54 protein-coding genes (2 of these 54 cut by a window edge) are annotated in these 57671 nt (G+C 33.2%); 27 read left to right on the top strand and 27 right to left on the bottom strand.

Annotated features, from left to right (window positions below):
* The 3 genes in view from fusA to rpsL are tightly spaced (at most 24 nt apart) and all read right to left on the bottom strand, a layout consistent with a single transcriptional unit that may run on beyond the window.
* On the bottom strand, window positions 1-1316 hold the 5' portion of the coding sequence (gene fusA, locus B3L86_RS00810; RefSeq protein ID WP_291113943.1) for an elongation factor G. The gene continues 841 nt to the left of window position 1, outside the view; 1316 of the gene's 2157 nt are visible here — the first part of the coding sequence; its start codon is at window positions 1314-1316; the stop codon falls past the left edge of the window.
* Between the two features lie 10 nt (window positions 1317-1326).
* A complete protein-coding gene (rpsG, locus tag B3L86_RS00805; protein ID WP_188362680.1) occupies window positions 1327-1803 on the bottom strand; it encodes a 30S ribosomal protein S7 in 477 nt (158 codons plus the stop codon).
* 24 nt (window positions 1804-1827) lie between these two features.
* Window positions 1828-2232: a 30S ribosomal protein S12 gene (gene rpsL / locus B3L86_RS00800; protein WP_291113938.1), complete on the bottom strand. Its 405-nt coding sequence runs from the start codon at window positions 2230-2232 to the stop codon at window positions 1828-1830.
* A 247-nt stretch (window positions 2233-2479) separates the two neighbouring features.
* Here rpsL and B3L86_RS00795 point away from each other — a divergent pair, with 247 nt between their 5' ends.
* Together B3L86_RS00795 and rlmB are read left to right on the top strand one after the other, a co-directional pair.
* On the top strand, window positions 2480-4147 hold the full coding sequence (locus B3L86_RS00795) for a ShlB/FhaC/HecB family hemolysin secretion/activation protein (RefSeq protein WP_291113935.1): 1668 nt from the start codon (window positions 2480-2482) through the stop codon (window positions 4145-4147).
* Window positions 4148-4177: 30 nt separating this feature from the next.
* Window positions 4178-4912 carry a 23S rRNA (guanosine(2251)-2'-O)-methyltransferase RlmB gene (gene rlmB, locus B3L86_RS00790; protein WP_291113932.1) on the top strand — a complete coding sequence of 245 codons (735 nt, stop codon included), beginning with the start codon at window positions 4178-4180 and terminating at the stop codon, window positions 4910-4912.
* Window position 4913: 1 nt separating this feature from the next.
* Here rlmB and B3L86_RS00785 read toward each other — a convergent pair whose 3' ends face one another.
* Window positions 4914-5672, bottom strand: coding sequence for a rhomboid family intramembrane serine protease (locus B3L86_RS00785; RefSeq protein ID WP_291113929.1), 759 nt, complete (start codon window positions 5670-5672; stop codon window positions 4914-4916).
* 73 nt (window positions 5673-5745) lie between these two features.
* Between B3L86_RS00785 and B3L86_RS00780 the strand changes: the two genes are divergently transcribed.
* Window positions 5746-7023 carry a replication-associated recombination protein A gene (locus B3L86_RS00780; RefSeq protein WP_291113926.1) on the top strand — a complete coding sequence of 426 codons (1278 nt, stop codon included), beginning with the start codon at window positions 5746-5748 and terminating at the stop codon, window positions 7021-7023.
* Here B3L86_RS00780 and B3L86_RS00775 read toward each other — a convergent pair.
* From B3L86_RS00775 to radC, 7 genes are all read right to left on the bottom strand, one after another.
* Window positions 7020-7778 carry a hypothetical protein gene (locus B3L86_RS00775; protein WP_291113923.1) on the bottom strand — a complete coding sequence of 253 codons (759 nt, stop codon included), beginning with the start codon at window positions 7776-7778 and terminating at the stop codon, window positions 7020-7022. The two genes, B3L86_RS00780 and B3L86_RS00775, sit on opposite strands and share 4 nt — an antisense overlap.
* Window positions 7779-7791: 13 nt before the next feature.
* Window positions 7792-8484: a YjjG family noncanonical pyrimidine nucleotidase gene (locus tag B3L86_RS00770; RefSeq protein WP_291113920.1), complete on the bottom strand. Its 693-nt coding sequence runs from the start codon at window positions 8482-8484 to the stop codon at window positions 7792-7794.
* 36 nt (window positions 8485-8520) lie between these two features.
* Complete coding sequence (locus tag B3L86_RS00765) at window positions 8521-9072, bottom strand: hypothetical protein (RefSeq protein ID WP_291113917.1); 552 nt, start codon at window positions 9070-9072, stop codon at window positions 8521-8523.
* A complete protein-coding gene (locus B3L86_RS00760) occupies window positions 9065-10357 on the bottom strand; it encodes an ABC transporter permease (RefSeq protein WP_291113913.1) in 1293 nt (430 codons plus the stop codon). Before B3L86_RS00760 ends, B3L86_RS00765 begins: the two co-directional genes overlap by 8 nt.
* A 1-nt stretch (window position 10358) precedes the next feature.
* On the bottom strand, window positions 10359-10988 hold the full coding sequence (locus tag B3L86_RS00755; RefSeq protein ID WP_291113910.1) for an ABC transporter ATP-binding protein: 630 nt from the start codon (window positions 10986-10988) through the stop codon (window positions 10359-10361).
* Window positions 10989-11059: 71 nt separating this feature from the next.
* Complete coding sequence (locus B3L86_RS00750) at window positions 11060-11620, bottom strand: PepSY-associated TM helix domain-containing protein (RefSeq protein WP_291113907.1); 561 nt, start codon at window positions 11618-11620, stop codon at window positions 11060-11062.
* An 11-nt stretch (window positions 11621-11631) separates the two neighbouring features.
* Window positions 11632-12327, bottom strand: a complete 696-nt coding sequence (radC, locus tag B3L86_RS00745; RefSeq protein ID WP_291113905.1) for a RadC family protein — start codon at window positions 12325-12327, stop codon at window positions 11632-11634.
* A gap of 111 nt (window positions 12328-12438) precedes the next feature.
* Between radC and B3L86_RS00740 the strand changes: the two genes are divergently transcribed.
* The 3 genes from B3L86_RS00740 (at window position 12439) to B3L86_RS00730 (ending at window position 16988) form a co-directional block, all read left to right on the top strand.
* A complete protein-coding gene (locus B3L86_RS00740; protein WP_291113903.1) occupies window positions 12439-13176 on the top strand; it encodes an outer membrane lipoprotein-sorting protein in 738 nt (245 codons plus the stop codon).
* A gap of 66 nt (window positions 13177-13242) precedes the next feature.
* Window positions 13243-16323: a WD40/YVTN/BNR-like repeat-containing protein gene (locus B3L86_RS00735; protein WP_291113900.1), complete on the top strand. Its 3081-nt coding sequence runs from the start codon at window positions 13243-13245 to the stop codon at window positions 16321-16323.
* A gap of 95 nt (window positions 16324-16418) precedes the next feature.
* On the top strand, window positions 16419-16988 hold the full coding sequence (locus B3L86_RS00730; RefSeq protein WP_291113897.1) for a DUF1287 domain-containing protein: 570 nt from the start codon (window positions 16419-16421) through the stop codon (window positions 16986-16988).
* A 67-nt stretch (window positions 16989-17055) separates the two neighbouring features.
* Here the strand turns inward: B3L86_RS00730 and B3L86_RS00725 are convergent, their stop codons facing one another.
* From B3L86_RS00725 to hpt, 6 genes are all read right to left on the bottom strand, one after another.
* A complete protein-coding gene (locus B3L86_RS00725; protein ID WP_291113894.1) occupies window positions 17056-18411 on the bottom strand; it encodes a UDP-N-acetylmuramate--L-alanine ligase in 1356 nt (451 codons plus the stop codon).
* A gap of 66 nt (window positions 18412-18477) precedes the next feature.
* Window positions 18478-19164, bottom strand: coding sequence for a tetratricopeptide repeat protein (locus B3L86_RS00720; protein WP_291113891.1), 687 nt, complete (start codon window positions 19162-19164; stop codon window positions 18478-18480).
* Window positions 19165-19288: 124 nt separating this feature from the next.
* On the bottom strand, window positions 19289-21436 hold the full coding sequence (locus tag B3L86_RS00715) for a S46 family peptidase (protein WP_291113888.1): 2148 nt from the start codon (window positions 21434-21436) through the stop codon (window positions 19289-19291).
* Between the two features lie 167 nt (window positions 21437-21603).
* Window positions 21604-22608: a GTPase ObgE gene (gene obgE, locus B3L86_RS00710; protein ID WP_291113885.1), complete on the bottom strand. Its 1005-nt coding sequence runs from the start codon at window positions 22606-22608 to the stop codon at window positions 21604-21606.
* Window positions 22609-22701: 93 nt separating this feature from the next.
* On the bottom strand, window positions 22702-23274 hold the full coding sequence (locus tag B3L86_RS00705) for an adenylate kinase (RefSeq protein ID WP_291113881.1): 573 nt from the start codon (window positions 23272-23274) through the stop codon (window positions 22702-22704).
* A 44-nt stretch (window positions 23275-23318) separates the two neighbouring features.
* Window positions 23319-23849 carry a hypoxanthine phosphoribosyltransferase gene (gene hpt, locus B3L86_RS00700; RefSeq protein ID WP_291113878.1) on the bottom strand — a complete coding sequence of 177 codons (531 nt, stop codon included), beginning with the start codon at window positions 23847-23849 and terminating at the stop codon, window positions 23319-23321.
* A 93-nt stretch (window positions 23850-23942) separates the two neighbouring features.
* Between hpt and B3L86_RS00695 the strand changes: the two genes are divergently transcribed.
* Window positions 23943-24488: a hypothetical protein gene (locus tag B3L86_RS00695; protein WP_291113875.1), complete on the top strand. Its 546-nt coding sequence runs from the start codon at window positions 23943-23945 to the stop codon at window positions 24486-24488.
* A gap of 3 nt (window positions 24489-24491) precedes the next feature.
* Here the strand turns inward: B3L86_RS00695 and B3L86_RS00690 are convergent, their stop codons facing one another.
* Window positions 24492-26264 (bottom strand): hypothetical protein, encoded by a 1773-nt coding sequence (locus B3L86_RS00690; RefSeq protein WP_291113872.1) that lies wholly within the window; start codon window positions 26262-26264, stop codon window positions 24492-24494.
* Window positions 26265-26600: 336 nt separating this feature from the next.
* Here B3L86_RS00690 and B3L86_RS00685 point away from each other — a divergent pair, with 336 nt between their 5' ends.
* From B3L86_RS00685 to purE, 4 genes are all read left to right on the top strand, one after another.
* Complete coding sequence (locus B3L86_RS00685) at window positions 26601-26867, top strand: DUF6364 family protein (RefSeq protein ID WP_291113870.1); 267 nt, start codon at window positions 26601-26603, stop codon at window positions 26865-26867.
* On the top strand, window positions 26864-27280 hold the full coding sequence (locus B3L86_RS00680) for a type II toxin-antitoxin system VapC family toxin (RefSeq protein WP_291113867.1): 417 nt from the start codon (window positions 26864-26866) through the stop codon (window positions 27278-27280). Before B3L86_RS00685 ends, B3L86_RS00680 begins: the two co-directional genes overlap by 4 nt.
* 71 nt (window positions 27281-27351) lie before the next feature.
* Window positions 27352-28515, top strand: a complete 1164-nt coding sequence (locus B3L86_RS00675; RefSeq protein ID WP_291113864.1) for a 5-(carboxyamino)imidazole ribonucleotide synthase — start codon at window positions 27352-27354, stop codon at window positions 28513-28515.
* 62 nt (window positions 28516-28577) lie between these two features.
* Window positions 28578-29063 carry a 5-(carboxyamino)imidazole ribonucleotide mutase gene (gene purE, locus B3L86_RS00670; protein WP_188362705.1) on the top strand — a complete coding sequence of 162 codons (486 nt, stop codon included), beginning with the start codon at window positions 28578-28580 and terminating at the stop codon, window positions 29061-29063.
* A gap of 217 nt (window positions 29064-29280) precedes the next feature.
* On the opposite strand, the gene B3L86_RS00665 is transcribed toward purE, so the two are convergent.
* The gene (locus B3L86_RS00665; RefSeq protein ID WP_291113861.1) at window positions 29281-29958 is read right to left on the bottom strand and encodes a hypothetical protein; all 678 of its coding nucleotides are present in this window, start codon (window positions 29956-29958) and stop codon (window positions 29281-29283) included.
* Window positions 29959-30091: 133 nt separating this feature from the next.
* Between B3L86_RS00665 and B3L86_RS00660 the strand changes: the two genes are divergently transcribed.
* From B3L86_RS00660 to B3L86_RS00635, 6 genes are all read left to right on the top strand, one after another.
* Window positions 30092-32113, top strand: coding sequence for a M3 family metallopeptidase (locus B3L86_RS00660; protein ID WP_291113858.1), 2022 nt, complete (start codon window positions 30092-30094; stop codon window positions 32111-32113).
* A gap of 80 nt (window positions 32114-32193) precedes the next feature.
* Window positions 32194-33255, top strand: coding sequence for a T9SS type A sorting domain-containing protein (locus tag B3L86_RS00655; RefSeq protein WP_291113855.1), 1062 nt, complete (start codon window positions 32194-32196; stop codon window positions 33253-33255).
* A gap of 208 nt (window positions 33256-33463) precedes the next feature.
* On the top strand, window positions 33464-33967 hold the full coding sequence (locus tag B3L86_RS00650; protein WP_291095006.1) for a GbsR/MarR family transcriptional regulator: 504 nt from the start codon (window positions 33464-33466) through the stop codon (window positions 33965-33967).
* Window positions 33968-34365: 398 nt separating this feature from the next.
* Window positions 34366-34713 carry a hypothetical protein gene (locus tag B3L86_RS00645; RefSeq protein WP_291113852.1) on the top strand — a complete coding sequence of 116 codons (348 nt, stop codon included), beginning with the start codon at window positions 34366-34368 and terminating at the stop codon, window positions 34711-34713.
* Window positions 34714-34723: 10 nt separating this feature from the next.
* Window positions 34724-35110, top strand: coding sequence for a hypothetical protein (locus tag B3L86_RS00640; protein WP_188362714.1), 387 nt, complete (start codon window positions 34724-34726; stop codon window positions 35108-35110).
* A 65-nt stretch (window positions 35111-35175) separates the two neighbouring features.
* A complete protein-coding gene (locus B3L86_RS00635; RefSeq protein ID WP_349679470.1) occupies window positions 35176-35754 on the top strand; it encodes an SRPBCC family protein in 579 nt (192 codons plus the stop codon).
* Here B3L86_RS00635 and B3L86_RS00630 read toward each other — a convergent pair.
* A complete protein-coding gene (locus B3L86_RS00630) occupies window positions 35674-36444 on the bottom strand; it encodes a hypothetical protein (protein ID WP_291113847.1) in 771 nt (256 codons plus the stop codon). The genes B3L86_RS00635 and B3L86_RS00630 overlap by 81 nt on opposite strands.
* Before the next feature lie 144 nt (window positions 36445-36588).
* Between B3L86_RS00630 and gcvP the strand changes: the two genes are divergently transcribed.
* From gcvP to B3L86_RS00595, 7 genes are all read left to right on the top strand, one after another.
* Window positions 36589-39432 (top strand): aminomethyl-transferring glycine dehydrogenase, encoded by a 2844-nt coding sequence (gene gcvP / locus B3L86_RS00625; protein ID WP_291113844.1) that lies wholly within the window; start codon window positions 36589-36591, stop codon window positions 39430-39432.
* A 102-nt stretch (window positions 39433-39534) separates the two neighbouring features.
* Window positions 39535-39918 carry a group III truncated hemoglobin gene (locus B3L86_RS00620; protein WP_291113841.1) on the top strand — a complete coding sequence of 128 codons (384 nt, stop codon included), beginning with the start codon at window positions 39535-39537 and terminating at the stop codon, window positions 39916-39918.
* A gap of 119 nt (window positions 39919-40037) precedes the next feature.
* Window positions 40038-41096, top strand: a complete 1059-nt coding sequence (locus B3L86_RS00615) for a 3-oxoacyl-ACP synthase III family protein (RefSeq protein WP_291113838.1) — start codon at window positions 40038-40040, stop codon at window positions 41094-41096.
* A gap of 65 nt (window positions 41097-41161) precedes the next feature.
* Window positions 41162-41683, top strand: a complete 522-nt coding sequence (locus tag B3L86_RS00610) for a methyltransferase domain-containing protein (RefSeq protein ID WP_291113835.1) — start codon at window positions 41162-41164, stop codon at window positions 41681-41683.
* Window positions 41684-41730: 47 nt separating this feature from the next.
* Window positions 41731-42579 carry a glycosyltransferase family 2 protein gene (locus B3L86_RS00605; protein ID WP_291113832.1) on the top strand — a complete coding sequence of 283 codons (849 nt, stop codon included), beginning with the start codon at window positions 41731-41733 and terminating at the stop codon, window positions 42577-42579.
* Between the two features lie 85 nt (window positions 42580-42664).
* On the top strand, window positions 42665-43408 hold the full coding sequence (locus B3L86_RS00600) for an MlaE family ABC transporter permease (protein WP_291113829.1): 744 nt from the start codon (window positions 42665-42667) through the stop codon (window positions 43406-43408).
* Entirely contained in the window at window positions 43405-44178 is a 774-nt protein-coding gene (locus B3L86_RS00595) for an ABC transporter ATP-binding protein (RefSeq protein WP_291113826.1), read from the top strand. The genes B3L86_RS00600 and B3L86_RS00595 overlap by 4 nt, the downstream gene beginning before the upstream one ends.
* Window position 44179: 1 nt before the next feature.
* Here B3L86_RS00595 and B3L86_RS00590 read toward each other — a convergent pair whose 3' ends face one another.
* The 7 genes from B3L86_RS00590 to B3L86_RS00560 form a co-directional block, all read right to left on the bottom strand.
* Window positions 44180-47917: a gliding motility-associated C-terminal domain-containing protein gene (locus B3L86_RS00590; RefSeq protein WP_291113823.1), complete on the bottom strand. Its 3738-nt coding sequence runs from the start codon at window positions 47915-47917 to the stop codon at window positions 44180-44182.
* A gap of 71 nt (window positions 47918-47988) precedes the next feature.
* Window positions 47989-50358, bottom strand: a complete 2370-nt coding sequence (locus B3L86_RS00585) for a cation:proton antiporter (RefSeq protein ID WP_291113820.1) — start codon at window positions 50356-50358, stop codon at window positions 47989-47991.
* 66 nt (window positions 50359-50424) lie between these two features.
* Window positions 50425-51489: a mannose-1-phosphate guanylyltransferase gene (locus B3L86_RS00580; RefSeq protein WP_291113817.1), complete on the bottom strand. Its 1065-nt coding sequence runs from the start codon at window positions 51487-51489 to the stop codon at window positions 50425-50427.
* A 112-nt stretch (window positions 51490-51601) separates the two neighbouring features.
* The gene (locus B3L86_RS00575) at window positions 51602-52204 is read right to left on the bottom strand and encodes a SprT-like domain-containing protein (RefSeq protein ID WP_291113814.1); all 603 of its coding nucleotides are present in this window, start codon (window positions 52202-52204) and stop codon (window positions 51602-51604) included.
* A complete protein-coding gene (locus tag B3L86_RS00570) occupies window positions 52205-53044 on the bottom strand; it encodes a BRO-N domain-containing protein (protein ID WP_291113812.1) in 840 nt (279 codons plus the stop codon).
* A 22-nt stretch (window positions 53045-53066) separates the two neighbouring features.
* A complete protein-coding gene (locus B3L86_RS00565; protein ID WP_291113809.1) occupies window positions 53067-53744 on the bottom strand; it encodes an SDR family NAD(P)-dependent oxidoreductase in 678 nt (225 codons plus the stop codon).
* Between the two features lie 85 nt (window positions 53745-53829).
* Complete coding sequence (locus B3L86_RS00560) at window positions 53830-54966, bottom strand: acyl-CoA dehydrogenase family protein (protein ID WP_291094965.1); 1137 nt, start codon at window positions 54964-54966, stop codon at window positions 53830-53832.
* 94 nt (window positions 54967-55060) lie between these two features.
* Here B3L86_RS00560 and B3L86_RS00555 point away from each other — a divergent pair, with 94 nt between their 5' ends.
* The 3 genes from B3L86_RS00555 to B3L86_RS00545 form a co-directional block, all read left to right on the top strand.
* Window positions 55061-56125 carry an anhydro-N-acetylmuramic acid kinase gene (locus B3L86_RS00555; protein ID WP_291113806.1) on the top strand — a complete coding sequence of 355 codons (1065 nt, stop codon included), beginning with the start codon at window positions 55061-55063 and terminating at the stop codon, window positions 56123-56125.
* Window positions 56126-56200: 75 nt separating this feature from the next.
* On the top strand, window positions 56201-56896 hold the full coding sequence (locus B3L86_RS00550) for a response regulator transcription factor (protein WP_188362734.1): 696 nt from the start codon (window positions 56201-56203) through the stop codon (window positions 56894-56896).
* A 2-nt stretch (window positions 56897-56898) separates the two neighbouring features.
* Window positions 56899-57671: the 5' portion of a sensor histidine kinase gene (locus tag B3L86_RS00545; RefSeq protein WP_291113801.1), read on the top strand. 601 nt of this gene lie beyond the right edge of the window; the window shows 773 of its 1374 coding nt (coding positions 1-773); its start codon is at window positions 56899-56901; the stop codon falls past the right edge of the window.

The raw sequence follows: 57671 nt of genomic DNA, 5'->3' as shown, positions 1-57671 counted from the left end.
ACGTCTGCCTTAGTTTTTGGCTCGATAGCGATACCAATTACAGGATCAGGGAATTTCATACTTTCTAATACAATAGGATGTTTTTCATCACACATTGTATCTCCGGTTTTGATATCCTTAAATCCAACAGCAGCTCCAATATCTCCAGCCTCAATATAATCGATTGGATTTTGTTTGTTTGCGTGCATTTGGTAGATACGAGAGATACGTTCTTTGTTTCCTGAACGAGTGTTCAAAATATAAGAACCTGCATCTAAACGACCTGAATAAGCACGGAAGAAAGCTAAACGTCCAACATAAGGATCCGTTGCAATTTTAAAAGCTAAAGCTGCAAATGGCTCTTTTGGATCAGGACGACGCAATATTTTCTTTTGATCTTCTTCTAATAAATCAGCATCATCAGGATGAATTCCTTCGATACCTTCTTTATCCATTGGAGATGGCAAGTATTTACAAACTGCATCTAACATGAACTGAACACCTTTGTTTTTGAAAGATGAACCGGCAATCATTGGAATAATAGCCATGTCAATTGTTGCAGCACGTAAAGCTGTATTAATTTCGTCTTCAGTAATAGAATTTTCATCTTCCATATACTTATCTAAAAGATTCTCATCATATGTAGCAATCTCTTCAATAAGCTTTGAACGATATTCTTTTACTTCATCAACCATATCAGCTGGAATTGGAACGATGTCAAAAGTTGCCCCTTGCGTTTCATCATGCCAAATAATAGCTTGGTTTTTTACTAAATCTACTACTCCTCTAAAATCATTCTCTTCTCCAATTGGCAATGTAATTGCAACTGCGTTTGATTTCAACATGTCTTTAACTTGTTGACAAACGTTTAAGAAGTTAGAACCTTGACGGTCCATTTTGTTTACGAATCCCATTCTTGGAACTCTGTATTGATCTGCAAGTCTCCAGTTTGTTTCAGACTGAGGCTCAACACCATCAACCGCACTAAATAAGAAAACTAAACCATCTAATACACGTAACGAACGGTTTACCTCTACTGTAAAGTCAACGTGACCTGGAGTATCGATAATATTAAAGTGGTATGGTTTTGATTCCGGCAATGGTTTCCCTTGCTCAGTTGGAAAATTCCACTCACAAGTGGTAGCAGCAGAAGTAATCGTAATACCTCTTTCTTGCTCTTGTGCCATCCAGTCCATTGTTGCAGCACCATCGTGCACCTCACCAATCTTGTGTGATTTTCCGGTATAAAATAGAATACGCTCTGTTGTTGTAGTTTTACCTGCATCAATATGAGCTGCAATTCCAATATTTCTTGTGTATCTTAAATCTCTAGCCATTTTTTATGAATTAAAATCTAAAGTGAGAGAACGCTTTGTTAGCTTCTGCCATTTTGTGAGTATCCATTCTTTTCTTAACTGCTGCACCTTCTTCTTTAGCTGCTGCTAAAATTTCAGAGGCAAGTTTAGCTGCCATTGATTTTTCGTTTCTTCTTCGTGCATATAAAATCATCCATTTGATAGCATAAGATATCTTTCTATCCGGACGAATTTGCATTGGAATCTGAAATGTTGCTCCACCTACTCTACGACTACGTACTTCTACGTGAGGCATAACATTGGTCAAGGCATCTTTCCAAATTTCTAATGACGATTTTTCTGCATCTTGTTTCTTAGTTTCTACGATTTCCATTGCATCATAGAACACTTTGAAAGCAGTTGATTTTTTACCATCCCACATTAAGTTGTTCACAAAACGTGTTACCAATTGATCATTGAATTTTGGATCCGGTAAAAGAGGTCTTTTTTTGGCCTGTCTTTTTCTCATGTCTTTTCTTTAAAAGTTTTTAACTTACTTTTTCTTTGCGGGTGCTGCTGCTTGTCCTGGTTTTGGTCGTTTTGCACCATATTTCGAACGACGTTGAGTACGACCGGCTACACCAGCTGTATCTAAAGCCCCACGAACAATATGGTATCTAACTCCTGGCAAATCTTTTACCCTTCCGCCTCTAACTAATACTATCGAGTGCTCTTGTAGATTGTGTCCTTCTCCCGGGATGTAGGCATTAATCTCGTTTCCGTTTGTTAAACGAACCCTTGCCACCTTTCTCATTGCTGAGTTTGGTTTCTTTGGAGTTGTTGTGTAAACACGAGTACATACACCTCTTCTTTGAGGACAAGAATCTAAAGCAGCCGATTTACTCTTCTTAGTTATTTGGGCTCTCCCTGTTCTTACTAATTGTTGAATTGTTGGCATAATTAATACTAAAAAATTTTCTTGTTTTTAAAATTACCCTATTTTTAGGGGTTGCAAATGTAAGAAATATTTTTTGCAAAACAAATCATAATTTATTTATTTTCTAATGGTTAGCATTTTTATTGATTTGAATATCAATTTTTCATCTAAAATAAGCCTGATTTCAATACTTTCTTGAACGGATTACTTTTAATAAAATACCATTCTTTCAATTTTTACGTTACTTTTATCAAAATTTATTTTGGATTTGAAACCCCTATTGTATCTTACATTTTGTTTACTTCTGATTGAAAATTGTTTTTCTCAATCGCTCTATTTGAAAATTGAAGGCAACTCAAATTCAGAAACTCAAATAATAGATTCTATTGGTTATCCCAAAAAATTTAAAACGGCCAATGAAATAATTACCGCTTCAAAAAACCTATCCAATCAACTCTTTCAAATTGGGTATTTTGAACATCAAATTGCGGAACCGCTAAAAGCGAACGATTCTACTTTTTACTTCAAATACAATCTCAAAAATAATAGCAATACAATTTTGCTACATATTAAAGATGCTGATTTGGAATTTGTACCCTTAGGTTTTAAAAGTTCCTCGAATCAATTTACAATTGAAACAAAACAATTGCAAGGTTTTATGGAAGAACTTTTGAAAAAACTGGAAGTAAAAGGTTATTCCCTGGCAAAAGCTCAATTGATAAATATTCAAACTCAAAACAACAATATTAGTACAGACCTATATATAGACAAACAAACGAAAAGGAAAATTAACGATATAGTCGTTTTAGGTTATGAAAAATTCCCAAAAGGACATCTAAAAAACATTCAACGAATAAATAGAAATAGAATTTTTACGAAGCTTAATCTTGACAATATATATAATGACTTTAATAAGCTTCCTTTTGTAAAACAAACCAAATACCCGGAAATATTATTCACTCCTGATTCTACAAAAATTTATGTTTATTTGGAAAAAGCAAAATCCAATCAATTTGATGGCTTTATTGGGTTTTCTAATGACGAAGACAGTAAGATTATTTTTAACGGTTATGTAGATCTACTTTTACAAAACGCAATAAACTCCGGTGAAAAAATATTTTTATATTGGAAAAATGATGGGAACCAACAAGCCACCTTTAATATTGGTCTGGAAATTCCTTATTTATTTAAAACACCTATAACCTTAAAATCCGAATTGAATATCTTTAAACAAGACAGTACCTTTCAAAACACCAAAACGTCTATAGATTTAGGTTACCTTTTTAATTATAATACTAGAACTTATGTTGGCTATCAATCCACTCAATCGAGCACTATTCAAAGCACCTCTTCGCCTTTATTAAGTGATTTTAATAATGCATTTTTTACCACACAATTTGAATTTAAAGATTTCAAGTTTGACGATTTTCTATTTCCCGAAAAAACAAATTTGAATCTTAAATTTGGTACTGGAGAAAGAACCACTATAACAGACACTCAAAAACAATATTTCATTTCAATGAATGCTACTCATATTTTTAATTTAAATGAAAACAACAGCATCCAACTCAATAGTGAGAATTATTATTTAAAAAGCGATACCTATATTGTTAATGAATTGTTTCGATTTGGAGGGATACGATCAATAAGAGGGTTTAATGAGAATAGCTTACAAGGAAGCTTATTTACCTCACTTTTAACGGAATATCGCTATACATTTTCCTCTGGATTTTATACTCATACCGCCATAGACTACGGCTATTTTGAAGATAAATCAACAAACAATAGTGCTTCTTTACTTGGACTAGGAATTGGATTTGGTCTGTTTACAAAAAACGGACTATTCAACATTGTTTATGCCAACGGTAATGAAAAAAACCAAGAGTTTAAATTATCCAATTCAATTGTTCACATAAGTTTTAAATCTAGATTTTAAGTTTCTAAACTTAATTGTACCTTTGACCCCATGGAAAAAGAAAATCAAATTTTTGGCATACGAGCGATTATAGAAGCCATTCAAGCTGGCAAAGAATTGGACAAAGTGTTTTTGCAAAAAGATACGCAAGGCGATTTAATGCGGGAACTATTGAAAACAATGAAAAGTCATAAAGTTAATTTTACTTATGTTCCAGTAGAAAAATTAAATCGTTTGACTTCAAAAAACCATCAAGGTGCTGTTGCAACGGTTGCTCCGGTTTCATTTCATGATTTAGAGACTTTAATTTCTTCGGTTGTTGAAAGTGGCAAAACACCTTTATTTTTAGTATTAGACCAAATATCTGATGCTCGAAATTTTGGAGCGATCATCCGAACTGCAGAATGCACAGGAGTTGACGGCATTATCATAGGGAAACAAGGAGCCGCCCCTGTAAATGGTGATACCGTAAAAACCAGTGCAGGTGCCGTTTTTAATGTTCCTATTTGTAAAGTGGAACATATTAAAGATGCTATTTTTTATCTACAAGGCTCGGGAATAAAAACAATTGCCGCGACCGAAAAAACAGATGATTCAATTTATGATTTATCATTAAATGAGCCTTTGGCCATTATTATGGGAAGTGAAGACAGAGGAGTTAATCCATCCGTTTTAAAAATTGTTGACGAAAAAGCTAAACTTCCTATGTATGGAACCATAGCTTCTTTGAATGTATCCGTTGCTTGTGGTGCTTTTTTGTATGAAATAGTAAGACAGCGACAATAAACTAATCTTCTTTTTTTGGGATAAATTCATATAAAACATTTTGAGACGACTCAAAAGGTTGTGGCGATTCCATTTCCGAAATTTCTTCCGGTTTTGGTGGATTAACAAAGTTTCCATTGGCATCAAAACGTTTCATAAACGGATCATTTTCGGGATTAAAATCCGGTCTTTCCCATTCATAACGAATTGGTTTTTTATATTTTTCAGCTTTGTATAAAAGTGAAAATAAAAATCCTGTTATAAATCCGGCCAAATGTCCTTCCCAAGAAATTCCTTTTTCCACATCCGGAAAAATATACCAAATCATTCCTCCATACAACATTACAATCATTAACGACAATGCAACCAAGCGATAATAACGAGTTTGAATTCCCTTAAAAAAAATAAAACTCACCAAAACGTAAATCAATCCACTGGCCCCTATATGATAACTTTCTCTGCCAATTAACCAAGTGCCGAGTCCGGAAATTAGAATTCCAAAAACTAAAACTTGTAACGAAACTTCTCGGTAGAAATAGCGTAATAAGGCAATTAAAAACAATAATGGAATAGAATTATTATACAAATGATTCAAATCACCATGCAAAAAAGGACTCAAAATAACGCCTTTTAACCCACTCCAAGTTCTGGGAAAAATTCCAAAGTCGCTTAAGTCAATTTTAAATCGCACTTCTATCCAAAAAACAATCCACATGGCCAAAACAAAAAATAATGGCCATGCAATTACAGATGTTGAAAAAATAAATGGTTTTTGTTTCATACTGGGATTTGAATCAAAAATTCAACCAAAACGAATATAGTGCTTTTTTGTCAGAAATCAGTATTTTTACATCATGGAAGCACCACTTGCCGAACGCATCCGGCCACAACATTTATCAGAATACATTAGTCAATTACATTTGGTTGGCGAACAAGGTTCGTTGACACATCAAATTGCAAAAGGAATTATTCCGAGTTTAATTTTATGGGGGCCACCCGGAACGGGAAAAACAACATTGGCTCAAATTATGGCTCAGGAAAGCAAACGTCCATTTTTTACCTTGAGTGCTATTAATTCAGGGGTAAAAGACATTCGAGAAGTGATTGAAAAAGCCAAAATGAGTGGTGGATTATTCACTGCCAAAAACCCGATTTTGTTTATTGATGAGATTCATCGTTTTAGTAAATCGCAACAAGATTCGTTGTTAGCCGCAGTTGAAAAAGGATGGATTACATTGATTGGAGCCACTACCGAAAATCCAAGTTTTGAAGTGATTCCTGCTTTATTGTCAAGATGTCAGGTGTATGTGTTAAATGCTTTTTCAAAAGATGATTTAGAGCAATTGTTACACCGTGCAATGGAACAAGACGAAATTCTGAAAGCAAAACAAATTACCTTAACGGAAACCGAAGCTCTTTTGCGACTTTCCGGTGGTGACGGAAGAAAATTGCTGAATATTTTTGAATTAATTGTTAATGCGACGGAAGAAAATTCGATTGAAATCACAAATGAAAAAGTGATGCAATTGGTTCAAAAGAACACCGTTTTATATGACAAAACGGGCGAACAACATTATGATATTGTATCGGCTTTCATCAAATCTATTCGCGGAAGCGACCCAAATGGAGCGGTCTATTGGTTAGCTCGAATGATTGAAGGTGGCGAAGATGTAAAATTTATAGCCAGAAGAATGCTCATTTTAGCCAGTGAAGATATTGGCAATGCGAATCCGACTGCTTTAATCATGGCAAACAACACATTTCAAGCGGTAACAACTATTGGTTATCCTGAAAGCAGAATCTTATTGAGTCAATGTGCAATTTATTTGGCAACTTCTGCCAAAAGTAACGCAAGTTATTTAGCGATTGGAAAAGCACAACAAATCGTGAAACAAACCGGCGATTTGCCTGTTCCTTTACATCTTCGAAATGCACCAACCAAGTTGATGAAAGAATTAGGCTATGGTGACGAATACAAATATTCGCACGATTATGAAAATAATTTTGCTGAGCAGGAATTTCTACCTGATGAAATCCAAAACACTTCTTTTTATGAGCCTGGAAATAATGCGAGAGAAAAAGAACTCAGGCATTTTTTAAAAAATCGGTGGAAAGATAAATATGGATATTAAAACTTAATATTTATTTTCTCTGAAACTACATTATCGTTTTCTTGATGTTCAAAAAACCAACTACCTTGTTTTAAAATTACTACTCCACAAACAGCCCCTTTTTGAGCCAAAAACAATGATGGAACATCAGTTTTTAACAACTTAAACACTAATTTAGAAACAGAATCAAAGAGTTGATAACCATTTTTAACAGGATGAGCAAACAATATTTTTGAATTATCATCAACAATAGAATTTTGTTCATTTGAACTACTTTTAGGATTTTCATCATTAACAAAATCTACAATTTTAGATTCTTCGATAATTTCTTTAGAAATAGAATTTTTTGAACCTTTATACTTATAATCCATTGCAAAAAGTGATTGAAATGCCTCATCTAAAGCTTTTGGATATGCAACTTTAAATTCTTTTTCTTTAGATTTACCTTCTTTACTTTCGTAAATAATTTTACCAAAACAATCTTTAAAAACCACATTAACCTTTGTCCAAAATAAAAGTTTACCTTTTACTACATCTACAATTAAAGCATCACAACGATTAGTAATTACTTCTTTAGGAAACTCTTCATCTTCATAAAATGCTTCAAATCCCATCTTCTCCAAATTGAACTTTGTTATGGTATTTAATCGATACTGGTTTTCATTATTAAAATCATTAAACTTTTTTGGAACTATAACATATTTATAGTTATTCAAAGTTTGAGACCAACTTGAAAATGATAACATTAGTAAAAAAAGTAATATATATTTTTTCATAGTATATGATTATTTATAAATAATTTTTTAATAAAAGTAAGTGATTTATTTGATTTATTGAAGGCTTTACTTCAATATTAAACTCATTGAAAAAGATGGCATCCAAACCTGAATTCAACGCTCCCTCCACATCAGCTTCCAAGCTGTCACCAATCATGACACTTGTTTCCCTTTGAGCTTTGGCAGATCTTAATGCGTAGTCGAAAATGAGCGGATTTGGTTTTTTTACTCCTGCCATTTCTGAATTAGTGATGGTCTCGAAATACCGTTCAATATTAGAGTTTTTTAATTTTCCTTCTTGTACTGAATGAAAACCATTGGTTATGATGTGTAATTTATATTTTGGATGTAAATACTCTAAAATTTCCAAAGCTCCTTCATATAAATGATTGAATTGTGGCAAATAAACTATATATTCCTTGGCAATTAAATGAATTATTTCGTCATGAACTTCTTCATCCATCAAATCAAAAACTTCCTTTAAACGAAAATAGCGTAAATCTTCCTGAGAAATTTTTTCATCACGATATAGCTTCCAATATTTTAAATTAATAGGGATATAAAAATTTAGAAAATGGGTTAAATCAAAATTTAATTTATGCTTATCAAAAATTACCTCAAAAGCTAGTGCTGAATTTTTTTCAAAATCCCAAAGTGTGTGGTCTAAATCAAAAAAAATATCCGATTTGTTTTGAAAGTGTTTCATTTAAAAGGTAACAGGCAAAAGGTTAGATAGATTTGCTTACTTAGCTCCTTTAACAATTACGGCATCATCAACATGATAAATCCAATCGTTAACATCATCATCATTATATCTGAAAACACCCTCCAATGTTACGTATTGGTCGGTTTTTAATTTAGGTGTAGCTCCTTTAAATTTTATTCCCATTATTGTTTCCGGACCTGCCTGTCCGCAAAAAAAACAAGACGCAAAAACATTTTTGCTTAATGCATAGGAAACATTATCAATTGGAATTATGAAACCACTCATTACAATTTTTTTCTTTCCTTTTTGTTTTAAACTTGAATTAATAATAGGAAACATTACCCCGTCAGGATAGTCTTTGCTTGGTTTTTTTACATATTTAATTTCGCCCAATAATTTCCATGTTAATGTATCGGGCTTTGTTTGCTGAAATGGATTTTCTAAATTTAAAAGCGAAGCCGATTGCAAATTGCTGTTTTGATCTACTTTATTAGATGTAGTTGCTTTCACTTGTTTTGGAACAAAAGTTGTGTCCAAATAAGCTAAAACTATGAAAACCAATATGAAACCAATATAAATTTTACGCATTTGATAATGTTTTTGAAATATTTAATGTATATGCTTTAATTGCCGGTAGTAGTGCTGCTAAAATTCCAACAAATATAGTGACCAAAAATAAAATTCCTTCTTTTTCCCAGATTATTGTCAAGGGATCAAAAGCCATTTTGAATTGTTCATCTGTTGTTGTTGAAATTATCCACAAGGCAAGTCTTCCAACAATTGTACCAAAAAGAAAACCTACAATACATAGTAGCAAACTTTCAAAAAGTACTAAAACTAAAAGTTGAATTCTTGATGCTCCTGATACCCGCATCAATGCAAATTCATATTTTCTTTCTTTGAGTCGATTGTAAAGTGCAATAAAAATGCTAATTCCGGAAATCAACATAATTCCATAAGCAAGATATTCTAATGCTTGAAGTCCAAATCCGAATAATGAAAATAATCTGTTGATTTCAATTGCCGGAAGAGCTGCTTGCATTTTTGTGTTTTGAGCAATCATTCTTGGCCAAGAAATGATTCCCATTTTACTTTTAAATTTTATTAAAACTGCTGTAATTTCATTTTCTTCTTCGTGATCGTGTTCGTCGCCTTCTTCATGAACATGTCCTTCTTCACCATGAGCCGGATTTTCTTCAACTTCGTCATGGTCGTGATTGCAATTTTCATCATGTACATGACCTTCATGATCGTGACCATGATCACCATGTACAGCCCAAACACTTTCTACTGTTGAAAGTATCAAATTGTCAACAACTTTTCCGGTTGGTGAAGCAATTCCTGTTACTACATAAGGAAAATCTTCGTGAACATCTCCTTCCTGAGCATCGCCATGAGTTCCAAAAAAAGTATCGCCAACTTTTAAATTTAATTTTTTTGCAATCTCACTTCCGATAACTACTTCAAAATCATTTTCAAAAATTTTTCCTATTTCAACTTTAGCTGTATATTTTTCTAAATAATCAGGAGTTGTACCTACAATCCGAAAGCCTCGATAATTATCTCCAAAAGCTAACGGAATTGCCGTTTCTACAAAGGGATGGTTCATCCAAGCCTGGGCTTCTTTGTAACTAATATTTCCGGTTGGAGCATCCACTTGATACACTGCCGAAAGAATTAATTGCAATGGACTTCCTTGTGCACCAATCACCAAATCAACTCCATCAATATTACTTGAAAATTGTTTTTCAAACTGCTCTTGTAATAAAATCAAAAGCGAAATAATAGCAACAGAAGCCGTGAGTAACACTAGACTTAAAACGGTATTTAATGGTTTGAACCAAAGGTTTTTCCAAGCTAATTTTCCAATCATCTTAATTTAAATTTATATGGTTAGAAAATGTGTCTTTTAATCGTTGGTCATGCGTCACAATTATCAATGAAGCCTTGTGTTCCTTTGACAACTTTTGCAATAAATCAGCAACTTTTGCTGCGTTTTCATCATCTAAACTTGAAGTAGGTTCATCTGCCAAAAGCAATTTTGGTTCATTAATCAAAGCTCTCGCAATTGAAACCCGCTGTTGTTGGCCAATACTTAATTTAGAAGGAAGCTTATACATTTGATCTTCTAAATCAAGTGCAACCAATAATGATTTTGCTTTTTCTGTTGCTTTTTCTCCGTTTGACAACCAAGAAGCCAAAACAACATTTTCAAGCACATTTAATGAGGCAACAAAATGCGATTGTTGTAAAACCAACCCAATATTTTTACCTCTAAATTGATCAAGTTCTTTTTCAGATAATGATGAAATTGTAGTATCTTGAATTGAAATGGAACCTGAATCAGGCCGAAGTAATCCACCCAAAAGATGCAACAAAGTTGTTTTTCCTTTGCCCGAGTTTCCGGTAATCAACAAAGTTTGTGAAGCTTCATTATGCAAATCGGGAAAAGCAAAAGTGGTTTTTTCATTAAATGAAAATTTCAAATCTTTGGTTTGAATCATTGCGTTAATTTTATTTTGGAAAGATACAGATATTTTGAAAAATGAGTTGTTAATCAATTCTAAAAATTAGCCTAAGATTTTCGCATTTTTTTGGGGCCATACCACAACCAAAATCCTGTAATTGTAAACACTAGCAAAGCAAAACTCATGATTGAAGTATAAATCAATTTAAAAGTTCCTGATTGAAATCCTAAATAATAATCAACAATTGACCCATCATGAATTTTCTCAACCACATCAGATCGTCTTGTATCAATTTGAAGTAATTCTCCGGTTGTACCATCAAGTTGCACTTCATAAAAATGAGACTTGAACGTAAACTTTACTATTCCTTTTTCAGGTCGAACATCAATTCTATCAATTTCACTAACGCTTGACTCTTTTAAAAAAGCAACAATAAACCTATTTGCATTTTTTTGCAAGCTATCCAATGGAAGAAAATCGACCAAATCAGCTGAAACTCCTTTTTTAGCTTCAGGTAAAATTAGACCTCCACTGTGTTTTTTAATCCCTAATAAAAATCCGGTTACAGCAATTATAAAAAAGAAAACAAACAAAAAGGCACCCGTAGTCCTATGAATTTTTCTAAAAAAACGAAGAATTTTTGCTTGACTTTTTCTTTTTTCTGACACTTTATTATTTTTTACATTACACCTTCATCGGCAAAGCTATAATAACCATTTTCTGTTACAATAATATGGTCAATAACTGACAATTCCAATTGTCTTGCTGCTGATTTTAATTTTTGTGTAATTTCTATATCAGGTTCACTTGGTTCCAATCTGCCGGAAGGATGATTGTGTGACAAAATTAATGATGTGGCATTATTTTCTAAAGCTAACTTTAAAATCAATCGAACATCTACCACAGTTCCTGTAATTCCTCCTTTGCTAAGTTGTTCCTTTTTGATTACTTTATTGGAATTATTGAGATATAATACCCAAAATTCCTCATGAGGTAGTTCACCTATTAAGGGTTGCATGATTTCAAATATGATTTTACTGGAAGTAATTTTAACTAACTGAGTTGCTTCTTCTGATTTTCTTCTTCTGGCTAATTCAACTGCGGCAATAATTGAAATTGCTTTTGCTTCACCAATTCCTTTAAATGTCATCAGTTGATTAATTGACATTTTTCCTAATGCGTTTAAATTGTTTTGAACTGAAGCTAAGATTCTTTTGCTCAATTCAACGGCACTTTCATTTCTACTTCCCGAGCCTATTAATATGGCTAGCAATTCTGCATCGCTTAAAGCAGCTCTCCCTTTTAGTGCTAACTTTTCTCTTGGCTTATCGTCTTCTGCCCAATATTTAATTGAGAAATTTGTTTTTTCTTCCATGTTGTTTGGCGTATAAATGTTATTAAAATTTAAAATTAATAATTTTTAGTTTTAGTTTGTAACATTTTTATTATTTTTATTACTAATTCAATCAAAATAAAACTCTTTATTATGAAAAAAAATAGTATAACTCTAGCTTGTGTGTTTTCTTTTTTGCTTATTCCTATAGCTTCAATCGCTCAAAATGCTGACGAAATTATCAGTACTTACTTCAAAACAATTGGTGGTGCTGAAAAATTTGAGAAACTCAATGGAACAAAAATGGAAATGAGTGTGAATTATCAGGGGATGGAAATTCCTGTAGAAATGGTTCAGCTAAAAGGCGGAAAAATGTATCTGAAAATTAATTTTCAAGGTCAAGAAATTACCCAAATGGCATTTGATGGAACAACAGCTTGGTCAACAAACTTTATGACCATGAAAGCTGAAAAAATGGAATCGGAAATGGTAGAAAACATTAAACAAGAAGCTAACGATTATCCTGATGTTTTATTAAATTATAAAGCAAAAGGATATGCTGCAGACTATCTAGGAAAAGAAACCAAAGAGGGAACTGAGTGCTATAAAGTTAAAATCACAAAAAAACCGCAAACTGTTGATGGTGAAAAAGTGGATAATGTAGTCTTCTATTATTTTGACACAGAAAATAATGTTCCGATTTTAACAGAGACTGAAATTAAACAAGGCCCGATGAAAGGACAAATGTCAACAACAACAATGAGTGACTACCAAGAAGTTGACGGGTTATATTTTCCTTTTACAATGAATCAAATGGGACAAGCTATGGTGGTGAAGAAAGTTACTTTAAACCCAACAGTTGATCCAAGTGCTTTTAGCTTTAAAGAATAAAACTAATAACTTTTAAAAATCCCCATTATATAAATTTTGGGGATTTTTTTTAAACCAAACTCAACAATGAAAAACTATAACAAATTACTTGTTGCTTTAAGTTTCATTTTTGCTTTTCAAGTTAACGCTCAAGATGAAATAATCTTAAAAGGCAAAGAATTATTTGGTGATATCAAAGCCCGTCAGATTGGTCCGGCTATTATGAGCGGGAGAATTTCAGACATAGCAAATCACCCCACAAACAACAAAATAATCTACATTGGTGCTGCCGGTGGTGGCGTTTGGAAAAGTTCAGATGGTGGTGCTTCCTTCTCTCCTATTTTTGACAAACACATTCAATCTATTGGTTGTGTTACTATTGACCCTAATAATCCTGACAACACAATTTGGGTTGGAACAGGTGAACCATGGACCCGTAATAGTGTATCTATTGGCGATGGAATTTATAAATCAACCGATGGTGGTTTGAATTGGACTAACATGGGTTTACCAAAATCAGACCGAATTACATCCATAATTGTTGACCCAAGAAATAGTGATGTAGTTTGGGCTGGAGTTCTTGGTGCACTTTGGGGTGATAGTGAAGATCGAGGCATCTATAAAACAACAGATGGTGGAAAAACATGGAATAAATCATTTTATGTAGATCAAAAAACAGGCTGTGCAGACTTGGTAATTGACCCCGTTAATCCGGATATTATGTATGCTAGTTTTTGGGAATTCAGAAGAACCGCATGGTCGTTTAATTCCGGAGGATATAATTCTGCCTTATACAAAACTATTGATGGAGGTAAAACTTGGAACAAAATTCACAATGGTTTTCCAAAAGGGCAATTGGGCAGAATTGCTATTGGAGTAGCTCCATCAAAACCTGAAGTTTTATATGCTGTCTTGGAAACCGAACAAGATAAAGACAAAGGCTTATATCGTTCTGAAGATTCAGGTGCCAGTTGGAAACATTTAAATAGTGATTTTGAATTGGTTGTTCGTCCGTTTTATTTTTCAAGAATTACAATTGATCCTCGAAATCCGGATATTCTATACAAAGGTGGCTTAAGAGGTTCCATTAGTAGAGATGGTGGAAAAACCTTTAAACCGCTAGGAAATATGCATGCTGACATTCATGACGTTACTGTTGATTTACATGACAGCAATCGAATTTATGTGGCAACCGATGGAGGTTTATACAGAAGTTGGGATTCTGGAAACACACTTGACATTGTAAAAAATCTACCCCTTTCACAGTACTATCATTTAAGTTTAGATGATGAAGAACCTTATAACATTTATGGTGGTTTGCAAGACAATGGCTCATGGTATGGCCCAAGTAAAAGTGACGGCGGCATTGAAGCTCGCGACTGGCATGTTGTGGGTTATGGCGATGGATTTCGTGTTTTAAAACATCCTACCAAAAAAATCATTTACAGCGAAATGCAAGGTGCCGAAAACATCTGGCGATATAATTTAGAAACTAAAGAATTAAAAACCATTCAACCGCTTGCCGTAAAAGGCGACCCAAAATTACGTTTCAATTGGAATACACCAATTGTTACCGGAATTCACAACCCTGACAGAATTTATGCCGGCAGTCAATTTGTTCATGTTTCTGATGACATGGGACAAACTTGGCGAAAAATATCAGGTGATTTAACCACAAACGATCCTACAAAAACAAATACAGAAAAATCAGGTGGTCTTTCTGTTGACAATTCCGGAGCCGAAAATCACTGTACCATTTTTACCATCGCAGAATCACCCTTAAACAAAGACGTAATTTGGGCCGGAACTGATGATGGTAATGTTCAAATTACAAGAGATAGTGGCAAAACATGGTCTAATGTAACGGCGAATATCAAAGGATTACCAAAAAACACCTGGTGTTATCACATTGAAGCAAGTGTTTTCAATGAAGGAACTGCATATGCCGTTTTTGATGGTCATTCAAAAAATGATTATACTGCTTATGTCTATAAAACTTCTGATTTTGGAAAAACATGGACTTCAATTACCACTCCTGAAATAGGAAGTTTTGCAAGAAATATTCAAGAAGATTATAAAAATCCTAACTTATTATTCTTAGGTACAGAAATAGGATTATACATCACTGTTGATGGCGGTAAAAATTGGTCTAAATTTGAAAATAATATGCCTGCTGTGGCGGTGCATTATTTAGATTTACATCCAAAAACAAATGATTTGGTAATGGCTACTCATGGTAGAGGAATTATCATAATTGATGACATAAGTACACTCAGACAAATCACTCCCGAAATCCTGAAAAAAGAAGTGCACTTTTTTGACAGGAAACCATTTGTGATTGAAGAAGAATCCAGTTTTGGAGGCACCGCTTCTGAATTGGAGTTTGTTGGACCAAATCCAAATACATCAGGTCAAATCATCTATTATTTGAAAAAACGAAATACGTTTGGAAAAATGGATTTGGAAATTCAGGATACGAATGGAAATAAAATAGTGACACTTCCTGCAGGAAATCAAAAAGGGATTAATATTGTTTCATGGAATTACAACACCAGAAATCCAAAAATTGCAACTGCAAAAACATTGAGTTTTGGCGGCTTCACTTCTCCAAGAGTTCCGGAAGGTACTTATAAAGCAGTTTTGACAAAAGGAAAAGAGGTTTACACTCATGAATTCAAAGTTGTTAACGACCCAAAAAGTGTAATAACACCAAACGAAAGAAAACTTCAAGCTGAAGCGGCAAAAATGCTTTTTGATAAAAATGAAGAGCTAGCCTATTTCGTTTATGAACTAGACGAGTTAATTGCTCTTAACAAAAAAATAATTGAAAAAGACCCAAAAACAGCAAAAGCAAATAACAAGATTTATGCGGAGTTTAATGCTCTAAAAAACACAATGGTTGTGACAACAGGAGATATGTATGTTGGTGCTGCTGAACCACAATTAAGAGAAAAATTGAGTACAATTTATGCCTCTGTTGCTCAACAATTTGACGCACCATCGCCTTCTCAAAAAGACAACATTGAAAATGTGATGGATTTATATTCTAAAGCAACAACAAGTTTAAATGCTCTAAAAGGAAAATATAAAACCAAATTAATTGATCAGGGAACTAAACTTGGCATTCCATTTCAATTAAAATCATTTGATGAGTTTTTGAAAGATTAATTTTTTTACAACGTAACAAAAAATGCTTCTTTAACAAAAGAGGCATTTTTTTTGTAGTAAAAAAAGAAGTGCGAATTTAACTAAAAAACAATCTCATGAAAACATTGCTCTCCTTCTTTTTTCTAGGGATAATTTCTCTTACTATAAACTTTTCACAAAAATTATCTGATGCTGCTTTGGAATTAACAAAAGATAAAGTGACTTATGATCCGTCATATGTGAGCATAAAATATCCAAATGGTGATGTGCCAAAAGACAAAGGTGTTTGCACCGATGTGGTTATTCGTGCCTACCGGAAATTGGGTGTTGATTTGCAAAAAGAAGTACACGAAGACATGAAAAAAAACTTTTCGCTCTATCCTAAAAAATGGGGATTAAAAAAAACGGATACGAATATTGACCATCGAAGGGTTCCCAATTTAGAAGTGTTTTTTGAACGAAAAGGAGAAAAACTAACTGTTACTAATAATCCTTCCGATTACAAAACCGGCGATATTGTAACTTGGATGATTGGCGACAAACTTCCGCATATTGGTATTGTTACACACAAAAAATCAGCAGATGGTAAACGCAATTTAATTGTTCACAATGTGGGTGGCGGACAGGTTTTGGAGGATTGCTTGTTTAGCTATACGATTGTGGGGCATTTTCGGTATGATAAATAATTAGTCAATGTGGCAATTTGCCAATTAAAACTACTGCTAATTCCCTCAATGACTCATGTCACATTCCCTAATTGACTAATTGCTTAACCTCCTCAAAATCCAAACCACCATAATTCCCTGAACTCATTAATAACAAAGCAGCATTATCCAAATTAGTTGAAAATAAAAAATCTTTAAATTCGGTTGGATTCGTATAGATTATCAAATCATTTCGTTTGAAAGAATTAGCAATTTGATCATAAGTTACCTCCTCCAGTTGTTTGATTTTAACTGCATCGGGCGAATAAAACACAACGGCAACATCGGCAGCATCCAAAGCTCCTTCGTATTCTTTTAGAAATTCGGCATTCAAACTGCTATAGGTGTGCAATTCTAAACAAGCCACTAATTTTCTATCGGGATATTGATTTTTTACGGCTTTGGTAGTCGCAGCAACTTTACTGGGTGAATGAGCAAAATCTTTGTAGGCTACTTTTCCTTTTCCTTCGGCAATTTTTTCCAACCTTTTGGAAGCTCCTTTGAAATTGGCTATTGCCTCATAAAAATCGGCTTCATCCACACCCATATTTTGACATATCCATTTGGCTCCGGCAAGATTGTTCAAATTGTGAGCACCGAACACTTCAATTGGCATTGGTCCTTCGGGAGTATCAAGATAAGTAGTTCCTTTTTCAACGGAATAATTGGGCGTTTGATAAGGTAATCTTCGAATGGTGTTGGTCGTTTCTTCGGCTACTTTTTTAACCGTTTCATCTTCTTCATTATAGACCAAAATACCACCTTTTGTAATTTGATTTACAAAAATTTCAAACTGTTCTACATAATTTTCAAAGGTTGGAAACACATTAATATGATCCCATGCAATGCCGGAAAGTAATGCAATATTGGGTTGGTACAAATGAAATTTCGGTCTTCTGTCAATCGGACTCGACAAATATTCATCGCCTTCCAAAACGATAAAATCATTTTTTTCGGTGAGATGAACCATCGTATCAAAACCTTCCAGCTGTGCTCCTACCATATAATCAACTTCAATGTTATGATAATGCATCACATGTAAAATCATTGAAGTTATTGTCGTTTTCCCATGTGAACCGCCAATCACAACACGGGTTTTATTTTTTGATTGTTCGTATAAAAATTCAGGATAAGAATAAATTTTTAAGCCCAATTCTTTTGCTTTTAACAATTCCGGATTATCGGATTTGGCGTGCATTCCGAGAATAATTGCTTCGATATCTGATGTGATTTTTTCAGGAAACCAACCCATTTCGTTTGGCAAAAGTCCAAACTTTTCTAAACGTGATTTGGAAGGTTCAAAAATAGCATCATCACTACCGGTAACGTGATAACCTTTGTGGTGTAAGGCAAGTGCTAAATTGTGCATGGCGGCTCCGCCAATGGCGATAAAGTGGGTTCTCATTTTCTGTTGTCGGTTGTCGGTTGTCGGTTGTCGGTTAACTGATAACGGACAACCGAAAACGGATTACTATTTTTCAAATTTATTTTTTAATGCTTCCGCTTTTTGTGGCTGTTTTAATTTATTTTTATACAAATCATATAGTTTTTGAAAGGTATTTTTTGAATTTCCAATTTCGTGTGCAATCATGTAATTTGCTTCCGCTTTTGTAAAACGTTTGAAATATTCATCAATAAAACCTCTGGCTAAATAACCATCCACTTTTGATAAATTCATTAATTCATCTGCATATTTTTGAGCTTTGGTTTCGCTTCCGCCAACAATACCAGGCAATTCGATGTAGAGCATCACCAAAGCCCAACGGGAGTCAATGTGTTTTTCATCTAATTTTGCAGCAGTTAAAAAAGATTTTTCAATTTCATCAATCATTCCTAAAGCTTTGAATTTGTTAGATTCTTTGGCTTTCATTCCCATAGCTCCACCAAACTTATAGTGATAATCAGCATTTTTAGGATATTGGATTTTTATTTTATTATAATAAAAAATAGCTTCATCCCAGTTTTTTTCCTTTCCTGCAATATCTCCAAGGTATTCTATCGTTTTTGTATGATTCGGATTTGATTTTAAATAAATAGAAAAAACTGCCTTTGCTTCAACATACCTTTCTTTTTGAAATAATTGTTCCGCTTTTTCAAAATCTGAATTGGCCATCATTTGAAATGAGATTAAAAGAATTAGTAGTTTGAAAATTTTCATGTTTTTAATTTGAATTCAAAAGTAAGGAAATGAAATATGTAAATAAACTATTTTAGAAATGTTTACCAAAAAAAAATCTGCTCCATCGCTGAAGCAGATTTTTTAATTGAATTAACAATAAACCTTATTTAACGATAGTTAACTCGTCAATAATATGTTTTGCTCCTGCATATTTATCGATGATAAATAATACGAAACGAATATCAACATTAATTGTTCTTTGTAATTTGTCATCAAAAATAACGTCTCCGGCCATCGCTTCGATGTTTCCGTCAAACGCTAATCCAATTAATTCTCCTTTTCCATTCAACACCGGAGAACCTGAATTTCCACCTGTAATATCATTATCTGTCAAAAAGTTTACCGGCATATAACCCGCTTTATCTGCATATTGACCAAAATCTTTTTTGTTATACAAATCAATCAAAGGTTGTGACAAATCAAACTCAGGATCACCTGCTTTGTGTTTTTTCACCATTCCGGCTAAAGTTGTATAATTATTGATTTTTGCATCGTTTCTTTTATCTGCAGGTAGTGCACGAACTTTTCCATAGGTTAAACGCAACGTTGAATTGGCATCCGGATATAAAATCGGACTTAACTTTGACTCTTGTAAACCTGCAACTAATTTTCTGAAACCTGATTGATATTTATCTTCTGCAGCTTTTAACTCGTCTGATTTTTTATTAAAATGATCAATCAAATCTGAAGACAATTTGTATAATGGATCATTTGAAACTAACTCTGCATTAGGTAACTCTAAAAATGCCAAAAGCCTTTCTTTTGAAGTAAATAAACTCAAATCAATTACGTTTGATGCATAACTGTTAAAATCAGTTTTGCTATCCACCATAGTCTGAATACTTGGTGCTAAAGCATAACCTTTAGCTTTTTCTGCATACAAAGCTAATTGACCCGCTAATACATCTTTTTCAAGTGGTAAATAAATAGTTTCAAAAGTTCCTTCAATCATTTCTGCCAAACGAGGTTTCATTTGAGCTTTTTGATTGGCATCTGCTTTAGAATAATTTACCAATTGATTTCCTAAACGAGCCGGCAACGTTCCAAATGAAGTTCCTCTTAATAAAGTATTCAAATAGTTATCATGTTTTGCCTTTTCATTTGTTAAAGCATAATAAGCGTTGATATCTTTAATAACTGTTCCGTATTGAGCTTTATTATTTTTGCTGTTTGCCCATTTATCAAATTTCTTTTCAACTTTTCTTTTAGAATCTGCCGTTTTAAATTGAGAAAGAGCATCAATCATCCCCTGTCTGTTTTTCCAATAATTGGCAATAGAAGCATATTTAGAAGCATAATCCAAACGAACTTTGTCGTCTTTGTCCATGTGCACTTTCATTTTGTCCATTGACATTTTTGAACCTTCAACCCAAGCCGGGTAGGCAAATTTTACGTTTTGCTCAATTCCTTCAGCCGGCATCCAACGGTTTGTACGACCCGGATATCCTAAAATCATAGCAAAATCATTTTCTTGAACACCTTTCAAGCTAATTGGCAAATGGTGTTTTGGTTTTAACGGAACATTGTTTTCTGAATACTCAGCCGGATTTCCGTTGGCATCAGCATAAACTCTGAATAAAGCGAAATCTCCTGTGTGACGAGGCCATTCCCAGTTGTCAGTATCACCACCAAATTTTCCGATACTTTCAGTTGGCGTTCCAACTAAACGAACATCGGTGTAATCTTGATATACAAAATAATAATATTCATTTCCTTGGAAAAAAGGACGAACAGAAACAGTATATTTTCCGCCACCATCATTTTCCTTTTGAATTTTTGCTGTTTCTTGATTGATTGCCGCTTCGCGTTCTGCTTCAGTCATTTTGTCATTCACAACGCCTAAAATTCGTTTGGTTACATCATCCATACGAACGAAGAAACGTACAAATAAACTTTTAGGTTTTAATTCCGCTTTGCGGTTTTGAGCCCAAAAACCATCTCTTAAATAGTTGCTTTCCGGAGTTGAAAGTTCTGCAATTTTATCATATCCACAGTGGTGATTGGTCAATACCAAACCATCTTTGGAAATCATTTCGGCAGTACAACCACCATTAAATTGTACAATGGCATCTTTTACACTGGAATTGTTAATGCTGTATATTTCTTCAGCCGTTAACTGCAATCCCATTTTTTGCATATCGCGTTGATTTAGTCGCTGAATATGCATTAAAAACCACATTCCTTCGTTAGCAAAAACGGTTGCCGGAGCAAACGCAATTAATGCTACAAGACTTAAAATAATTTTTTTCATTTTTTGATTAATTTTTACTGTTTGCGAATATACTTTTTTTTGCCTTTTGAAATTATTTTTTTAATTGAAAAACCACTACACCTGCATATTTTTTAACTTAATTTTTAGAATTCCATAAAAAAAGCATCCGATTAGGGATGCTTTTGTAAGAAATATATAATTTAAAATTATTCTTCATTCAACATTTTCCATAACATATCCTTCAATTCTTGCAAACCTTGTTGTGCAACTGAAGATATAAAATGGTATTTAACGCCTTTGAACTCTTTTTTCATTTGTTTTTCGAGTTCACCTCTTAGTTCATCATCCAACATATCGCATTTGGAAATCACTAAAATTCGGTCTTTATCCAACATTTCAGGATTGTATCGGCGAAGTTCATCCAACAAAATTTCGTATTCTTTTTTGATATCTGCCGCATCGGCAGGCACTAAAAACAGTAAAATTGAATTTCGTTCAATGTGGCGTAAAAAGTAATGACCAAGTCCTTTTCCTTCGGCAGCTCCTTCGATGATTCCGGGAATATCAGCCATTACAAACGATTGAAAATCTCTGTAGGACACAATCCCTAAATTAGGTTTTAATGTCGTAAACGGATAATCGGCAATTTTAGGTTTGGCTGATGTCATCACCGAAAGTAACGTTGATTTTCCGGCATTTGGAAAACCTACCAAACCAACATCGGCTAAAACTTTCAATTCTAAAGTCACATCCACTTCTTCCACCGGCATTCCGGGTTGAGCATAACGTGGTGTTTGATTGGTTGACGATCGGAAATGCCAGTTTCCGAGTCCGCCTTTTCCACCTTTTGCAATGATTTTTACTTCATCGTGTTCGGTGATTTCAAACAGAATTTCTCCTGTTTCCTGATCACGAACAACGGTTCCCAACGGAACTTCCACAAATTTATCTTCACCATCATGACCTGTACTTCTTGAACTTCCACCATCACCACCATGGCCGGCACGAATGTGTTTAATGAATTTCAAATGAAATAATGTCCAAAGACTTTTGTTTCCTTTTAAATAAACGTGACCACCTCGACCACCATCACCACCATCGGGACCACCTTTTTCAATGAATTTTTCACGATGAAGATGCGAAGATCCCTTCCCTCCCTTTCCGGATGAAACATATATTTTTACGTAGTCTACAAAATTTCCTTCTGTCATTTTTTCTGTTTTCTGTTGTCGATTGACCGTTATCCGTTATCGGTTGTCAGTTGTCTTTTTAGCCCGGATTGTAGAGGAAAGCCGGATTAGCTGCTATAATGAATCAAACACGTGATTCAATCGATCGTTTACTTCTGGGATTGAACCAATTCCGTTTACGGCATAAAACTTTCCTTGGGCTTTATAATATGCCATTAACGGAGCGGTTTTTTCGTTGTATTCTTGGTATCTATTTCTAATTTTATCTTCGTCTTGATCGTCAGCTCTTCCAGAAGTTTTCCCTCTTTCTAACAAGCGTTTTACTAAAACCTCATCATCAGCTTCTAAGGCTACCGTTGCTGTAATTTTCTGATTTTTAGACGTTAAAAATGCATCTAAAGCTTCGGCTTGTGCAATTGTTCTTGGGAAACCATCAAATAAAAATCCGGCAGAATCAGGATTATTATCTACTTCACTTTGCAACATTTGTATGGTTACTTCATCAGGCACTAAATCACCTTTATCTATAAAAGTTTTGGCTAATTTTCCTAATTCGGTGTCATTTTTTATATTGAATCGGAAAATATCGCCGGTTGATAAATGCGTTAAATTGTATTTTTCTTTTAAAAATTCAGCTTGTGTGCCTTTTCCTGCACCCGGTTTTCCGAAAAGAACGATGTTAATCATTTTAATATGAATTGTTGGATTGTTAGATTCTTAGATTTTAGGATTTATTCTGCAAGTTGATAAACATCGGGTAAATTTCTACCCAAACCATCATAATCAAGACCATAGCCTACGATGAATTTGTTTGGAATTCGGATTCCGACATAATCAATTTTAATGTCTTTTTTGTAGGCATCCGGTTTTAAAAACAAAGTGGCAATTTTAAGGTGCTTTACATTTTTCTCTTTAAAAATTGCTTTCAATTCTTCGATGGTATTTCCGGTATCGATGATATCTTCAACTATAACAACGGTTCTCCCTTCTAAATTTTGGTTTAAACCGATGAGTTGTTTTACTTCATTGGTGGTTTGAGTGCCTTCGTAGGAAGATAATTTCACAAAACTCACTTCACACATCCCACGATATTCTTTCATTAAATCGGACAAAACCATGAATGCTCCGTTTAAAACTCCTATAAAAACAGGAATTTCATCAAAAAAATCATCGTCCATTTGTTTGGCTAAATTGGAAATTGCAAAATTCAATTCTTCCGAAGAAATGAATGGCACAAATGTTTTATCGTGAAGGTGTATCATGTTCTGATTTTTAATAAAGTGCAAATTTAAGGAAGTCTTGAGTATTACGAAGTAAGAATTCCGACTTTTTTGTAAAATTGGTATATTTACCCCATGAATTCAATGCTATATCAAAAAATAGAAGGAAGCACCGCACACGTAAAAAGTAGAGTTATGGTAAGTAATTTTGCCATGAAAAGTGAAGAAAATTTGAAAGAATTGATATCGATTGCTTTTGACATTTCACATGAATTACATGTAAAAGCCTTTTGGAGTTTGGATTTGGTAGGTGAAAAAAAGCTTAAATTACTCGTTCCTTATATCGATGAATTTTGCGAAGTGTTACATAAAATTAAAAATGATTCTTCGTTGAGACCTGCCACTCGAATTGCAATGTTTTTGACTAAAAGCAATCATCGAAAAAACGGAATTAATTTGACCAAAGAGCAAGAACACATTCTGATTGAAGCGTTGATTGACCGATTAATTCAAGACGAAAAAGTAGCTTCAAAAGCATACGCAATGAAAGCATTATTTGTTTTAGGAAAAAAATATGATTGGATTTATGAGGAATTAAAACCAATTTTAAGTCAGGATTATTCGAATCATTCTGCGGGTTATAAGGCGGCAGCGAGGAATATTTTGAAACGATTGAAATAAGTTTTATATAATTATTTCTAATGGATTATTGATATCTATTAAATCAATAAAATTAATTTCATTTTTATTATAACTAGATAAACTAGACAATTTAAGATCTTGAAATAAAAAATAATCTTCAATTGAAAAAAATTTATCCTTATCAACATCTACAGGATGATTTATAAAAAACTCCATTAACCCATTTAAAATGAATGTAAGATAATATCTTAAATGCGATGTCAATACTGTCAAATCTTCTTTTAAAGCAGCATTATGAACAATTTCATTCCTGACTCTATAAATTCTCGTCAAATTCCATTCTAAATTTTTTTGATGTTTTTCTAAAGTATCTTTCATTTTTTTTCCATCAATCAATAAATATCTATAATATTGGGCTCTGAATACAATTAGTGGAGATGTACTTTGATTAATTAACAAATTATAACTTTCTTCACTTTTTAAATACTCTAAATTTTCATTATATAGTGGTACTATATGTTGTTGATTTAATTTTCTTATATCTCGATGAAATTCCTTAATGTTTCTTTTCAAATAAATTAATGAATGACATCTTTTAAAGTAATCTTTTAGCCTTCCAACAGTGTAAGCGTCGGCTTCAAAAGTTGAAAAAACATATTCTAAACCAATCCAATAATTCAAAAATTTATTTATTATTTCGTCAGATTCTCCACCCATTCTCAAATATCGTATTCCAGAATTTATTTTATTAATTGTTTCTTTATTAATATTTAAAGTCTGTAAAGTGGAAAACCTCCCAAGATATTCATTGTATAATTTTCTGTTATCTTTATAATAACCATCAATCTGATATGAAGTTTGAAATGTACTGGATTTATCAGGTCTTTTAGAACCAATTATAAAACATTCCTTTGTTAAATAAATAGTTCTATTGCTGTGTCCTAAATATATAACATCAAGCATAATTAAAACTTTACTTCTAGCTTTATTCAGAGCTTGATAATAATCTTTTGTTTTTACCTTCAAGGAAAATAATAAATGCTGTTGATTTTTTTCTATAAAATCATCAATTAATCCATCAGTTTTAACTGACAAATTAAATATCTTACTTTTATCGAGAATCATTGCTTTATCTGATAATTGTCTTATTTTTATATTATCAGATTTAGTTGTATCTAAACCAAACACTACTTCAAATTCTTCATCTTCTCTATCTTTTAAAGATTTAATTATTTCAAATCTTTCATCAAATGAAATATTATCTAAACCTGCAAATATTGCTGATATAAATCTTGATAAATAAAACTTTGAGTAACCAATTGATATTAATTCGGTATACAAAAACTCTATTTTTTTACTAAATCTTAACAATACTTCAAAGTTAACATTTTCATTTTCTCTGTTTTCATTGATTGTGACAAAATTTTGCTCAAAAAGCACATCAATATAATTTTCATTATCTTTTATAATTAAATTTCCTGAGTATATTATTTTTGAAAACTCTGTTTTTTCAAAATTTTTAGGATTAATCAAATCAACAAAATAATTTATATTAATGGTTGGCGAAGATAAGTAATGCTCTTTTGACAAAATCATAAAAGCCTCTCCAAATAGACTTTTAGCATAGTCATTATTTTTCAACTTATTATCTTTTAAATCTCCACAAACTTGAACAAGTTCTTTAATTACGGTTAAAGGATTGTTTATTCTTAGCCTATTAGTATCTATAGTTTCTCTATGTAAAAGCTCCATAGATTTCTCCACAAAAAACATCTCAATTTTATTTAACAAAATCTTTGGTACTACTTTTATCATAATTTATTATATTTGCATATAGTTTTATCAAAGATAATTATTATTCAACAATACTAAAAGGAACTTCAGATGTTTCCCTCTTAATTTGAAAGAATTAATGTTTATGTCTAGGTTCCTAGGAAATAAAGCAACTTTAATTAGTTGCTTTTTTTATTTTATAAATACTAAACTCTCACAACATACTACTTAAAAAAATCTACTAAAGTTATTTATCCTATTTTTAAGCCAAGATTATTCAGATCATTGTGCGGGATATAAAGCGGCGGCGAGGAATATTTTGAAAAAAATTAACAAGACTGAAAAATAATTTTACGTACATTTGCAAAAACTACACGTATGAATACCAAGCTCACATTATCACTAGACAAAGAGATCATTGAGAAAGCCAAAATTTATGCCAAAGGAACCGGCAGAAGCTTATCTGAAATGGTGGAGAATTATTTTAAAAATTTGGTTGAAAAATCAGATAAAAAAAATGATACAACTGAAGATGATGAAATTGATCCTCAGCTAAAAAAATTAGTTGGAATAATTCAACTACCACCTGATTTTGACATTAAAAAAGCCAAAGAAGAATATTATAAAGAAAAATATGGAATATGAAAAACGTATTTATCGACATTAATATATTAGTTGACGTATATGCTAATCGATTTCCTTTTGTTGATAATTCTCTGAAAATTTATAATTTAGGAATAAAAAGAAGTATTCGTCTTTACACTTCATCAAATACAATTACAACTTTACATTATATTTTAAAAAAATCTATTTCTGAGGAAAAAACAAGAACTGCAATTGAACATTTAACGGAACATATCGTTATTATTCCTGTAGATATAAATATCATCAAAAAAAGCCTAAAATCCAACCACAAAGATTTTGAAGATGCCATTCAAATTGTTTCCGCACAATCCATAAATAATATGGATTGTATTGTCACTAGAGATTTAAAAGATTATAAATTTGCAGAAATAACTGTTTTAACACCTGATGATTTTTTGAGCACGACTGAATAATGTTCAATGACAATTGCAATGTCAATGTCAAATTCAAAATAACAAACAACTACCATAACTACAACAACAAAATGAATTATTTTTCATCCGATTTTAAATTAGGAATTTTGGGAGGAGGTCAGTTAGGCAAAATGCTTTTGGCTGAAACCCGAAAATTTGATATACAAACGTTAGTTTTAGATCCAAGCCCTGAAGCTCCCGCACAATTTGGTTGCAATCAATTTTTTGAAGGAAGTCTGATGCATTTTGAAACCGTTTATCGTTTCGGGAAAATGGTTGATTTATTAACGATTGAAATCGAAAATGTAAATTTGGAAGCACTTCTTAAATTAGAAGAAGAAGGTTTGCCAATTTATCCTTCTCCAAAAACATTACATCAAATTCAAAATAAAGGAAGACAAAAGGATCATTATGCTGATAATGACATTCCAACTTCAAATTTCAAACGATTTGTGAGTTTAAAATCATTACTGGAATCCATCAAAAATGATGAAATAGAATTTCCTTTCGTATGGAAATGTGCTCAATTTGGTTATGATGGAACAGGTGTGAAAATTTGTCGTTCTGCGTTAGATTTGGTCAAACTTCCTGATGTAGAGTGTATCGCCGAAGATATGGTTCCGTTTAAAAATGAGTTAGCTGTCATTGTGGCTCGTTCCGTTTCCGGAGAAGTAAAAACTTATCCTGTGGTGGAAATGGAATTTCACCCGGAAGCTAATCAGGTGGAATATGTGATTTGCCCGGCTCGAATTGACGAAAAGGTGGCTCAAAAAGCTCAAGAAATTGCTTTGAAAGTTTCCGAATCATTCAATCATATTGGTTTATTGGCGGTAGAAATGTTTCAAACCGAAAACGATGAAATTTTAGTCAACGAAGTTGCTCCACGACCACATAATTCAGGACATTACAGTATTGAAGCCAGTTATACTTCGCAATTTGAAAATCATTTGCGAGCAATTTTAGACTTACCTTTGGGAAATACAGCTAGCAAAGTCGCCGGAATTATGGTAAATTTGGTGGGTGAAGAAGGTTTCTCTGGTCAAGTAATTTATGAAAACATCGAAAAAATTATGTCGATAGATGGTGTAACACCTCATATTTACGGTAAAAGAGAAACTCGACCTTTCCGAAAAATGGGACATGTAACCATTGTAAATGAAGACATGGTGGCAGCGAGAAGAGTTGCGGAGGAAGTGAAGAATAGTATTAGAGTAATCAGTGGTCAGTCGCAGTAATCAGTCGCAGTTCGCAGCATAAAACTAATTAACTTGAAACATTAAACTTGAAACAAAAAATAATGAGCAAAGTAGCCATCATCATGGGAAGTATCTCCGACATGCCGGTCATGCAGGAAGCCATCGACATCTTAAAAGGATTTGATATAGAAACCGAAGTCGATATCGTTTCGGCACACCGAACACCGGAAAAATTGTTTGATTTTAGTAAAAATGCTCACACGCGTGGGATTTCGGTCATTATTGCCGGAGCCGGTGGTGCGGCACATTTACCGGGAATGGTCGCTTCTATGTCGCCGTTGCCAGTCATCGGAGTCCCTGTGAAATCAAGTAATTCAATTGATGGTTGGGATTCAGTTTTGTCGATTTTGCAAATGCCGGGCGGTGTTCCTGTAGCAACAGTAGCATTGAACGGAGCCAAAAATGCCGGAATTTTAGCGGCACAAATTATCGGAAGTCACGATAAATGTGTGTTGGATAAAATTGTTTTCTACAAAGAAGGTTTGAAAGAAGCGGTTTTGAAAGCTTCGGAAGGATTGAATAAATAAACCTCATAGCAATCCTTGATAATTCATAGTTATAGCGTAATTATAGCATATATATAGCGTAGTAAATATATGGATACTCCATAGATACTTCGTAGATACTCCATAGTTGTGGTACCCTTATCAAAAAGAAATAATCTAATTTTTACTTAAAAATACAACGGACAAGTGAGTACTTGTCCGTTGCGAAATCAGTATTATTCCGTTTTTTTGTTAAAGTTTATGCCTCGGTGATTCCTTCTTCAAAAACAATATCCGCTTGATATTCTCCTTGTACAAAATCAGATTTAGAAAGCCAATATTCTGAAGTAATCAGTTTGTATTGATTTGAACCCAACGATTCCAATTCCCACACAATATCATTTGCTTCCGGAAAAGGTTTGCTTCCCTCAAGTTGTTCAGGAAATAAACGTTTCAACAACGCACTTTCTCCTAAACCTTGAGCAAGAATTTTCAGGATTTGTTCGTTACCTAATTCGCTTTTATCGTTGGCTTCATTGGCAATAATCTCACATTTTAAAATCGTAGCGACTGCATTCGGAAATTTTCCGTTGTAAGCTAAATACAATAATTGATTGATGTGAAACAATGGTTCGTGCAAATCAATTTCGGGATATTCTTCGCAAACTTTATCCAAAAGCATATCGTTTGAAATTTGCTGAATCTGACCTTCGTTTAATTTCTCGCTTAATTTATAAGTCAATAAAATGGCTGCTGCTTTATTTGGTTCTTCATCAGTTATGGCCATTTTTAAATAGTCCAAAAGGTTTTCTTTTGCAATCGTTTCAGGGTCTGGAAAATTAAATAGTTCTAATAATTTTAAATAATCTTGCTCCTTCCAGTATTCCGGAATTTCATTTACATTCAAAATGCTATTAATCGTGACGTTGTATTTCATTTTTAAAATTCAATTAATTGATAAGGTAATGAAATTTAATGAGGAAAGCTAATTATTCTAAAATAAACACTAATTCATCGATTGATAAAACGTATCGAAATCCGTACTTTTGAAAAAATAAAATATTGAATTTATGTTAACCGAAGTATTTCAAACCAAACACAACACTGCTCCTTTTTCACAAATAAAATTAGACAATTACAAACCTGCTTTTGAAGAAACGATTGCAAAAGCAAAGGCAGAAGTTGACGAAATCATCAACAATTCTGAAGCTCCAACTTTTGAAAATACGATTGAAGCATTGGATTTTTCAGGTGAAGCTTTGGATAGATTGTCATCGATTTTCTTTAATTTGAATTCGGCTGAAACGTGTGATGAAATGCAGAAAATTGCTCAAGAAGTTTCGCCTTTATTGACTGCTTTTAGCAATGATATTTCACTGAATGAAGAATTATTTAAACGTGTGAAAGCGGTTTATGATCTAAAAGACAAATTGACTTTAACGACCGAACAAGCGACTTTATTAGATAAAAAATTCAAAGGTTTTTCTCGAAATGGAGCATTACTTTCGGAAGAAGATAAATTGAAATTACGTGAAATTGACACTGAATTAGCCAAATTAAAATTGACGTATGGCGAAAATGTTTTAGCCGAAACCAACAATTATCAATTGCACATTACCAACGAAGCCGATTTAAAAGGTTTGCCTGATGGAACGAAAGAAATGGCGGCAAGTTTAGCCAAATCGAAAGGATTGGATGGTTGGGTTTTTACGTTGGATTTCCCGAGTTATTTGCCGTTTGTGACGTATGTTGAAAATCGTGAATTGCGAAAAGAAATTGCCATTGCGGCCGGAAAAAAAGCCTTTCAAAACAATGAATTTGACAATAAAGAGAATGTCAAACGCATTGTAGAATTGCGTCATAAAAGAGCAAATTTATTGGGTTATGAATCGCATTCGCATTTTGTTTTGGAAGAACGAATGGCTCAAAATCCGGAGAAAGTAAAATCATTTTTGAATGATTTGTTGGAAAAAGCAAAACCTGCTGCCCAAAAAGAATTTACTGAATTGACCGCTTTCGCGAAAGAACTAGATGGAATTGATGAATTGGAAAAATGGGACGGAGCTTTTTATTCAGAAAAATTGAAACAGAAATTATTTAGTTTGGATGATGAATTGTTGAAACCGTATTTCAAATTGGAAAATGTGTTGAACGGAGCTTTTACCATTGCCGAAAAATTATTCGGAATTAAATTTAAAGAAGTTTTTGATATTGATAAATACCACAACGATGTCCAAACTTTTGAAGTGTTGGATTTTGAAGGAGAATTAGTTGCGGTTTTTTACGCTGATTTTTTTCCTAGAAAAGGGAAACGAAATGGTGCTTGGATGACTTCTTTCAAACCACAATATAGTAGAAATGGTGTGAACGAACGACCGCACGTTTCAATTGTTTGCAATTTTACGCCACCATCAGAAACGAAGCCTTCACTACTAACCTTCAACGAAGTGACGACAATGTTTCACGAATTCGGTCACGCCTTGCACGGTATGTTGGCGAACACAACCTATCCGAGTTTGTCAGGAACATCAGTCTATTGGGATTTTGTGGAATTGCCAAGTCAAGTGATGGAAAACTGGTGCTACGAACCTGAAGCGTTGGCTTTGTTTGCAAAACATTACTTAACCGGCGAAGTGATTCCGCAACAGTATGTGGAAAAAATCAAGGAAAGTGCGAGTTTCTTGGAAGGAATGGCAACGATGCGTCAGTTGAGTTTTGGTTTGTTGGATATGGCGTTTCACGCCAAAGTGCAAACTATTGAAGATGTAAAAGCATTTGAAAAAGCAGCCTTTGAAGGAACTTCATTATATCCGGATGTGGAAGAAAATTGTATGAGTACGTCTTTTTCGCATATTTTTCAAGGTGGCTATTCATCGGGTTATTACAGTTATAAATGGGCGGAGGTTTTGGATGCCGATGCGTTTGCTTATTTTCAGGAAAAAGGAATTTTTAATCACGAAGTGGCGACAAAATTTAAAGACAACGTACTTTCAAAAGGTGGAACAGAATTGCCGATGGAATTGTATAAAAAATTTAGAGGTCAGGAACCGAAAGTGGAGGCTTTGTTGAAGAGGGCGGGGTTATTAGGATAAGAAAACAATACTGTTTTTTTCTTTATGAAGATTCCAAAAAATTCATTATTTTTATAGAAGTTATTTTAAATCAATGGATTATGAAAAAAATACTACTTTTATTTATCCTTTTTTTTGGTTTCGGAAGCTCCGCTCAGATTTCTACCATTTTTCAACAATGTAACAACACGAATGCCATAGCTGTTCACAATGGAACTCTTTATGTTGGTTGTTCTTCCGGCGATATCTATAGATTTCCATTAAATAATCCCAACCCAACGCCTGAGTTATTTAAAACGGGATTACCTGCTCTTCAAGATTTTTGTGTAGTGGGTGATTATTTATTTATTGCACAAAGAGCTATTCCAAGTGATTTGAGAAGAGTTGTAAAACTAAATCTCAATGTTACTAATCCTGCTATTGAAATAGTGCATCTTTTTTCAAACCCCTATGGCTTGACAAAAGACAATAATTACTTGTATATCAATGATACAGAAAACATTTATCGTTATGATTTAAACACCGCCAACCCAACTCCGGAGGTGATAATTTCCAATACCGGTCACAATATTGGCGGAAGTGGTATGGTGATTGTAAACAATCATTTGTATGTCACGGCCACGAATCAGTTGAAAAAATACAACTTAGACACCATGGCACAATCTATTGTATTTTCAAGCTCTCTCAATTTAAAAGGAATATGCATCGGGGAAAGTGAACAAATTATTTACAGTGTAAATTTTACTGATGATTATGTTTACAAGCATGATTTACTGAATAACACAAATACGCAATTCATCTACACGCAACTTTTTAGTCCGGGAGAAGTTATTTTTGATAACAACTATTTATATGTTTCCAATTTGGAAGGTGGTCAGGTAAATCGGATTACTATGCCTTCGCTAGAAGTATCTAACCCATTACTTGAAAATTCTATCATTTATCCAAACCCATCAAGCGGCAATTTCACTATACAAGTTCAAGATGTTTCGCTTCAAGGTGGTCAAATGGTAATTTTTAATGAATTAGGAAAAGTTATCCATAAAGAAATAATTAACTCTGAGGAAATCGATTTACGTTTACAAGGAGTAGCATCCGGAATATACCTACTTCGTCTTACAAATAAAGATAAAGAGTTTGTGAAAAAAATTGTAATTCAATAATGAAAGTATAAATTTCTTTCAAAACTTCTCCATCCCTTAACTTCCTCACGTTAAGGATTGAAAGAAAACCCAAAAAAATTAAACAAATAAAACCTATAAGGTCAAAAAAGATCTTGCATGTTTCTTTAAAATCTTTAGTTATAAAAATTGTACAAACAAACTTTCATTTTTTTTTGAAAGTTTAAAAACTTTTATATATCTTTGTTTCATGGAATTCAAAGAAGCAAAAAATAAATTCGTTCAAACCTGGGGAGCTTTAGGTTCGCAATGGGGAATTAACAAAACCATGGCACAGATTCATGCGTTGTTGATGGTTTCGCACGAACCGATTTCGATGGAAGACATTATGGATGAATTGCAAATTTCTCGCGGAAATGCTTCGATGAATTTACGAGCGTTAATGGATTGGGGCATTGTGTACAAAGAATACAAAGCCGGCGAACGCAAAGAGTTTTTTACTGCCGAAAAAGATTTAGACGAATTGGCCGTAAAAATTTCGAGAGAACGCAGCAAACGTGAAATTAAGCCTGCTTTGAAAGTCTTGAAAGAAGTTTCAGCCATCGAATCAGATGGAACCGCTGCTGAAAAACATTTTGTAGATCAAACTTCTAAATTGTATGATTTTGTCTTGAAAGCAGATAATGTTTTAGATAAAATAACTGAATACAAAGACAATTGGTTGGCTAAATTGGTTGTGAAAATAATGAAATAATTTTTTTTAATAATAACTTTCATTTTTTTCTGAAAGTTTAAAATAATAGATAAGATGAAAGCTCTAAAAGTTATAAATACGATTGCAATTGGTTTACCTATTCTACTTTTAATAATTGGATTATTAATAAATGATTCAGCTGGTAACTATATTGCATATGCTTTATATTCAACAATGATAACGGGATTTATACAAGTAATTTTAGGTTTAATACTTCTAATAAAAAACCCAAAAAAATTGTATTTTATAGGTTACATTCTAATTGTTGTTTTGTTCTTTTCGCTTTGGTACTTCAACATGAATATATACTATTCAGATATTTTATCTGCCATTCTTTTTCCAATCCCTTTGTTATTAGCCATCTACCTTTCAATATTAATTTATAAAAGACAAAGAATATGAACCTCAACATCCTCTCCTACTTCATTTACCTAACCATAACCGCAATCATCATTTTTGTGGTAGGTCAAATTTTGTATAGAAATGGAAATGTATTTGTTTCACAATTGGTTCCCAATCACGAAGACTTATGCAAAAAAGTGAATAAAAATTTATTGTTAGGTTATTATTTACTGAATCTCGGTTATTGTGCGATTACGATTTTGAGTTGGGAGAAAATTGAAACAGTAAATCAATTGATTGGAATTATCGCTTATAAAACATCAATCATCCTTTTTATCATTGGAATTCTCCATTACCTCAACATTTTTATGATTACAAACTACATTAAAAAATTAATCAATTAATATTTAAATTATGGAAACTACAAAAACACTTCTCGCCTACGGAATCTATCTTCCTGTAACGATTGCCTTAACTATTTATGTCTCAAAAACGTTGTTTAAAAACAGTTTGATTTATATGACCGACATATTTAAAGGTCGCGAAGAAATTGCCAAAGCCACAAACAAACTATTTGAAACTGGTTTTTATTTACTCAACATCGGATTTGCTTTGAAAATTATGGAAATGAGTTTATACAACAATTCATATCAAGTTATGATTGAAGAATTGAGCAGCAAAATTGGTGGTTTTTCTATTTATTTGGGAATTATGCTTTTCATTAATTTGTATTTATTTTTTAGAGGAAAAAGAAAAGCGAGTCAGCCACAAGTTGAAGAACGAATTGTTTTTAGAGGATAGACTATTAAACCTGACAGGTTTTGAAACCTGTCAGGTTTAAAATCAACAAAAATCAAAAGAAAAACATGACCACAATCATTATTACCACCAAAATAAAAGCTCCAATCGAAACTGTTTTTGATATAGCCAGAAACATCGATATTCATCAACTTTCTGCTGCAAATTCAAATGAAAAAGCGATTGATGGAAAAACTTCCGGTTTGATTGAATTGAACGAAACCGTTACTTGGAGTGGTAAGCATTTTGGCGTAAATCTGTTGCATAAAAGCAGAATTACACAATTCAATTTTCCAACTTATTTTGTAGATGAAATGGAAGAAGGTCACTTTAAATCATTCAAACACGAACATTTTTTTCAAACAGAAAATGAACATACGATAATGATTGATCGGCTGGAATATAAAACACCTTATGGGATTTTTGATTTTCTATTTGATAAAATTATTTTGAAAAAGTATTTAACGAATTTTATAATTCATCGAAATAAAATTTTAAAAAACATAGCTGAAAATCCACAATTAAGTATAACCATCCCATTACACCTGACAGGTTTCAAAAACCTGTCAGGTGTAAACCAACACCAAACACCACAAAATTGGCACACTTTCCACCCAAAAAGAGGTGTAATACTTATCTCTTTTTAAAGTAGTACATCCGATAAAAATTGCAGTTATAATGGCAACTGCAAAAGTTGATATTTCAATTTTTTCTTTGCAAAACTCCAATAAAATAAACGGAAATAAAAGAATAATTCCAAACACTTTAGTTTTAAAAATTCCAAAACGTTGAGGTAGCGTTTTCATTAAATTATCATCCGTTTGACTGTCTAAAATTTCAAACGGAATCATCAAACTGATGACAATCAAAAAACGTTGCATGATAACAATTTTAATATCATTAGAAATTAAAACATGAAAGATTACAGGAACATAAGCTGTAATTGCAGTAACACAAAAACTTACTAAAAACAATTTCCAAAAACCAAATTTTCGTAAAAATGGATAAATTGCAACTATCAATCCTATTTTTAAGAAGTAAATCTGAGTAGCATTATTCAATTGTAAAAAATAGAAAATAGAAGCAATTAAAGAAAGAAAAGTCAACCCAACTAAATAGCGGTTTTTATTTATATCAAAATTCCCTTGTTGAAACGATTCAAAGTATTTCAGAAAATTATAGCCAACGATAGTCCCGAAAAAAACAACATTTGCAATAGAAAATTTTGGTGTCAATTGCAATGATAACTCGGTGACACGAACCAATGAATAGATTGCTAAAGCAACATGAAGTGAAGCCTGAATGTAAAAATAAACAATTGCTTTTAAAATTCTCACGCAACAAAAATACCACTTCTGTTAATAAAACCCCTTTTTGGTTGAAAAATTCTAAAAATATTAGTCCTTGTTTAACGAAAAATTACAATACTAATAATTACTTTTGTGCCTTAAAACAACACACCTTTTACCTTAAGAAAATACATGAAAACAGATGCATTTGCTTTACGCCATTTAGGTCCACGTGATAGCGACTTAAATCATATGTTCAAAACCGTTGGCGTTGAAAGTTTTGAACAACTTATCTACGAAACTATTCCGGACGACATTCGCTTAAAAAAAGACTTGGATTTAGAACCGGCTATGACTGAATATGAATATCTAAATCACATTCAGGAATTAGGTAAAAAAAATAAAGTATTCAAAACCTACATTGGTTTAGGCTATCATCCTACCATTATTCCTTCGGTTATTCAACGAAATATTTTTGAAAACCCGGGATGGTATACAGCCTATACGCCTTATCAAGCAGAAATTGCTCAAGGTCGTTTAGAAGCTATTCTGAATTTTCAAACCACAGTTATCGAATTGTCAGGAATGGAAATTGCAAATGCTTCCTTGTTAGATGAAGGAACTGCAGCTGCAGAAGCGATGGCTCTTTTGTTTGACGTTCGTTCGCGTGATCAAAAGAAAAACAACGTGAACAAATTCTTCGTTTCTGAAGAAATTTTACCACAAACCTTATCGGTTCTTCAAACTCGTTCTACGCCAATTGGCGTTGAATTAGTAATTGGAAATCATGAAAATTTTGATTTTTCATCAGATTTTTTTGGAGCTATTCTACAATATCCGGGAAAATTTGGTCAAGTTCATGATTATGCAGGATTTATTGCAAAAGCAAAAGCATCAGGAATAAAAGTAGCCGTTGCTGCCGATATTTTATCGTTAGTAAAATTGACTTCTCCGGGAGAAATGGGTGCCGATGTAGTAGTTGGAACCACACAACGTTTCGGAATCCCGATGGGTTACGGCGGTCCTCATGCTGCATTTTTTGCCACTAAAGAAGAATACAAACGTTCCATGCCGGGAAGAATTATCGGGGTGACTATTGACACCAACGGAAATCGTGCTTTACGTATGGCGTTGCAAACTCGTGAACAACATATCAAACGTGAAAAAGCGACTTCAAACATTTGTACGGCTCAAGTTTTATTAGCTGTTATGGCAGGAATGTATGCTGTTTATCACGGACCAAAAGGACTACAATATATCGCCGATAAAGTACACGCTTCTGCTGTCACTTTAGCGGAAGCTTTGAATAAATTAGGTGTTTATCAAACTAACACTGCTTTCTTTGATACGATTTCAGTGAAAGCAGATGCTACTAAAGTGAAAGCGGTTGCTGAAAAACACGAAGTAAATTTCTTTTATGTAGACGCCGAAACGATTTCTATCTCTTTAAACGAAACTACTTCGATTAAAGACATCAATCAAATTATTTCGATTTTTGCGGAAGCGGTTGGAAAGGATAATGTGGCAATTAGTCAATTAGCCAATGAGTCGATGGTTCCGGAAAACTTACAAAGAAAATCAACTTTCTTACAACACGAAGTTTTCAACAACCATCATTCGGAATCACAGTTGATGCGTTATATCAAAAAATTAGAACGCAAAGATTTATCGTTAAATCACTCAATGATTTCGTTAGGTTCTTGTACGATGAAATTAAATGCTGCTGCTGAAATGTTGCCATTATCCATGGCAAATTGGAACAGCATTCACCCTTTTGCTCCAATTGAACAAGCAGAAGGTTATCAAATCATGTTGAAAAAATTAGAGCATCAGTTGAATGTGGTTACCGGATTTCAAGGAACTACGTTACAACCAAATTCGGGTGCACAAGGCGAATATGCCGGTTTAATGACCATTCGTGCTTACCACATTTCAAGAGGCGACGACCACAGAAATGTGTGTTTAATTCCAGCTTCTGCTCACGGAACCAATCCGGCTTCGGCAGCAATGGCAGGCATGGAAATTATCGTAACCAAAACCATGGAAAACGGCAATATCGATGTGGAAGATTTAAGAGCAAAAGCCATTCAACATGCTGCTAATTTATCGTGTTTGATGGTAACTTATCCATCAACCCATGGTGTTTTTGAAAGTGCCATTTGCGAAATCACAAAAATCATTCATGACAATGGTGGTTTAGTTTATATGGATGGTGCTAACATGAATGCACAAGTAGGTTTAACCAATCCTGCAACTATTGGTGCAGATGTTTGCCACTTGAATTTACATAAAACGTTTGCCATCCCTCACGGTGGTGGCGGACCGGGTGTTGGCCCAATTTGTGTCAACGAAAAATTAGTTCCGTTTTTACCAACTAATCCAATTATTCCAACTGGAGGAAATCAAGCGATTACTGCTATTTCAGCGGCTCCTTATGGTTCGGCTTTGGTGTGTTTGATTTCTTATGGCTACATCACCATGTTGGGTGCTGAAGGTTTGAAAAATGCAACACAATATGCCATTTTGAACGCCAACTATATGAAAGCTCATTTAGAACAACATTATCCAATTTTATATTCCGGAGAAATGGGAAGAGCAGCTCATGAAATGATTTTAGATTGTAGAGGATTTGAAGAAAAAGGCATCAAAGTTACCGATATTGCAAAACGTTTAATGGATTATGGATTTCATGCACCAACGGTTTCTTTCCCTGTTGCTGGAACGTTAATGGTTGAACCAACCGAATCGGAAGACTTAGCGGAATTAGATCGTTTTTGTAACGCAATGATAGCCATTCGTAAAGAAATTGAATTGGCTTCAAAAGAAGATGCAAACAATGTATTGAAAAATGCCCCACATACATTAGCGATGATTACATCTGATAATTGGATTTTCCCTTATACCAGAGAGCAAGCCGCTTTTCCATTGGATTATATTGCAGAAAATAAATTCTGGCCCACTGTTCGTCGTGTAGATGAAGCATACGGCGATAGAAATTTAGTATGTAGTTGTGCTCCAATTGAAGCATATATGTAAACTTTGTTTAAAATAGTTTAAAGTTTAAAAGTTTAAAGTTGTTTGATTACTTCTTTAAACTTTTTTACTTTTACCAAAGACCAATTACCTATTACCAAAAAAATGCCCGACATCCAAACCCAAGAAGATTTATATTTGTTAGTAGATGAATTTTATAAAAAACTACTCGCTGATGATTCTATTAGTTACATTTTTACAGATGTGGTAAAAATAAAACTAGAGGAGCATTTACCAATATTAGTCACATTTTGGTCACAAGGCGTTTTAGGAACCGGTGGTTATTCCAAAAACTTGACTCAAATTCATTTGGATGTGAATGAAAAAGAATATTTGTCGCCCGAATTATTTAAAATTTGGTTGAATCATTTTAACAATGCTGTTGATGAAAACTTTAAAGGACAAAAAGCAGAACAAATTAAAACCCAAGCCTTGAGTATTGCAACGGTAATGCAGATTAAAATTGCTCAAAATAAAACCAATAATTGAGAGTAAGATAAATTTTATGCTTGTTTTTTGAATATTTCGTAATTAAAATAATTTTGTTAAGTAATTCTTAATTTATAAAGATTTAAATTAATAATTTAGTACTATAATTGACCCTTATTATGAATATAAAAATAACCGGTTCCGGAAGTTACATTCCAACTGAAATAGTGACTAATGTTGATTTTGCTAAACATGTTTTTTTAAATGATGACGGAACTCCTTTTCCGCAACCTAATGAAATCATTGCAGAAAAATTCAGAGACATCACCGGAATTGAAGAAAGAAGGTATGTTACTGACGATTTAAACACGTCTGACATTGCCACTATTGCAGCACAAAAAGCTATTGAAGATGCTAAGATTGATCCTGAAACACTCGATTATATTATCTTTGCTCACAATTTTGGTGATGTAAAAAAAGGAGCCATTCAAGCCGATTTACTACCTTCATTGGCCACAAGAGTTAAGTTTAATTTACGAATTAAAAACCCAAAATGTGTGGCTTATGATATGCTCTTTGGTTGCCCGGGTTGGGTTGAAGGTGTTATACAAGCACAGGCTTACATTAGAGCAGGAATGGCAAAAAAATGTTTGGTTATTGGAGCCGAAACCTTATCTCGCGTTGTAGATATGCATGACAGAGATTCTATGATTTATTCTGATGGTGCCGGTGCAACAATTATTGAAGCAACTGATGAAGATGGTGGAATTTTAGCACACGAATCGGCAACATATACTTATGACGAAGCTTATTATTTATTTTTTGGAAAGTCATTTAATGACGAGCATCATCCGGATGTTCGCTACATCAAAATGCATGGACGTAAAATCTACGAATTTGCTCTAAGCCAAGTGCCAAAAGCAATGGCTTCGTGTTTAGATGCAAGTGGAATTGACATTTCTCAGGTTAAGAAAATACTCATACATCAAGCCAATGAAAAAATGGACGAAGCCATCATTCAACGTTTTTATCGCCATTACAAGCAAACAATGCCTGAAGGTATTATGCCAATGAGTATTCACAAATTAGGAAATTCAAGTGTGGCAACGGTTCCTACTTTATATGATTCAATAATGAAAGGTCAAATTGAAAACCAACAACTCAACAAAGGCGATGTAATTATTTTTGCCTCAGTTGGAGCCGGAATGAATATTAATGCGATTGTATATCAAGTTTAAAAAAGTGGAAGATGGAAGTTAGAAGTTGAAAGAAAGAAGTAAATTTGTGAATCAATTACTTTTTCATGTACGGAAAAACATTTCCTAACAAACGATTCAAAATTACACTTGAATTTCTTGAAAAACACCTTTCAAAATCAGAAACCATTCTTGATTTAGGTGTTGAAAATCCATTTTCTAAAATTATGATTGAAAATGGTTATTCGGTCAAAAATACTGGTGGAGAAGATTTAGACAATGACCAATCAACACTCCAAAAAGAACACTATACTGTTGTAACCGCTTTCGAAATTTTCGAACATTTACTCAATCCTTATACCGTTTTACAAAACGTAAAAAGCGACAAATTATTCATTTCTATCCCGCTACGACTTTGGTTTTCTTCTGCCTATCGAAGCAAAACAGAAAAATGGGACAGACATTACCATGAATTTGAAGATTGGCAACTGGATTGGCTTTTAGAAAAAACCGGATTTAAAATTGTGGATAGTGTGAAATTTACACATCCTACTAACAAAATTGGTTTCCGTCCTATATTAAGGTATTTTACAGATAGGTATTATTTGGTTTATGCAGTTCGACAATAACAATATCAATTTCAAAATTCAATTTCAAAAATTGTAGTTTTCAGAAAATGAAATATTATATAATCATCCCAACCTACAACGAAGAAAAATTTATTTCCCTCACTTTACAGTCGCTAGTGGAACAAAGTTTTTTGCCTTCCAAAGTGGTGGTGGTTAATGATGGTTCGACAGATAAAACGAAAGAAATTATACAATCATTTACAGAAAAATATTCCTTTATTTCTTTAGTCAATGCAACTTCTGAGGCTATTCATCTTCCCGGAAGTAAAGTCATTCAAGCATTTCAAAAAGGATTAGAAACAGTTGATGACAATTACGATTTTATTGTTAAAGCTGATGCTGATTTAATTTTTCCTCCGAATTATTTTGAAACAATCAGCAACCATTTTCAATCGGATGAACAAATTGGGATGGTAGGCGGTTATGCTTACATCCAAAAAAATAACGAATGGATTTTGGAAAATCTCACTGATAAAGAACACATTAGAGGAGCTTTCAAAGCCTATCGAAAAACCTGTTTTGAACAAATTGGCGGTTTAAAACCGGCCATGGGTTGGGATACTGTTGATGAATTGCTATGTAAATTTTATAATTGGAAAGTGGTAACGGATGAAACATTAAAAGTAAAACACCTCAAACCAACCGGAGCCAGTTATAATCAAGCCGCACGATTTAAACAAGGCGAAGCTTTTTATTCGTTAGGTTATGGATTTTGGATTACTACTATTGCTTCGTTGAAATTAGCTCTACTTAAGAAAAAACCGTTCTTGTTTTTTGATTATCTTCAAGGGTTTTGGAAAGCTAAAGTTGCTAAAAAGCCACTTTTAGTAACACCAAAACAAGCCAAATTTATTCGGAAATATCGTTGGAAGAAAATGAAATCTAAAGTTTTCTAATTACACCACTTCTATTTAGTTAACTAGTTTCATAAAACAAAAAAAACTAAAACCCAAAACCGAAACTTTTTCCTATTTTTGCTTTATGCTAAAAATGCTTACTCATATAGGAAAATATTTCCTGATGCTAAAAGAAGTCTTCAACAAACCACTCAAATGGAGTGCGATGAAGAACTTAATATTTAAAGAAGTTGACGATTTAATCATTGGTTCGCTTGGTATTGTTGCATTTATTTCATTCTTCGTTGGAGGTGTTGTTTCCATTCAAACTGCATTAAACTTAACCAATCCACTTATCCCCAGAAATCTTATTGGTTTTGCAACGAGACAATCAGTTATTTTAGAATTTGCTCCTACTTTTATTTCAATAATCATGGCCGGAAAGGTTGGTTCATTTATCACATCAAGCATTGGAACCATGCGAGTTACTGAACAAATTGATGCTTTGGAAGTTATGGGAGTTAACTCATTGAACTATCTGGTTTTCCCAAAAATAATTGCCTTATTATTATATCCATTCGTCATAGGAATCAGCATGTTTTTAGGTATTTTAGGAGGCTGGATGGCAGGTGTTTACGGAGGTTTTACAAGCAGTGACGAATTTATCCAAGGATTACAGTTGGATTTCATACCCTTTCATATTGCTTATGCCTTTATAAAAACCATGATTTTTGCTTTGCTTCTGGCAACTATTCCCTCCTATCACGGTTATTTCATGAAAGGTGGAGCATTAGAAGTTGGAAAAGCAAGTACCGTTTCTTTTGTTTGGACATCCGTTTCAATCATTTTAGCCAATTATATTTTAACCCAATTATTGTTAAGCAAATGATAGAAATTAAAAACATAGAGAAATCATTTGGCGATACAAAAGTTTTAAAAGGTATTTCTACCGTTTTTGAAACCGGAAAAACCAATTTAATTATTGGACAAAGTGGTTCGGGAAAAACGGTTTTACTTAAAACATTATTGGGAATTCACGCTCCGGATTCAGGAACAATTTCTTTTGACGGAAGAATTTATTCTGAGTTATCTGCCGATGAAAAAAGAGCGTTACGTACAGAAATTGGAATGGTTTTTCAAGGCAGTGCCCTTTTTGACAGTATGACTGTTGAAGAAAATGTAGGTTTTCCACTGAAAATGTTTACCAAACAAACGCCAAAGGAAATTCAGGAACGTGTTGATTTTGTATTAAAACGAGTTAATCTAATTGATGCTCATAAAAAGAAACCTTCTGAAATTTCTGGAGGAATGCAAAAAAGAGTAGCCATTGCAAGAGCGATTGTAAACAATCCAAAATATTTATTTTGTGACGAACCCAACTCAGGTTTAGATCCAAAAACCGCTATTGTTATTGACAATTTGATTAAAGAAATTACTGAAGAGTATGATATCACCACTGTAATTAATTCTCACGACATGAATTCTGTTATGGAAATTGGTGAAAAAATCATCTTTCTCAAAGAAGGAATTCTTGCTTGGGAAGGAACAAAAAAAGACATCTTTAAAACGGATAATGAAGCTATTGTTGATTTTGTCTATTCTTCTAATTTATTCAAAAAAATCAGAAAAGCTCAAAACAAAGAACACGATAAAGAATAATTTAATTATTTTCTCTGTTTAAATACACCCATCCGGTTTTGTGGCTTCCGTCTGTAAAATAAACCAAATAATAATAGGTAGCCGTTGGCAATAAGTTTCCGTTGTAATCTTGACCATGCCATTGATTTACGTAGTTATTCATTTCAAACACTACCATTCCGTAACGATTAAATATTTTTACTTTTAACACATCAAAGTTTGAGAGATCAAATGTGTCATTTAATCCATCATTGTTTGGAGAAACACCTTTAGGAATGGTGCAATTTGTATTGGTTATTTCAACACTTAAAGAATCACTACACCCCAGCGAATCTGTAACTGTAACTTCATAATTTCCAATTGCTAATCCGGTGATATCTAAAATGGTTTCTTGTGAAGTAAAATTATTTGGCCCCGTCCAATTAATAGTATAATCAACTAATTCATTTGCATTTACTAGTGTGATTGTTTTACGATTATCAATACAAAGCACTTGTACTTCGATTGGAATCTCAATTAATCGTTCGTTAATTGTAATTGATTCTGAAGTTTCACAATCTCCCACAATTGCTTCAACCATATAAATCCCCGGTTGATTAATTTCCAATACACCTTCAGATTCTGAAATTAGAAAAACACCATTCAAATACCAATTAAATACTGATTCATTTACAGAGAAATTTAATGGATTTATGGTTAAAAATGAACTTTGATTGTTACACAATAAGTTATCTCCTAAAACTGAAAAAAGTGGTTTTGGATTAACTTCAATTGAAGTTGATGCAATATCAGAATCACATCCATTTACTGTAACATACAAAAAATAATTTCCTTCATCTGATAAAGTTGAATTAGTAATTATTGGATTTTGTAAGTTAGATTCATATCCATTTGGACCAAACCAATGATAAGTTGCGTTGTTAATAGTTGGAGTTGTTAATTGAATTTGATCTCCTTCACATATTGGTGTTGTTGATGTAATAACAGGCAAAGAAGGAATAGCATTAAATTGAATTGTAATTATAGATTGACTCGATTGATCACAAAAGCCAAAAACGGTATATTGAAATTGATAAGTTCCGGGGGTTAGTAAAGATGTGTCCACATTTGAACCGCTTAAAGCTCCTGAATCTAACAAATCAGTCCATATACCATTTGAATCATAATTGGAAGTGAACAAACTAAAGAGATTTATATTTTCAACACTTTCACAAATTGACAAACTTTCATTTTGCCCGGCATTTGGAACTCCTGCATCCGGATCAATAGTAAATGATAAAATTTGATTACTACACGAATTTGGATTTTGAGCTGAGATACTAACAAAATATTGCCCTGAATTTGTAGCCAAATCAAAAGGAGAAAATTGCAATTGACTGGATGTGCTTAAAATAACCTGAGGAGCAGTGGCTTTATACCATTGATAAGTAAAAAACGGATAGTTTTGCACTGATAAAGAACCGTTTTGACCATTACAAAGATTTGAAACTGAAATTTGTAAAGGTGCTAACGGACTAATTTCAAACAAACTATTAGCAATATTTCCGCAACTATCCTGAATTTGAAAATTGTAAATGGCTGGTTGCAGATTCAAAAACAGGTTAGAAGTGTTATTGTTTACAATAAAAGGTTGGCCATTTTTTTCTGTAATTGAATAGGTTAATGGCGGAACTCCTTCTGCTATTACAAATGTATCTAAATTACCATTTGAACATAAGAAACTATTGACTTCAATAATTCTTGGTCCGCCAGTAAAAATAAATTCATGCAAGACAGCAACGCAATCTTGGACTGCACCAGTTAAATTAAATGTTTGAAAACGTTTTAAAATTCTAAAATTACCTACAGCTGCAATATTTAAATTTATAGAGTTTAAATTTAAGAAATAAGAATTATTAGAATTCGGAACAGTTCCTGCATTGTAAACAACTCCTGTTAGTGGATGTCCCCATTGACCCGTGAGAGGATTTTGTTTTTGCAACCAAAAAGATTGAGCTAAATTTCCATTACTAGCATGTTGAATCTGCAAATTAAAGGAACCACAATTTTCAAACAACGACATCTGATTGTTAGTAATTTCATATCCTTCAATTGTAATTACTTTTGTTGCTTGATATATTAGATCATCACACAAATAATCAAACACAAAAGTATATTCTCCTGCCGGCACAGTTCCATAATTAAATATTCCATTAGAATTTACATTTGAAGTTAAATTTAAAGGTAAAGCACCTTGAAATACAGAAGGGGCATTAATTAGCTGTACAGCAACTATTTCTTGTTCTGAAGACAACCGAATTCCTCCAAAACCAATCTCACAACCGGGTCTTTGAGCAAATTGTATATCAAAAACATTAGTTGGTTGAACGTCACTTGACAAAAAATAAACCTCTCCACAGCTATCTAAAACTTCAAAAACATATAATCCTTGAAAAATATTAGAGTTCATTATAAATAGACCATTAGTTATAAATGACGATAAATTTTCAGGTAAGGAATTAGGGTATTCAGAAGGTGCAATTATCAAATTAACACTGACAATTTGAGTTGGAGGAATTGCACTAATTTGAATTCCACTTTCTGATGTTATCTGACATCCAGCCCAACTTGTAATATTTGGTTCGGCTATTTCTAAAACTATTTCAGTTGTTACGGTGGCTGATCTACCACATGAATCTGTAACTTGGATTGTATACAAACCAACAGGCAATGGATTTGAAGCACTTCCATATAAAATTAGCTCTTCATCAAAAGGCCCAGGATGTGATAGGTTTGCTTGGGAAGGATTAAAACCTATTGGACTTAGCAAAAAGTTGATAGTATATGGAGGTAAATAATTAGACGGTGACAATCCTAAAATCATTCCTAGGCAACCAACTTGAGTTGAAGAGATTGCTAATTCTAAAGCCTTTGAAATTGTATTATTTCTAAAAAAAACATTACCACAACTATCTGTGAACTTTATGGTAAATGTATAGGTTTGTCCGTTGTAGAAAGGGATATCGTTTATAATTGTGCCAGTAGATGAACCATTTAAAATTACATCATTTATAATAATCGGAATTCCGCCTCCAGGTGGAAATATTGTGTATTCTACTTGGACCGGATATGAAATTATACTATTAGTTGCCGCACCATAAAAATTGCTCACTGTTATTGTGTTACAAGTTGGTAAAATAGTATTTGGAAAACCTACTGGATCAATTATGATTGCTAAATTATTGGCCTGCAATGTAAACGTTTGAACTACAGCATCACCACAAACATCAAAAACTCTGATTTGATAAAGTCCGGCGGTTAAATTAGTAAAAACATTTAAAGCTTGTGGAGCAATAATTATGGGCCCGGAAAATATTTCATAAAGGAGGGCATTTCCATTAGTTACATTTACAGTAATTTGACCATCAAACCCACAATTTTCTTTAATTGATTGTAAGGTATAAGTAAGTGTTTGAATTAAGTTTTGAATAGTTACATCCACTTGTTGAGTCCCAGAATCAGCACCTAACGTTTGCGTAGCAACAACGCCATAATTACCCGCATTTAATCCTGTTAAAGATGGAGTTTGCAAAACCGCAATTGGAGTAGTAAGATTTGGCAATAAAAAAACGGCATAGCTCATAGTTGCTCCAGGGGTAATTCCTGAAACACTAAAACTCATTGATCCATTTCCTAAGCAAGTTTCATTAATTGTATTTACTTCCAATGTGAAATTATCAACTTGTGCAAAGGCAAAACTTGACAAGAATAAAAGAAACACGAAAAATAATTGCTGAAACCTCATTAAAAATAGATATCTTCAAAAATAACTAAAAAGTATCAGTTAATTCACTATTTTTTCTTGAAAAGCTTCCCGATTAACTTTCTAACGTCATCCAATCTTTCTAAATTTTCTGTAAAGGTATCCAATGCACCGGGGTTTTTTAAATCAATCCGAGTTGAGCCTTCAATTCCGGTTTGAAGCGGATAAATCAGAATCACATTGTTCTTGTTAAAATATTTATTCATATAACCCGGAATATTTTGCATTGTAGTATTATAAGACAAATTTGGTTTGCGACTCATTATAACCACAAAAGCGTCGTCTTTGTTTAAATTTCTAGACAGTATCAAAAAATCTTCCCAATCTGCAAAAATATTGAAATCAGCATCAACAGGATGTTTTGAGTGGACATCCTTGATTAGATTTAGTGTTGTTTCACTTGCATAAAATATAATTTTTGAGCCTGTATTTTTTCCTAAATTCCAAATTTTTAACAACCAAAACGGAAATCCGATTTCACGTTCAGCTCGTTCAGGAATAACAACCAAATAACGTTTTATTGTTGCAATTGGTTGTGTTGATTTATATATAAAAGTGGTTGTATTGCATTTATTTAAAACACCGTCTGTCAAAGGACCATACAAACTTTCACTAGATCCCAATGACTCTGTTTGACCAAGAATAATATCTGATATTTTCTGTTCTTTTACAACTCCTGAAATACCGTTTAAAATATTAAGATCATAACGCATCAACATATTTAATTTATTATCTGTTGCAGAAGCAACAACGGCGGCTTTATCAACTATTTTCTTTGCTTTTGATTCTTGCGAAGTTGTAGCAATATTGTTACTAATAATATTTAAAGCAAATAACCCTGTTTTATTTTTCTTTGATTTCATAGTTACAGCAAGTTGAATTAATTCTTCTACTGTTTCTATGTTTTTCATTGGAATTAAAATTCGCTCATCACTTTCTATAGATTCTCCATCGCTATCACTCTCCTCATCGTCTTCCATTAATGCCAAGTTATAAGCTCCTTTTTGAGCCACAAAGGATGCAATGGTACATGTAATTAAAATCATTAAAATGGTACCATTCAAAACATTTTCATTCAAAAGCCTATTTGGCATCTTAATATCTGATAATTTGCCTTGAACAAAAACCATTTCAGTTTTATCAGTTAATTTATACGTTCCATCTGCCGGTAAATTTTGCATTAAAGCTTCTGAACCAATTTTTGGAATTTCTCCTTTTTCTAAGTTCTGAAATAACAATTGTGAATTGTCTTCTGTAGTTAATTTGTTGCTCTTCAAATGAACCTCATCATATTGCGGAACACTATCATAACCAATTATAATATTAAAACCAACCAAAACAGCAGCAAGTGTAGCCGCTGCTTGAGCATTACTCAATCCAAAAATCAATCGTCTTTCATCTCGTGAGTAACCAAAAATCTTTTGGGTTATCCAAGCCGGAATGTATTTACCAACTATAGCACACGCAGTCATAATTCCCGCAACTTGCAAAGTGTTCCAATCTTTTATAAAAGCCTTATAATCAATCAACATTCCAACTCCAATAAGAAAAAACGGAATAAACAAAGCATTCCCCACAAATTCAATTCGATTCATTAAAGGCGAAGTATGTGGAATTAATCTATTCAAGGCTAATCCGGCTAAGAAAGCTCCAATAATTGCTTCAATTCCGGCTAATTCAGCCAAGGTACAGCCTAAAAAAACCATTGCTAACACAAAGATGTATTGCGAAATATTGTCGTCAAAACGTTTGAAAAACCATCTTCCAATAATTGGAAAAATAAGCATTACAACCAATCCAAAAACGATTACCGAAATGCCTAATCGCATCCAAAATTCCTGATTAATTTCACCCACTTGCATTCCAGCAATAACTGCCAAAACCAAAAGGGCAAGTGTATCAGTAATCATGGTTCCTCCTACAGTTACATTAACCGCTCGGTTTTTGGCAACACCTAATTTACTAATAATAGGATAGGCAATCAAAGTGTGAGAGGCAAACATACTGGCCAACAAAACGGATGTTGGCAATGAAAATTCTAAAATATAATATCCGGCCAGGGTTCCAATTGTCATGGGTATTGAAAAAGTTAGTAAGCCAAAAACCAAACTTTTTCCGCTGTTTTTTTTGAATTCCGCTAAATCAATTTCTAAACCAGCCAAGAACATGATGTACTGCAAACCAACGGTTCCAAACAAAATAATACTCATATCACGAGCAATTAAATTGAAACCATTTGGTCCAATTAATGCTCCGGCAATAATCAACCCAATAAGGTGTGGAATTCTTAACTTATTTAATAGTATTGGTGCAAATAAAATAATGAACAGTAGTAATGAAAACAATAATACTGGGTTTTTGAGTGGCAAGTTGAAATCTATTCCTATTAAAAAAATCATATAATCAAATTAAAAATTTTAACAAAATACTATTTATCAATTTAAAACAGATAGTAAATAAATACTTTAACGACTGTTTAACAAATTAGAAACTACTTTCTTGATATCCTGTTCTTTATCTTTTGGATAAATTAACAGAACATCACCTTGTTGCACCACAATATAGTCATTTAAACCATCTATGATTACTAATTTTTTATTTTCTGTGCGAATGATATTGTTAGAAGCGTTTTCTGAAATTAATTCAGCATTCACAACCGCATTATTCTGTTCGTCTTTCTCTAATTTTTCGTGTAATGAACCCCAAGTTCCTAAATCATTCCAATCGAAAGTTGCCGGTAAAACAAAAACATTTTTAGCCTTTTCTAAAATGGCATAATCAATTGAAATATCTTCCGCTAAAGCATACTTTTGATTGATAAACTCTTTTTCATTTGATGTATTGTATGTTTCAAAACCCTCTAAAAACAATTGATTCATTTGAGGCTGAAAAGCAGAAAATGCTTCTGTTATTGATTTGACAGACCAGATAAAAATTCCGCCATTCCAAAGGAAATTTCCGCTATCAAGAAAAGATGTTGCTGTTTCGTAATTTGGTTTTTCACGGAACTGATTTACTTTTTTAATGGGATTTGAGTCTGTTTTATCAAATTCGATATAACCAAAACCGGTATTTGGAAAAGTAGGTTGAATCCCTAATGTCATCAACGCATTATTGTGGTGACAATAATCAAAACATTGTTGTAAATTATCGATAAAGGCCGTTTCATCTTCAATCCAATGGTCGCTGGGAGCTACTACCATCACAGCATCCGGATTCATTTTTTGAATTTTTAGCGAAGCATACAAAATACAAGGAGCTGTGTTTCGCATGGCTGGTTCCAATAGAACTTGCTCTTGCTTGACCATTGGTAATTGAGTAAGAACTAGATTATTGTATTTCTCATTAGTTAAAATCAAAATGTTTTCGGTTGGAATTAATTTTGATAAACGACTGAACGTTTTTTGAATCAACGTCTCCCCCGACCCTAACATATCGTGAAATTGTTTAGGTAAATCAGTTGTAGAAACCGGCCAAAAACGGGAACCCACTCCACCGGCCATTAATATTGCATAGTAATTTTTGTTCATTTTATGAGTTGCTGAGCTACTGAGACTCTGAGTTACTAAGTTTTTAGTTGTTACAAATATAGTAAAGTTGCTGAGTTACTGTGTTGCTTATTTACATGAATAAAATCAATATTTAACCCGGAATAATCTCCACCTCAGCATTGGCGTTAAACAAATACAACTTTCCTGTTTTCACTTCCAAACATTCATAGCGTTTGACCCGAAGTCCTTTTTTTTGAAAAACTTTTCCGTTTTTAATTCTGAAAAAACTTCCGGAAGGCACTTCATGTATAAAATGGATATCGGGTTTTCGTTCGTCAAATTGCTTTAAAGCAAAAGCCAATCGAGCATCGGTATCACTACTGGCAGTTGGATTTCTAAAATGATTGGCTATTAATGGCAAAACCGAATTCGGAAAAATCTCCGGTCGAATAAACGGAATCATCAACCGTTGAAACGTAATTTTCCATTCATTTCCGTGTGGTTTGATGTTTCTACCATATTTTTCAAAAGCTGCTAAATGAGCAATTTCATGCACTACCGTAATCAAAAAACGGTATTTATTTAAATTGGCATTCACGGTAATTTGATGTTTTCCTGAAGGATGTCTTCTATAATCGCCATGACGAGTTACTCGCTCATTCACGATTTTCAAATGCACCGAATTGGTTTTGATTAACTCAAAAACAGGTTCAACCGCATGCTCGGGAAGATATTTTAAGAGGACTTCGCTCATTTAGTTGTTGTCAATTTCCTTTTTTTGATGAAGCAAAGTCTTTGCATTTAACTCGGTTACAACTTTTTTTCCTGTTTTGGCTTCTAGTTCTTTTCGAGCAACATTGGCAACATTTCCGCCTTGTTTGGCAACTTCTTTACTATCTTCAAACGTTTCAGGATTTACTGCTTTGGAAATATCTTTTGTAGAAGCTTCTGCTAACATATTCAAAATCAATTCCGTGTTGGTCATATTATCTCGAAGATTCTCCTTTTTTAATCCTTTCAAAAATTTATATTCTTTGGTTGTTTTCCCCGACCAAGATTTTGAAATTATATCGGTTAATGTGGCAAATTGTTGACCTTCTTTAATTCCTCTGCTTTTCCATTCATCAGTTAATTCTTTCCTGATTTCAATGCTTTTTAAACGTTGATTAATCCAATTTTCAGAATATCCCAATTGTAAATATTGTTCTAATGCTCTGTCAATAGTTAATTCAGGATCTTGCATTTCGTCCAATCGTTCCGATGCAATTTGGGCTAACCACAACTTAAACGGCTCTGCTTTTGGAGATGGAATGGATTGAATTAGCCTAAAAAGCTGATCAGTATCAGCGACATCTGTTATTCGCATTTTCCCGTCAGGAGCAACCATTTTCAAACCGTGACAATTCGTCACGGTTTCATTTCCTTCTTGTTTTAGACGTTGTTTTAGCTTTCTCCAATATGCATTTGGATCCACGCTTTCAGTCAAAACTGCTACAACATCTATAATGGAAATGTACCATTTTTCTTTTTCAGCATCCCAAAGTGTTCTTACTTTTTTGTTTTCAAATAGCTGGATGGCGTTTTCTTGTTTCATAATTGTATATATTAAATTTGAATTACGGCGTGGATGAACTTACTTGTAATACTTTCCCGTTGTAATATTTATTTCCTTTCAACGAAAAATCATAAATATAATCGGCCATTTCTTTGGCAGAAAGTGGTGCTTGATATCCCGGAAAGGCTTCGTGTAACATTTCGGTTTGAACGGCTCCTAAAGCCAAAACATTAAACGAAATCCCTTCTTCTTTGTATTCTTCCGCCAACAATTCCGACAAGGTGATAACTGCTCCTTTACTGGAAGAATAAGCGGCTAAACCGGCAAATTTTGAACTTCCTTGAACGCCACCCATTGAACTAATGGTTACCACATGGCTTCCTTTTTTCAAAAAGGGTAAACAAATTCGAGTTAAATTGGCAACGCCAAAAACATTTACTTTGTAAACCATTTCAAAATCGGTTTGCGATAATTGTAAAAATGGTTTTAGCACCAAACAACCGGCATTGTGAATTAACACATCTACATTTTTCCAAGTTTGAGCGATAAATTCTGTAATTAAATTCAATCCGCTTTCTTCCGATAAATCAACAACTAGACAAGTGACATTTGGATGTTCTATTAATTCTTTTACTGTTTTTCGTGAAATAGCCAACACTTGATGACCCTCATTTGCAAATTGTAAGGCAAGTTCGTAGCCAATTCCGCGAGAAGTTCCTGTGATAATAATATTTTTCATTTACTTTTTATATGTGCTAAAAATACAAAAAACCCTTTAAGAAAGTACTTAAAGGGTTTTAAATATGTAGAATTTTAAATAACTTTTAAACCAAACCTCTCGAAATCACAATGCGTTGAATTTCTGAAGTTCCTTCATAAATTTGTGTAATTTTAGAATCACGCATCATTCTTTCTACGTGGTATTCGGCTACATAACCGTTTCCTCCATGAATTTGGACGGCTTCATTAGCCACTTCCAACGCAATTTCAGAAGCGTATAACTTTGCCATAGCTCCAGAATGAGCAATGTCTTTTCCTTCGTCTTTTTCACAAGCTGCCTTCATTACTAATAATTTTGCCGCTGTCACTTTTACATACATATCAGCCAATTTAAAAGCAATTGCTTGGTGCTTAAAGATTTCTTTTCCAAATGCTTTTCGCTCGTGCGAATATTTCAAAGCCAATTCATAAGCTCCGGTTGCAATTCCTAATGCTTGTGATGCAATTCCGATTCTTCCTCCGTTTAACACGTTCATCGCAAAACTAAATCCGAAACCATCGGCACCAATTCTATTTTCTTTGGGCACTTTCACATCAGTAAACATTAACGAATGCGTGTCGCTTCCGCGGATGCCCATTTTCTTTTCTTTTGGACCAATTTCAAATCCGGCCCATCCTTTTTCAACAATAAAAGCATTGATTCCTTTGTGTCCTTTTTCAACATCGGTTTGAGCAATAACTAAATAAGTTGAGGCTGTTGAACCATTGGTAATCCAATTTTTTGTTCCGTTTAACAAATAGTAATCTCCTTTGTCGATAGCTGTTGTTTTTTGAGAAGTAGCATCACTTCCAGCTTCCGGTTCTGACAAACAAAAAGCACCGATTACTTCACCTTTGGCCAACGGAACCAAATATTTCATTTTTTGTTCTTCAGAACAATATTTTTCCATTCCGGCACAAACTAAGGAGTTGTTTACGGACATAATTACGGCTGCCGAAGCATCCACTTTGGCAATTTCTGTCATTGCCAACACATAGGAAACACTGTCTAAACCTGCCCCGCCGTATTTTGGATCAACCATCATTCCCATAAAGCCTAATTCAGCCATCATTTTCACTTGCTCAGTCGGAAATTTTGAATGTTCGTCTCTCTCAATTACACCCGGTAATAATTCTTGTTGAGCAAAATCACGGGCAGCTTGCTGAATCATCAAATGCTCTTCGGTAAGATTAAAATCCATAATTATAAAAAATATTGATTATTTGTTTGTTAAATTTGGAGGCAAAAGTATGACAATTTAGTCAAAATCTCAAACGTTTTCGTAATTTTAGCCTATGTTTAAAGAATCCTATCAAGTGCTCGGTGTCATGAGTGGAACCTCATTGGATGGTATTGATTTGGCTCATGTTCATTTTACTGTTAAAAACAATAAATGGGACTTTTCTATTCTTGAAACAGCAACAATTCCTTATACAGAAAATTGGTTAAACAAACTCAAGTTTGCCGTTAATTTTTCAAAAAATGAATTAGTACAATTAAATGAAGAATATACTGATTTGTTAGGAAACACAATCAAAAAATTTATTGAAGATTATAAAATTCAATTCATTGATGCAGTTTGCAGTCACGGACATACTATTTTGCATCAACCCCAAAATGGCATTACTTTACAAATTGGAAACTTACCTAAAATTGCCGGAATTATAGGTAAAACCGTTGTTTGTGATTTCAGAGTTCAAGATGTTGAATTAGGCGGACAAGGAGCTCCGCTAGTTCCAATTGGTGATAGATTATTGTTCTCGGAATACGATTATTGTTTGAATTTAGGTGGATTTTCAAACATATCATTTGAAGCTAATGGAACACGAATTGCTTTTGACATTTCTCCTGTAAATACTGTTTTGAATTTTTATGCCAATTCATTAGGTTTTGATTTTGATGATAAAGGCGAAATTGCTCGTTCCGGAAAAGTAAATTCAGCTTTATTAACTGAATTAAATAACCTCGGTTTTTATCAAAAAAAATATCCAAAATCACTTGGAATTGAATTTGTAAATGCAACAATTCTACCCTTAATTGGCAATTATTCCATTTCAATTGAAGATAAATTAAACACTTTTGTAGAACATGTTGCTATTCAAATTGCTTTGGCTCTACATAAAAAAGAAGGTAGAATTTTAATAACCGGCGGCGGAGCATACCATCTTTTTTTGTTGGAACGAATGCAAAATCATTTATCAAAAATGCATCTTATTGTTCCTAATACCAAAACATTAGAATTCAAAGAAGCCTTAATTTTCGGATTAATTGGCGTGTTGAAATTACGCAATGAAGTCAATGTGCTCTGTAGTGTAACCGGAGCACAAAAAAATCATTCTTCAGGAAAAATTTTCAGTTAAAAAATCCTTATTTTTTCTACTACTTATTTTTTTTGTAAATTGAACCCTCGAATTTTTCAGTTCAAAAAAGCATAAATGAAAAAGATTTTATTAGTTGAAGACGAAGCCCATGTTGTATCATTTATTAAAAAAGGATTGACCGAAGAAGGTTATGAAGTTTCCGTTGCTTTAGATGGAAAAACCGGACTTTTACTTCAACAAAACAATCAATTTGACATAATCATTTTGGACATTATGTTGCCTGAAATGAACGGTTTGGATGTTTGTAGAGAAATCCGAAAGACAGATATACAAATTCCAATTCTTTTTTTGACCGCTTTGGGAACTGCTGAAAATATTGTTTTGGGTTTAGAATCTGGAGCCGATGATTATTTGGTAAAACCTTTCAAGTTTATTGAACTTTTGGCACGCATCAAAACGTTGCTTCGCAGAACAGAAAGCTATAACCCTTCACCGGAAATCCAAGAGGATTATATCTACAAAATTGACGATTTAATTTTAAACGATTATAGTAAAACAGTTACTCGTGGTGGCGAAGTAATTTCGTTAACTACAACGGAATTCAAACTACTACTCAACTTTTTACAAAACAGAAACAAAGTACTTTCTCGCGGAGAAATTTTAGACACCGTTTGGGGAGTCAATTTTGACATGGGAACCAATGTTGTAGATGTTTATGTAAATTATCTTCGAAAGAAAATTGATTCAACCACCGAAAACAAATTGATTCACACAGTTATTGGAATGGGATATGTTATGAAAGAAAGCTGATTATGAGAACACAAACCAAAACTACTTTACTTTTTCTTTTGCCATTCTTAATTGTTTTATCCTTGTTTGGCGGATTTGTCTATTTTTCATTTTTGAATTATTCCCATAATGATTTTTTTAGATTATTGGAAATTAGAGCCATTACAGCCGGAAAAATTGAATTGGACAACAACCCTACTGCTAATATTAAAGAAATTAAAGAATTACGAGACCAATTTTTTGAAAAACTACCACAAGAAAAAGATTATTTTTTTCCGTTAGAAGAAGTAGAAAAGTTTCATGATGAAAGTGAAACTTTAGGTTTACCAATTTCTTTTTTTGAAAATGTAATTAAAAATGGCAAATCAGATTTCAAAAAAAACAATGTTTTCTACAAAGGCATAATATATAATAGTACAAAGGGCAAATACATTATTGTTGCTTCTGCAGAAAATTATTATGAATTACATCATTCAGCCTATTTAAAACGAACTTTATTCATTTCAATCATTGCCGCTTTTATTATATCGGCTCTTATTTCTTTGTACTTTTCAAAATACATATTTAAACCGCTTCGAAAAATAACAGAACGAGTAAATCAAATTAGCTCTGAAAACCTGCACTTGCGATTAGATGCGGGAAGTAAAAATGATGAGTTAAACGATTTGGCGGTTACCTTCAACACAATGTTAGATAGAATTGAAACGTCTTTTGAAACACAAAACAATTTCATTAGTAATGCTTCTCACGAATTACGAACGCCATTAACCGCCATAATTGGTGAAGCTGATGTGAT

The organism is Flavobacterium sp. UBA6135 (assembly GCF_002428305.1).
Classification (GTDB): Bacteria; Bacteroidota; Bacteroidia; order Flavobacteriales; family Flavobacteriaceae; genus Flavobacterium.
Note: the sequence above shows the minus strand (reverse complement) of the source record. Positions and strands in the feature narration are given on the sequence as shown.

What these genes read in the sequence shown, in the direction of transcription:
- B3L86_RS00600 (WP_291113829.1), top strand. Translation starts at nt 42,665, where the DNA reads ATGCTAAAAATGCTTACTCATATAGGAAAATATTTCCTGATGCTAAAA.
- B3L86_RS00580 (WP_291113817.1), bottom strand. Translation starts at nt 51,489, where the DNA reads ATGAACAAAAATTACTATGCAATATTAATGGCCGGTGGAGTGGGTTCC.
- B3L86_RS00685 (WP_291113870.1), top strand. Translation starts at nt 26,601, where the DNA reads ATGAATACCAAGCTCACATTATCACTAGACAAAGAGATCATTGAGAAA.
- B3L86_RS00610 (WP_291113835.1), top strand. Translation starts at nt 41,162, where the DNA reads ATGTACGGAAAAACATTTCCTAACAAACGATTCAAAATTACACTTGAA.
- B3L86_RS00555 (WP_291113806.1), top strand. Translation starts at nt 55,061, where the DNA reads ATGTTTAAAGAATCCTATCAAGTGCTCGGTGTCATGAGTGGAACCTCA.
- B3L86_RS00755 (WP_291113910.1), bottom strand. Translation starts at nt 10,988, where the DNA reads ATGATTCAAACCAAAGATTTGAAATTTTCATTTAATGAAAAAACCACT.
- B3L86_RS00550 (WP_188362734.1), top strand. Translation starts at nt 56,201, where the DNA reads ATGAAAAAGATTTTATTAGTTGAAGACGAAGCCCATGTTGTATCATTT.
- B3L86_RS00620 (WP_291113841.1), top strand. Translation starts at nt 39,535, where the DNA reads ATGCCCGACATCCAAACCCAAGAAGATTTATATTTGTTAGTAGATGAA.
- B3L86_RS00655 (WP_291113855.1), top strand. Translation starts at nt 32,194, where the DNA reads ATGAAAAAAATACTACTTTTATTTATCCTTTTTTTTGGTTTCGGAAGC.
- B3L86_RS00575 (WP_291113814.1), bottom strand. Translation starts at nt 52,204, where the DNA reads ATGAGCGAAGTCCTCTTAAAATATCTTCCCGAGCATGCGGTTGAACCT.
- B3L86_RS00770 (WP_291113920.1), bottom strand. Translation starts at nt 8,484, where the DNA reads ATGAAACACTTTCAAAACAAATCGGATATTTTTTTTGATTTAGACCAC.
- B3L86_RS00775 (WP_291113923.1), bottom strand. Translation starts at nt 7,778, where the DNA reads ATGAAAAAATATATATTACTTTTTTTACTAATGTTATCATTTTCAAGT.
- purE (WP_188362705.1), top strand. Translation starts at nt 28,578, where the DNA reads ATGAGCAAAGTAGCCATCATCATGGGAAGTATCTCCGACATGCCGGTC.
- B3L86_RS00680 (WP_291113867.1), top strand. Translation starts at nt 26,864, where the DNA reads ATGAAAAACGTATTTATCGACATTAATATATTAGTTGACGTATATGCT.
- rlmB (WP_291113932.1), top strand. Translation starts at nt 4,178, where the DNA reads ATGGAAAAAGAAAATCAAATTTTTGGCATACGAGCGATTATAGAAGCC.
- rpsG (WP_188362680.1), bottom strand. Translation starts at nt 1,803, where the DNA reads ATGAGAAAAAGACAGGCCAAAAAAAGACCTCTTTTACCGGATCCAAAA.
- B3L86_RS00760 (WP_291113913.1), bottom strand. Translation starts at nt 10,357, where the DNA reads ATGATTGGAAAATTAGCTTGGAAAAACCTTTGGTTCAAACCATTAAAT.
- B3L86_RS00735 (WP_291113900.1), top strand. Translation starts at nt 13,243, where the DNA reads ATGAAAAACTATAACAAATTACTTGTTGCTTTAAGTTTCATTTTTGCT.
- B3L86_RS00785 (WP_291113929.1), bottom strand. Translation starts at nt 5,672, where the DNA reads ATGAAACAAAAACCATTTATTTTTTCAACATCTGTAATTGCATGGCCA.
- B3L86_RS00715 (WP_291113888.1), bottom strand. Translation starts at nt 21,436, where the DNA reads ATGAAAAAAATTATTTTAAGTCTTGTAGCATTAATTGCGTTTGCTCCG.
- B3L86_RS00615 (WP_291113838.1), top strand. Translation starts at nt 40,038, where the DNA reads ATGAATATAAAAATAACCGGTTCCGGAAGTTACATTCCAACTGAAATA.
- B3L86_RS00565 (WP_291113809.1), bottom strand. Translation starts at nt 53,744, where the DNA reads ATGAAAAATATTATTATCACAGGAACTTCTCGCGGAATTGGCTACGAA.
- obgE (WP_291113885.1), bottom strand. Translation starts at nt 22,608, where the DNA reads ATGACAGAAGGAAATTTTGTAGACTACGTAAAAATATATGTTTCATCC.
- gcvP (WP_291113844.1), top strand. Translation starts at nt 36,589, where the DNA reads ATGAAAACAGATGCATTTGCTTTACGCCATTTAGGTCCACGTGATAGC.
- B3L86_RS00595 (WP_291113826.1), top strand. Translation starts at nt 43,405, where the DNA reads ATGATAGAAATTAAAAACATAGAGAAATCATTTGGCGATACAAAAGTT.
- B3L86_RS00605 (WP_291113832.1), top strand. Translation starts at nt 41,731, where the DNA reads ATGAAATATTATATAATCATCCCAACCTACAACGAAGAAAAATTTATT.
- B3L86_RS00585 (WP_291113820.1), bottom strand. Translation starts at nt 50,358, where the DNA reads ATGATTTTTTTAATAGGAATAGATTTCAACTTGCCACTCAAAAACCCA.
- B3L86_RS00765 (WP_291113917.1), bottom strand. Translation starts at nt 9,072, where the DNA reads ATGCGTAAAATTTATATTGGTTTCATATTGGTTTTCATAGTTTTAGCT.
- B3L86_RS00690 (WP_291113872.1), bottom strand. Translation starts at nt 26,264, where the DNA reads ATGATAAAAGTAGTACCAAAGATTTTGTTAAATAAAATTGAGATGTTT.
- B3L86_RS00730 (WP_291113897.1), top strand. Translation starts at nt 16,419, where the DNA reads ATGAAAACATTGCTCTCCTTCTTTTTTCTAGGGATAATTTCTCTTACT.
- B3L86_RS00660 (WP_291113858.1), top strand. Translation starts at nt 30,092, where the DNA reads ATGTTAACCGAAGTATTTCAAACCAAACACAACACTGCTCCTTTTTCA.
- B3L86_RS00740 (WP_291113903.1), top strand. Translation starts at nt 12,439, where the DNA reads ATGAAAAAAAATAGTATAACTCTAGCTTGTGTGTTTTCTTTTTTGCTT.
- B3L86_RS00780 (WP_291113926.1), top strand. Translation starts at nt 5,746, where the DNA reads ATGGAAGCACCACTTGCCGAACGCATCCGGCCACAACATTTATCAGAA.
- B3L86_RS00560 (WP_291094965.1), bottom strand. Translation starts at nt 54,966, where the DNA reads ATGGATTTTAATCTTACCGAAGAGCATTTGATGATTCAGCAAGCTGCC.
- B3L86_RS00695 (WP_291113875.1), top strand. Translation starts at nt 23,943, where the DNA reads ATGAATTCAATGCTATATCAAAAAATAGAAGGAAGCACCGCACACGTA.
- radC (WP_291113905.1), bottom strand. Translation starts at nt 12,327, where the DNA reads ATGGAAGAAAAAACAAATTTCTCAATTAAATATTGGGCAGAAGACGAT.
- B3L86_RS00645 (WP_291113852.1), top strand. Translation starts at nt 34,366, where the DNA reads ATGAACCTCAACATCCTCTCCTACTTCATTTACCTAACCATAACCGCA.
- B3L86_RS00725 (WP_291113894.1), bottom strand. Translation starts at nt 18,411, where the DNA reads ATGAGAACCCACTTTATCGCCATTGGCGGAGCCGCCATGCACAATTTA.
- rpsL (WP_291113938.1), bottom strand. Translation starts at nt 2,232, where the DNA reads ATGCCAACAATTCAACAATTAGTAAGAACAGGGAGAGCCCAAATAACT.
- B3L86_RS00635 (WP_349679470.1), top strand. Translation starts at nt 35,176, where the DNA reads ATGACCACAATCATTATTACCACCAAAATAAAAGCTCCAATCGAAACT.
- B3L86_RS00675 (WP_291113864.1), top strand. Translation starts at nt 27,352, where the DNA reads ATGAATTATTTTTCATCCGATTTTAAATTAGGAATTTTGGGAGGAGGT.
- B3L86_RS00705 (WP_291113881.1), bottom strand. Translation starts at nt 23,274, where the DNA reads ATGATTAACATCGTTCTTTTCGGAAAACCGGGTGCAGGAAAAGGCACA.
- B3L86_RS00720 (WP_291113891.1), bottom strand. Translation starts at nt 19,164, where the DNA reads ATGAAAATTTTCAAACTACTAATTCTTTTAATCTCATTTCAAATGATG.
- B3L86_RS00640 (WP_188362714.1), top strand. Translation starts at nt 34,724, where the DNA reads ATGGAAACTACAAAAACACTTCTCGCCTACGGAATCTATCTTCCTGTA.
- B3L86_RS00650 (WP_291095006.1), top strand. Translation starts at nt 33,464, where the DNA reads ATGGAATTCAAAGAAGCAAAAAATAAATTCGTTCAAACCTGGGGAGCT.
- B3L86_RS00665 (WP_291113861.1), bottom strand. Translation starts at nt 29,958, where the DNA reads ATGAAATACAACGTCACGATTAATAGCATTTTGAATGTAAATGAAATT.
- hpt (WP_291113878.1), bottom strand. Translation starts at nt 23,849, where the DNA reads ATGATACACCTTCACGATAAAACATTTGTGCCATTCATTTCTTCGGAA.
- B3L86_RS00570 (WP_291113812.1), bottom strand. Translation starts at nt 53,044, where the DNA reads ATGAAACAAGAAAACGCCATCCAGCTATTTGAAAACAAAAAAGTAAGA.